Source organism: uncultured Kordia sp. (assembly GCF_947489565.1).
Classification (GTDB): domain Bacteria; phylum Bacteroidota; class Bacteroidia; order Flavobacteriales; family Flavobacteriaceae; genus Kordia.
The window spans coordinates 1-57,671 of the sequence record NZ_CANLEA010000011.1 but is presented as its reverse complement, the minus strand read 5'-3'; the positions used below and the strand labels follow the sequence as shown (position 1 = coordinate 57,671).

Below are 57,671 nucleotides of genomic sequence, written 5' to 3'. Positions count from 1 at the left end.
AATGATAACTCGTTTTTTGAATAGTTTCTTCATCTTTTTACTTCATTAATAGCCAGTGAGATAGCTAATGTATATCTAGTTTTCAAGTGTATTTGTTGTGTCAATTTTTTCTTTAAATTTTTCCAACAAACGAACCATTGATTTTTCTATTTCTTCAAAAGTTGGTTCTTGTTTTCCAATATACAAAAACATAAAAGCATAGGATGTTGATATTGTGTTAAAAACTTCATTTTTGTGCAAACGATAGGCTTCTCGCATCAATCTTTTAATGCGATTGCGCGTTACAGCCTTTTTAAAACGTCTTTTAGTTACCGAAACACCAGCTTGAATTGGAACATCTTTTGGTAAATCGGTAGCAATATAAATGAGCTTTAGTGGAAACTTGGAAACTGCATTTCCTTCACTAAAAAGAAGCTCTAGACATTTTTTGCTTTTTAATTTTTCTTCTTTTGGAAAACGATAATTCATAAAAATATATTGAATCTCGGTAAAAATAGAAAATAAGATTGTATTTACTATCTTTATTGAACACCAAAGCATACATGAAAAAAGTAAAATTAGAGCATTATTTTAAGTTGTTTACAAACGAAAAAGCAGAGATTTTCTTTGATAATTCGTTAAAAGAACAACAAATTCATTTTGTAAAAAGAGAAATTCCGGACTCTAAGTTTACAGAGTATTTTTTTCATGAAAAAGACCTTCCACTCGTAGAGCATATTAATGAATCTTTGAAAGAAAAAGAAGCTGAAGAAGCTGTTGAAGAAATCAATAAATTAAATGCAAAACCTTTTGCTTTGGAGTTGTTATTAACACTTTTTTTGATTGTTTTAATAATTGCGATTGTAGCTTTAATTTAAAACAGTGTTGCATTAATTACGTTTGATTTATTTCTTCTTTTATAACGGTTATATCTGTTAAATTTGGCTGTAAATTGATATCGGTTTCACTCTCACAAGCTTTTACTAACGTACTATACCAAAGCAGCATAACAATCATAATTAGTACGATTCGGTCTGAGGATATTTGTATTTTTTTCATGGTAATATAAGCTAAGAAGAGCCTTTGTTTTTAGGCAAAGGCTCTTGGTTTTATCTTTATTTATTGAATATTTTAAATGAAAACAGTTTATGTAAAATATGAAGTATTATTGATAAAAATTCATAGCTTTTAATCCAATATATGCTTCTCCATTGTGTTTATTGTCCATATCTAAAACGATCCCATAAATTACAGGTGTTTTTGAAATTTCAACACTTACGCCACCTTCATCAAATTGGCTTTCTGTATATTGTTCTAAATCTCCACTGAATAGAACATCAGTCATTTCAGGAGCTATTGCTCCGTGTGTTGTATCATACATCATTTTAGCAGTCATCCCATACATTCTACAGGTTTTAATACCTCCTTTTGCAATTGTATTTTGACCAGCATTGATATATGTAAATCTAGAAATGCTGCATGGATTTAAAAAGTAAATACACAAACGTTGATTGGTTGTTTGTCCAGATTCACTAAGCCAATGATAGTTAGAAAACCCTGCTTTTTGTTGTACAATATTTCTAAAAGGGTGAATTGGGTCATAAGCTGCACTTGCATACTTGGAAGATGCAGTAGCTGTATGAACTTGAACAGGAACTTGATTTACATGGATAAGGCTGTCTAATAAGTCTTCATACTGAGCCTGTGTTGGTTTATCGCCTGTTTCAAAATATGATTTTAATGTTTCTAATGTTTGTTTCATTTTTTTTGAATTTTATGATCTTGTTCTTTATTATTCACAAGAACATCTATGGTTTCTTCTAAATCTTCAAGAGATTTCTTTTTAATTAAGTTGACCAAAGCTTTAAAAGGATTTATACCATAGATTGCGTTAAAATTTTCCATAATGGATTTAATTTCAGCAATCGCTATAAACCCAGCAATAATTCGCATGAAAGGAATTTCTTTTACAATATATTTTTCCAATAAAAAGGCAGAGATTACCACCAAATTATAAATGAAAAATTTTGAAATAGTATTTCCTATGCGCTCACTGGTAATAGGGATATTTTTTTTAATTGCAGCATATGTTCCTGTGATAAAATCTACTATAATTAGAAAAGCAACTGTAAGCATTACAGAAACAATAGGCGCAATGAGTGCAAATAACCAGAACAAATAAGGCTTAAACTTCTCCATTTTTTGTTAGTTTTCTGTAATCTAAAACTCTGTTTTTAGGATATGCTTTAATAGAAACTCTATTGTTTTGATTGCCTCCTAAAATGTAAACATATCGTTTGGTTTGTTTTACAAAAAAACCGACATGTCCTTTCCAACTACTAGGAGATTCGCGCCATAATATCACGACGTCTCCTTGTTCTGGCAATGCGGTAGATTCACCGACATTTAACCAACTTCTAGCATTTAATTTTCCACTATATGAATAATTCTCAGTTTTAGAAACCCAATTTACAAATGCACTACACCAAGCGGTTTCATCGTGCAATTTGTTAGTATTGAATCCTAATACTTCAAAGTATCTAATAATTTGGGGATTATCTGCTTTACCATCAATTTCTGTTACTCCATATTGGGATAATGCTTTTTGAATTAAGCTCATAGTTTTTAACTTTTAATAATTAATTTGACAATGACAGCAACTGTATTGTCTAAAAAAATTGCAAACAATCGCCTTTTGCTACTGCAATTGTCAGCGCATGATTAATATATTCATGAAAATGTTGGAATTTAAATTTGAGAATAAAAAACTTAGACTTGATGCAACTTCATTTATTTATATTTTCTTAGCCAGAATAAGGTTTTGCATACATAATAAGATTCTTCTCAACAGTGTTTTTTTAAATACGAATCGTACAAAATGATGTACTGTTCATTAGAAAAGCGAATACAAATATAAAACATATTACAATATAAAACAAACATATTACAATATATTTTGTTGTTTTTCTGTTTTTTGTTTGAATCGTTATTTGTGATGTGAATGAAGTTTATTTTAAGGAAGTGTGCTTTTACGAATTAACTCGCTAAAGGATCAATTCCTTCTAAAGCAATAATTGTATTTACAACCAAATATGGTTGCATATTGTTCACGGGAGTTGCACTTCCTGTAGAAGCTGTAGCTCCAGAAAGTGTAATATTTCCATTAATTTGTACATTGTCTGCCGCCATTAATGCTGTATTTGATGAAGAATTGTAATTATTTGTGGTATCTGGATCTATTAAGCCAAAATTTTTAGCTATCGGATCATTTGTTTCCCCATCTTCTTCATTTACGAGTACTGTTCCTGTTAAGGTATGTGAAGCAACTAAACTTCCAACAGCATGCGTATGGCCTGGTAGCTGACTTTCTGTAAGTGTGTTTTCGCTAGTTCCGCCAGTTTGTCCAAGTGATAAGCTTGAACTATTATGAATCATGATTCTGTCTTGCAAATTGGGCAAAGCAAAAGTTGTGGTGCCATCGCCGCCATAGGTAGTTCCTATCAGACCAAATAAAATTCCGTAATCTGCAATATTTAGTAATTGCCCATCGCATTTTGCCCAACCTGAAGGAACAGCTGCAAAACTTACTGTTTTAATTTCTCCAATCATTGGCATGGCCAAGCTGTCGATTAAGTTTGCAAACTGAGTTTCTGTAGGCTTGTCTCCTGTTTCAAAATATGATTTTAATGTTTGTATTGATTGTTTCATGGTAAAAGTGTTATGGTTTATAATTGAAGTATATTACTTTCAATTTACAAATAAATTAAGGAATAAACCTACAAATTAGATTTTTAACAGATTCTATAATTCATATCTAAACTGATTGTTTTGAGTACTAACAAAAAAATCCCTTACACGAAGGGATTTTTTGAATACGTTGTTGTTAAATGAATATGAATAACTAACCCTAAGAACTTATGTTTCATATAACAATAACCGTATTCACTGCAGGATACATTTATATTTTTTTAAAAAGGAAAACTCCTTTACCTAACAAAAGGAGTTTTCCAGATATATATACTTTAATGCGTGTTGAGTGACTAGCTGAATTATTGCTTTAAAATATTATATATCGTCTTTTCTGAAATGAACAATCTATCAACCAATTCGTTGATAATTACTTTCATTTGTTTTGCAGAATTGTCTTCTACGTAGTTGTGAATGAATTTTTTTCTTTTGTCTAATAGCTCTTTACTTCTTTTCATGTTTGTATATTATTAGGTATTATTTTCTACTATATCTTTTTTTAAATCGTGTATGAGTTTTTGCACTCAAATACGTAACCGTCAGTCTATATTCTGTAGCTTTTTATGTATTTTTGAAGAATAAAATCGATATTTATACTCACAAATGTTTGATTTTCAATAAAAATTCATATATTAGCAACAAATTACAGTACAAATATAAACAAATTACAGAATATTTCAAACATAAAACAGAAATATTTTGTAAAATGTTTAAATTATTGAGAGAGATATGGAAGGAATACATGAAAAAATAAAGCAGATCATTGATCATTTTCGCCTTAATAATAACTCATTTTCCAAACGAATTGGCGTAACGAGTACCACTATAGATAGCATTACCAATGGTAGGCCACAAGGCGATGGATCAAGAAAAAGAACGAAACCAGGCTACGATTTATTGACGAGTATTATTAAAGAATTTGACATCAATCCTGATTATTTGTTTGGCATGAACTCACAGATGTTTAAATCTGAAACAAAAGATTTTCAAACATATGCTGGAATTCCACAAGTAGTTGCTGTAAATCAAGAAGGAGAAGAAAATGTAGTGTATGTTCCTATTAAAGCTCGCGCAGGTTATTTAGACGGTTATGGTGATGCAGGCTATATTGAAACCTTGCCTTCGTTTAGTATGCCACATTTAACAAACGGAACGTATCGTTGTTTTGAAGTTCAAGGAAACTCTATGGTACGTACATTTTTTGATGGCGATCTAGTTTTTGGTAAGTATGTAGAAGATTTAAATGATGTAAAAGATGGTCGTGTATACGTAATTGTAAGTCGTAATGACGGAATTGTGCTGAAACGTGTTATTAATAGAATAGAAGAACGCGGAAAACTCATTTTAAAGTCAGATAATAAAGATGGAAATTATCCAACATATACCATCAATGCAGAGGAAATTATGGAAGTTTGGTATGTAACCATGTTTGCATCGAAACAGATGCCAGAACCAGTAGATGTTTATGATAGACTACATGATTTAGAAAGCAAGATTGTATTGCTAGAAAATGCACTTCGACAGAAAAATTAAAACGCAACTAATAATTCACAAAAAAAGCGAGATCATAGTAGACATGATCTCGCTTTTTTATGATAAGAATTGTTTTCTTTATTGTTGTGCAATATTGTTTTCTCTATTGACATCTGCCATCAATTCCGATGGATCAATTTCTACACTTTTTACCGTTTTGTTGGTTTCTAAAGTATAAGTTGGATATGCCCAAGCCCAATCTGCTTTTAGAGTTGCAGTCGTTGGTTTTTTACTTCGCATCATACGTAACGGAATGTAAAATTCTTCACTAGAACCATCTGCATAATTTACCGTAATGTCTATAGGCATTGGCATTAATCCGATACGCTCTAAAATAACCTTGTTTCCGCTGATTTCTTTTACTCCGTAATCAATTGTATTGGTGGTTTGCGCCCAGTCCGTTAAATACCAATCTAAATGAATTCCTGAGACTTTTTCAGCAGTTCTTTTGATGTCATTTGGCGTAGGATGTTTGAATTTGAAATCGTTAAAGTACTTTTTTAGTGTTTTTTCTAAATTTTCTTTTCCAATAACATATTCTAGTTGCGCTAAGAAAATAGCACCTTTACTATATGCAGAAACACTATATGCTCTGTTATATTGATAACGATCTGCATGTGTAGTAAGCGGTTGCTCAACACCAGATTTTACAAGTCTGTAATAAGAACTGTATGAACCTTTGTGTGGATTATCTCTATTTTGATCCATAATATGATTCATACAACGGTTAGAAATATACGTTGTAAATCCTTCATCCATCCATTCGTGCTTAGATTCATTGGTTGCCAATAAAAATTGAAACCATGTATGTGCCAATTCGTGAGCTGTTACACCTATCAAACTACTTAATCTTCTTTTTCCAGTAATTAACGTACACATAGCATATTCCATTCCGCCATCACCACCTTGAATTACAGAATATTGTTTGTACGGATATTGTCCAATATATTCATTAAAATACACTAACATTTCAGCAGTTTTATACTGTAATTCTTTCCAGTTTTCTTTGATTGCTGGATCGTTTTTGTATAAAAAGTGAAGTGTTACACCATTGGCACCTTCATGCGTATCATGTACAAAATCAGGATCGGCAGCCCATGTAAAGTCGTGTACATTTGGCGCTTTAAAATGCCATGTAAGTTTATCAGTGTCAGGTCTTTTTACAGTTCCAGTTTCATAACCATACCCAATTTCATTTGGATTTTGTAAGTATCCTGTTCCACCAATAATAAAGCTTTTATCAATAGTAATTTTTACATCAAAATCTCCCCAAACACCGTGAAACTCTCTTCCAATGTATGGAGGCGTATGCCAACCTTCAAAATCGTATTCGGCCATTTTAGGATACCATTGCGTCATTGACAAAGCAACACCTTCACTATTGTTTCTACCAGAACGACGAATTTGTACAGGAACTTGTCCTTCAAAATTCATATCAAACGTAGCAGAAGCGCCAGGTAAAATAGGTTTTGCCAAAGTAACTTCTAAAATAGTTCCTTCTGTAGAATGAGTTAATTTTCGTCCATTCTGAGTTAAAGAATTTACTTTTAAGTACCCAATTTCTGAGTCAGAAAGCTTGCTAATACGATCACCAACTCTTCCATCTGGATCTTGAATTGTTCTCGAACGGACATCCATCTCACTTCCAGGCTGAAACGCATTAAAATATAAATGATAATATACCTTATCTAAAACATCAGGAGAATTGTTTGTGTAGACTAATTTTTGTGTTCCTGTGTATTGATATGTATTTACATTCATATCAATTTCCATTTCATAGTTTACCTTTTGCTGCCAATAGGTTGGCGAAGTACTATAAGATGTTCTATTTTTTTCTCCACTCATAGTTTCTTGTTGCGGCTTGCATGCTACAAATGCCACTGCGACAAGAATACTTAGTTTACTAAAAATTTTCATGTGTTTTACTGATTATAATTGATGATTACAATTTTACTTTTCCTCTGCTTACTTTATCAGCTAAAATAAGAGCGTTGTATGCATTTGCTATTTTCCCTGTTTTTGAAGCTTGTGAAAATGGCATGGCTCCTTTTGATTGATCTACAACAACATCTCTGTTTACAGAAAGTCCAGATTGCATGATGATTTTCTTTACTTGTGCAGCTGTTAGTTTTGGATATTGAGACATGATTAATGCTGCAATTCCAGAAACACCTGGCGCCGCCATAGAAGTTCCACTAATAGCTTTGTATTCGTTTTCTGGAAATGTAGAATAAATACTAGATCCTGGCGCAAAAACATCTACATTATCGTTTCCATAATTAGAAAAACCTGAAACCATTTGTGAACCATACTTGTTTTGTAATGAACCAACCGTTAAAAATGTATCGGATACTTCTGTACCAGTAAGCGTTTGATCGTTTGGAAATACTGCTTTCGTATCAAGATTTATATTTTCATTTCCAGCAGCTTTTACAATAAGTACATTGTTTTTTCCCGCGTAAGCGATTGCATCACGAACCCATTGATTGTTTTGAGAGAAATATTTTCCAAAACTAGCATTGATAACTCTAGCACCATTATCAACAGCATAACGAATGGCTAAAGCCACATCTTTATCATACTCGTCACCATTTGGAACCATACGTACTGCCATAATTTCTACATTATTTGCTACACCGTTCATTCCTTTTCCGTTATTACGTTCTGCAGCAATAATTCCGGCTACGTGCGTTCCGTGAGATTCTGTTTTTACAGTATGTTTTACATTTCCATTTCCGTAATTTGTATCTGTAATATCATATGGATTGTCACCTACAGGTGTTCTTCCATTAAAATCTGCATTTAAATGATAGTTTAAACGTTCCGTTATTGATGTTATGTTTTCGTCAATTTCTTTTTCAGCTTCGTCTAAATTTTCAAAATTTGCGCCACCTAAAATACTTTTTGCAACAAAAATATGCTCAGATAAAGACTCATCTGGTGCTTCAATAGCTTTTATTTCTTCTAATGTATAGCTGTCCTTTTTAAAGTGCTTTTTTAGAGCAGCGTTGGCTTGTTTTACACGAGAAGAAATCATATCCATTCTTGTTTTTCCAGCGTTATATTTATTATAATCTGCTTCTATTTCTGATTTTGCTGCAGCATAATCAGGATGACTTTCTCCTTTTTTTATGATTCGTACTTTTTCTAGATTTTCATTATAAGAATCACCTAAAAAGTTCCAACCATGAATATCGTCTATATATCCATTTTTATCATCGTCTTTTCCATTGTTTGCAATTTCTTTGGAATTGGTCCAGATAACTCCGTCCAAATCTTCATGATCAATATCAATTCCAGAGTCTAAAACTGCTACGATGACTTTCTTTCCTTTTCTTCCTTTGACAATTTCTGCATAGGCTTTGTCAACACTCATTCCAGGAATGGTATCAGTAACTAAATCTTTGTGTCCCCAAGATTTCATTTCTTCCTTGGTAAGTGCACTCTCTTTTAAAGGAGTTGCATCAATATTTTCAATCGGAGTTGATAAAATGGGTGCTGTTGAGCTTCCGCAGCTTGCTAAAACTAGCAAAGACGCAGCGAAAATTGAGGGTTTTATTAATTTCATTATTCCAGTGTTATATAAAAAATTGTGTATTTATAATAGTTCGTTACAAGTAAAAACTTCATGAAGGCGTACACCTTTTTCAGTATGTTTTACCGTAATGATTTCGTTATGTGCATCATGTTCTAGGAACAGATAGAAATTGTTATCTGCAGCCATGTTGAGAAATTTTTCTTTTTCATCTAAAGTTAGCAAAGGTCTTGTGTCATATCCCATGACAAACGGAATTGGTAAATGTCCAACGGTAGGTAATAAGTCAGCCATAAAACAAATGGTTTTTCCGTTGTAATGAATCATTGGAATCATTTGTTTTTCGGTATGACCATTGGCAAAAAACACATCAAAACCAAGCGCCGATTTTTCTAAAATATCTAGTTTTGGTTGTGCAATAAAGTTGAGGTGACCACTTTCTTCCATAGGAATGATGTTTTCTTTAAGAAAGGAAGCTTTTTCACGCCTGTTAGGAATGGTAGCCCATTGCCAGTGATTTTCATTGCTCCAAAAACGCGCATTTTTAAAAGCTGGTTCGTAACCTGTTCTGTCTTTGTTCCATTGAATACTTCCACCACAATGATCAAAATGCAAATGCGTCATAAATACATCGGTCACATCATCTTTGTGGAAACCGTATTCTTTCAGTGATTTTTCAATAGAATCATCGCCCCAAAGGTGATAATATCCATAAAACTTATCGCTTTGCTTGTTTCCCATGCCAGTATCTATCAAAATAAGACGATCACCATCTTCAATGAGCAAACAGCGCGCTGCAATATCAATCATATTATTTGCATCTGCAGGATTGGTACGTTGCCATAAAGATTTTGGAACTACGCCAAACATGGCACCGCCATCTAGTTTAAAGTTTCCAGCCTTAATTGGATACAGCTTCATAAAATTGTTAAGTTTTTGTCCTGCAAATTAACAAAACCGAAACGAAAATGGGTATTTCTTAAGGTTTTATTAAGAAAACAGTCGTTATATTTTGAAGATTTATGGCTAAAAGGTTTACTCTTTTGGAATCTCGTTATTTTTTAAACGTCTTATGAAAGGCTTTTTCTTCCTGTACGTTTCCTTAATTTACAAATACTTCTTCGTTGTAAAGTATCTTTTTAAACATTTTCTATGACCAACAACGCTTTATTATCGTTAGTAAAAACAGCAATCTTTGTTGCCTTATTTCTTCTGTTGAAATCATATTTTTCGAAATAACTTATTAGCGTACGTTTTATACAACAGAATTCTTATATATTTAATTTTTAAACAAAAACCTATACATTCTATTTTTTACCTTTAAAGCAAGAAATATCTTATGGGAATTAATAAAGAGCTAGACTTAGCATTTGATTTTATAGAAAAAACAAATAGGAACTTATTTCTAACAGGTAAAGCAGGTACTGGTAAAACCACTTTTTTGCACAAAATAAAAGCCACATCCTTAAAAAGATTGGTTGTCGTGGCGCCTACAGGTGTTGCGGCTATAAATGCAAAAGGAGTAACGATTCACTCATTTTTCCAATTGCCTTTTGAGCCTTTTATTCCAAATGCTACTGGAAAAACCACAAACGTTCAGCGAAAATTTAGCAAGACGAAAATCGATATTATAAAATCATTAGATCTTGTTATTATTGATGAAATTAGTATGGTACGTGCCGATGTTTTAGATGGTATTAATGACGTATTGTGTAGGTATAAAAATAATACAAAACCTTTTGGTGGAGTACAATTGCTATTAATTGGTGATCTGCAACAGCTTTCTCCAGTGGTGCGTCCAAATGAATGGCAGTTATTAAAAGATTACTATAAAACAGCGTATTTTTTTAGCAGTATTGCCTATCAAAAAGCAGCAATTTTAGCGATAGAATTAAAATATATTTATCGACAGCAAAATCAAGCATTTATAGCAATTCTTAATGAAATTCGTAACAATAAACTTTCGAACGCTTCTGCTGAAATTCTAAACAAACAATATTCGCCAGATTTTAATCCTACAAAAGAAGATGGCTACATTACGCTTACTACGCATAATAATCGTGCAGATGCTATCAATCAGAAAGAATTAGACAATTTAGGCACTCAAGAAAGCACTTATACTGCCAGTATTTCGGGAGATTTTAATGAAAAAATATATCCAAATAGTGAAAACTTAGTCCTTAAAGAAGGCGCACAAGTTATGTTTATTAAAAATGATAGTTCACTTGAAAAGCGGTATTACAACGGAAAAATTGGCACTGTTATTTACTTAGATAAAGACACTGTAACTGTAAAATGTTCGGAAGACGATATTATTGAAACCACCTATGAAACTTGGGAGAATATAAAATATACACTCAATAAAGAAACAAAGGAAATTTCTAATGCGATTGAAGGAACATATACGCAAATTCCATTGCGATTGGCGTGGGCAATTACGATTCATAAAAGCCAAGGTTTAACCTTTGATAAAGCTATCATTGACGCAGAAGCTTCTTTTGCACACGGACAAATATATGTAGCACTGAGCAGGTGTAAAACTTTAGAAGGTATTGTACTAAAAACTCCGATAAAAGCAGCAAGTATCATTAATGATGCTACGGTAAATACATTTACAGAACAGCTAGAAGAAAACGAACCCAATGAAGCCGATTTGAAAGCTTCTAAAAAAGCGTATCAGTTAGATTTAATGGGCGAAGTATTTGATTATCATGACTTTTTACATCCCATAAAAAGATTGACGGATATATATTATAAGAACACAAATACGCTTTCTGGAAATATTTTGCCGCCGCTAAAAACTCTTAGAGAAGAAGGAATTATTCCTTTGCTTAAGATTAATAATTCGTTCAAAAAACAATTAGAATCTTTAGCAGAAGCTGTTGAAAATCCTGAAGAAGCTGCAACGATTCAAGCACGTTTCAAAAAAGCAATTGCGTATTTTAAAGCACAAACAGCACAGCATATATCAGCGGTTTTAGAAACATTTACATTTGCAACAGACAATCAAGCGGTATCAAAAGATATTGAAAAACAATTGAAAGATTTAGAAGATAAATTGGCGATTAAAACTAAAATTTTAAAAGCGTTATCCGATAATTTTTTAACAGAAAACTATTTAAAAATACGCGCAAATTCCATCTTAGAAGTTTCAGAAATTAAAGTTGTAAAACGTGCCATAGCCACTTCGACAACGCATGAAGAATTGTTTGAAGATTTACGATTATTTAGGTTGAGTGTTTCGAATTCAGAAGACATTCCACCATTTCAAATATTCACGCAAAAATCATTATTTGAAATGTGCGAATTGTTGCCTGCGACACCAAAACAACTCAGAAAAATACACGGTATGGGAAAAGTACGTGTTGAAAAATATGGGGAAGAAATTTTAGAAATTATAAAAGAATATTCCGCAAAACATAATTTGACACCAAAACAGGAAGAAGTGGTAATTGAAGTAGAGAAGAAAAACACCAAAGAGATTTCATTCGATTTTTTTAAAGAAGGTTTTTCCGTGAATGAAATTGCAGAAAAAAGAGCTTTGGCAGCTTCTACAATTCTAGGACATTTGGGTCATTATGTTGTGGAAGGTGTGTTAGATATTACCGAAATACTACCCGAAGAAAAAGTAATGAAAGGACTGGAAATCATTAAAAATAATACGTTTGAAGACCTTAATGAACTCAAACAAATTGCAGGCACGGATTTTTCGTATAATGAACTTCGCATCTTGCTGAAGTACAGTGAAGCGGAATAATTTCAAAAACTGTTTCTTTAATATGATAATATCTGACTTACCTTATCATTATAATTGTTAAATTTACAATTCAACATAAAAAATTGCGTAGATGCTTGAATTAGCAGGAATTATTATTTTAGGGATATTGGCACAGTGGTTTGCGTGGAAATTTAAAATTCCAGCGATTTTACCATTAATTTTAATTGGTTTGTTGGTCGGACCGATTGCTGCAGAATTTTTATCGGAAGATGGCACAAAGTGGATTGAACCCATTTGGAATGGCGAAAAAGGATTGTTTCCGGGAGAAAGTCTATTCAATTTTGTTTCGCTTGCCATCAGTATTATTCTGTTTGAAGGCGGATTGACCCTGAAACGCGCCGAAATTAAAAATGTAGGTCCTGTGATTACCAAACTAATTACGCTTGGCTCTGCCATTACCTTTTTTGGTGCTGGAATTGTAGCGCATTTTGTTTTTGGATTGAGTTGGGACTTATCATTCCTATTTTCAGGATTAATCATTGTAACTGGACCAACGGTAATTACGCCAATTCTTCGAAACATTCCGCTAAAAAAAGACATCTCTACGGTTTTAAAATGGGAAGGCATCTTAATTGATCCAATTGGTGCTTTAGTCGCCGTTTTAATGTTTGAATTCATTAGTGTTGGTGGCGATAGTGGTTTTACCAAAACAGCCTTAATTGAATTTGGAAAAATCATCTTATTCGGAACGACTTTCGGATTCACTTTTGCACATGCATTAGCATTTGCCATCAACAAAAAAATGATTCCGCATTACTTACTCAATGTAGTGTCTTTATCTGTTGTTTTATTAGTATTTGTTGAATCGGAAATCTTTGCACACGAATCTGGATTATTGGCCGTTGTTGTGATGGGAATGGTATTAGGAAACGGAAAACTAGAAAACATAAAAGAACTTTTATACTTTAAAGAATCGCTTAGTGTATTGCTAATTTCCATCCTATTTATTTTGCTTGCCGCGAATATCAATATGGAAGATTTGATGTTGTTGTACAACTGGAAAACAGCAGCTTTATTTGCACTTGTTGTTTTTGTAATACGACCGTTAGGCGTGTTCTTAAGTACCATGAATTCGAAATTAAAAACCAATGAAAAACTATTTATCAGTTGGGTTGGGCCACGCGGAATTGTAGCTGCCGGAATTGCTTCCTTATTTGGAAGTAAGCTAGCAAAGCAAGAAGTTGAAGGTGCCGAATATATAACACCTTTGGTATTTATGATTGTTTTGGGAACGGTTTTACTAAACGCAACTACCGCACGATTATTTGCCAAAGTAGTTGGTGTATTTTTAACGAAATCGGAAGGAATTTTAATTGTGGGCGCTTCCAAAGTATCACGTTTGTTAGGACATTATTTAAAAACCAATGGACGACATGTGGTGTTAATTGATAGCAATCTAAGCAATATTGAAAAAGCCAAAGAACTAGGCTTAGAAGCCATTAGCACAGATATTTATTCCAATACCTTAACCGACAATATAGAGTTGAATGATGTTGGTTATTTGATGGCGTTGACAGGAAATTCTGGAATTAATAAATACGCCATTGATAAGTTTGGTGCAGAATTCGGGGAAAATGGTTCGTTTAGATTGGTGACACGAGAAGAAATGTTAGACGAAAATAACAATCCTGTAGAAGGTTTATTCTCCAGTACAGACGACTACAATTCGTTGACGGAAGTAACGCGCAAATACCCTTCAATCCAAGAAATTGATATTGTTGATAAGACACATTTCAAAAGCTTAATTGAAATTACTCAAGAAGAGGAAGACATTATTCCATTATTCATTAAAAAAGAAGACGGAGAGTTTTATATTATTTCTTCACACGACACGGAACTAGATGAAGTTGGTGAAAATTGGAAACTTGTATACTTAGGAAAACCTTTTGATGTGGAAATAGCGAAAACGAATTAAGTTCACTTCGCTCACAGATGTTAGACCGCTTACGCTGTTAGATATTAGGTCGCTTCGCTTTTAGATGTGTTAGAATGTCATTCCTGCGTAGGCAGGAATCCATTTAAAACTTAAGAAATTAAAAAGAAAATATCTTAATTCTATATATAAAATCATAAAAAAAAGCGATTGTAATTATTTTACAATCGCTTTTCATTTATATAAATTTCTTCTTCTTAATCGTTCAGTTTTAATACTGCCATAAATGCTTGCTGAGGTATTTCTACGTTACCAACTTGGCGCATACGCTTTTTACCTTTTTTCTGCTTTTCTAGTAATTTACGCTTACGCGAGATATCACCACCGTAACATTTTGCGGTTACATCTTTACGAAGTGCTTTAATCGTTTCACGCGAAATAATTTTAGCTCCAATTGCAGCTTGAATAGGAATATCAAACTGTTGTCTTGGAATCAATTCTTTCAGCTTTTCACACATCTTTTTACCAATGTTGTAAGCATTGTCAAAGTGAATCAATGCAGAAAGTGCATCGACAGATTGCGCATTCAATAAAATATCTACACGCACTAGTTTCGAAGTACGCATTCCAATTGGCGAATAGTCAAACGAAGCATATCCTTTAGAAACTGTTTTTAATCGATCATAAAAATCAAATACAATTTCCGCTAAGGGCATATCAAATGATAATTCTACACGTTCTGTGGTCAAATACGTTTGATTGGTAATTAATCCACGTTTTTCAATACACAAGGACATTACATTTCCAACAAAGTCAGATTTTGTAATGATCGTTGCTTTAATATATGGTTCTTCTACACGATCTAAACTTGATGGATCGGGCAAATCAGAAGGGTTATTTACAATGATAATTTCATCCGGATTTTTTCTTGAAAAAGCGTGGTATGATACGTTAGGAACTGTAGTAATAACAGTCATATTGAACTCACGTTCTAGTCGTTCTTGAATAATTTCCATGTGCAACATTCCTAAGAATCCACAACGGAAACCAAAACCTAAAGCTGCTGAACTTTCTGGTGTAAATACCAAAGAAGCATCATTCAATTGCAGTTTTTCCATCGAATTACGCAATTCTTCATAATCTTCGGTATCTACAGGATAAATTCCTGCGAAAACCATTGGTTTTACATCCTCAAAACCTTCAATAGCATTGGTCGTTGGTGTTTTGGCATCTGTAATTGTATCACCAACTTTTACTTCACGAGCATCTTTAATTCCTGTAATTAAATAACCAACATCACCGGTTTTAATTTCTTTTTTTACAACTTGACTCAACTTCAACGTTCCTACTTCGTCAGCGCCGTATTCGTTTCCGGTTGCTACAAACTTGATAAGTTGTCCTTTCTTTATAGAACCATTCATGACTCTAAAATACGTTTCTACACCACGAAACGGATTGTATACCGAATCAAAAATTAAAGCTTGCAACGGTTCGTCATAATTTCCTTCTGGTGCAGGAATACGATCAATTACAGCGGCTAAAATATTATCGACACCAAAACCTGTTTTTCCACTTGCGTGAATTACCTCTTCGGCATCGCAACCTAATAAATCAACAATATCATCGGTTACTTCTTCAGGATTGGCACTTGGTAAATCTACCTTATTCAATACTGGAATAATTTCCAGATCATTCTCTAAAGCTAAATATAAATTAGAAATGGTTTGTGCCTGAATGCTTTGAGCAGCATCTACAATTAACAAAGCACCTTCACAAGCAGCAATAGATCGTGAAACTTCATATGAGAAATCTACGTGTCCAGGAGTATCAATTAAATTCAAAATATATTCCTGACCTTCATACGTATATTCCATTTGAATGGCATGTGATTTAATCGTGATTCCACGTTCACGTTCTAAATCCATACTATCTAGTAATTGATCTTGTTTTTCACGTTCCGTAACTGTATTCGTAAAATCTAACAATCTGTCAGCTAACGTACTTTTTCCATGATCAATATGTGCAATAATGCAAAAGTTTCTAATGTGCTTCATCTAATTCATCGCTAATATTTTGCAAATATAGTTTTTTACAAAGTAAATACACGTGTTTTGACTACAGATACAAAGTTTTTTTTAATTAAAGATGTAGCTTTTTTTCTACGTTCGATAAAAATGAATATATTTGCGCCCAATTAACCAAACCATAGCCATGAACCTAAAAATCACAAGTTTATTTGTGCTTTTTACATTTTTTACCGCACTAGGACAAGAAACCTACCAAGTCTCTGGTAAATTGATCGCTTCCGATTCGGAAACGGCAATTTCGTATGCTAATGCGATACTACTTCAAGATGGTGAGGTGATTAAAGGTAGTTCTTCAGAAACTTCGGGTATATTTTTAATTGAGAATATTATTCCAGGAAATTACACACTAAATATTAGTTTTTTAGGCTATAAAACGTTCAGTAAAGACATTGAAGTTACAAGAGATTTAAATTTGCAAACCATTGTGCTTCAAAAAGATACTGAAGCATTAGATGGTGTTACAATTACAAGTAAAAAACCAGTATTAAAACGCGAGATAGATCGTTTGGTTTTCAACATTCAAGGAACTGCATTGACCGAAGAAAATACATGGGAAGTATTGCGTAGAACGCCAGGAGTTATTGTGGTTAATAATACTTTATCTATAAAAAATAGTACACCAACAGTATATATCAACGATCGAAAAGTACATCTTTCGGCTAGTGAAATTTATCAATTGCTAGAAGGAACGCCCGCAGAAACTGTAAAATCTGTTGAGGTCATTACCAATCCTCCTGCGCGTTATGATGCGCAAGGCGGCACTATTTTAAACATAGTGATGGAAAAAAACTTAATTGTTGGATATCACGGAAGTGTGTATGGCAACTTTACACAAGGTGTTTTTCCGCGTTATAATGCAGGAATCAATCAGTTTTACAAGCATGGGAAATTCAATATTTTTGGAAATTACAACTATACACATACAAAACTAAATAGAGATAATGATGAACGCATTAACTATTTAGAAGATGAAAATACAACATCCGTTTGGAATTCACTTATTAATAGAAATACATGGTCTAATCAACATAACTTTAGTTTAAATGTCGATTATGAGTTTGATGCAAAAAACACTTTAAGCTTTTCTGGAAATCTCTTATATCTTCCTTATTGGAAACAAAATACACTGACCAATACGGTTGTAGATGACCAAACAGTTACGAATGAAGATTTCTCACTGGAAGCTAGAAACAAGTCTAGGAAAGACAAACATAACTTAGGATTGAATCTTGATTATGTACATCATTTTGAAAAAGAAGGAGAGAAGCTTTCAGCCAATGTACACTATACGGATTATGATAAAGCGGACGATCAGCATGTTTCTACAGAGTATACTGTTGTTGCAAATCCTGATTTTTCTACAGCGTTTTCTACACATGCCAATCAACGCACCAATATTTTGAGCGGACAAGTTGATTATGAATTGCCAATCAGTGAAACGGCAAATTTTGAAACAGGAGCAAAGCTTGCTAATATTGATACAAAGAGCAATTTATGGCAGTTTAATATAGAGAATGGAGTTTCTACATTAGATATCGCTAATTCAGATACTTTTGAGTACGACGAATCTATTTATGCAGCGTATGTGAGTTATTCAAAAAGTTGGGAAAACTGGAGTTTGAAAGTTGGATTTAGAGGAGAACAGACGGAAATCAAAGGAAATTCGTTTAGCACAAATCAAGTAAATACACAGAACTATTTTGAATTGTTTCCAACGGCGTATATCAGTCACAAAGTATCTGAAAAAGTAAATATATATGCTGATTTTAGTCGAAGAATACAACGCCCAAGTTTTGACGATTTAAATCCGTTTCGATACAATTTTACAGACTTTTCATTTGTAACAGGAAATCCGCGATTGCAGCCAGCTATTACCAATAAATATAAAGTTGGTATAGAAATTAGTGATACATTTTTTATAGAAGCATATTACGCATACAACAAAGGTGCTATTTTCGAATTAACATTACAAGATAACAATAGTGATGTTTTACAGAGTGTTGCTTCTAATATTGAAAAAAGTGTAGATTATGGGTTAGATTTTGTCACCTATTTTCCAATAACAGATATTTGGGATGTTTCTTTTGTGTCATCAGCATTTAATGTAAGCGATACATTTACATTAGGTGATAATGTACAAACCACACAAAGCAAATGGTCTTTATATACTTCGTTAGACAATAATTTTACATTTTTAAAAGATCAGAGTTTATCCGCAAATCTTTCCATTCTTTATATTTCTTCTAATATTCAAGGACTTTCTGAAATTACAGATAGAAACTTTGTGAACTTATCACTTCGTAAAACCTTATGGAATAAAAAAGCAACGATATCGCTTACACTGAACGATATTTTAAATGGGCAAGAGTTTACCAAACAAACTCAGTTTGTCAATCAAAATAATGGCTACTTCACAAATTACGATACGCAAACCATTCGCGTAGGATTTCGTTACAACTTCGGAAACACAAAACTCAGCACCAATCAGCGTACCAAATCTTCTGCAGAACAAGAACGTTTGAAAGAGTAAAATTAGTCACATCTATTGTATTTACTTGTGTTGAGGTAATTTACTACTTTACAATTTTTCATGTATCTTTGCCAAATCTTTATAGAATAACGTATTGTGGTTAAAATAGGAGACATAGAATTGCCAGACTTTCCATTGCTGTTAGCACCGATGGAAGATGTAAGTGATCCGCCATTCCGAGCATTGTGCAAGGAACAAGGTGCCGATGTTGTGTATACTGAATTTATTTCTTCAGAAGGTTTGATTCGTGATGCTGCAAAAAGTACCATGAAACTAGACATTTATGAAAAAGAACGTCCTGTAGGAATTCAAATATTTGGAGCCAACTTAGATTCTATGCTAAAATCGGTGGAAATTGTTGAAAAATCGAATCCAGATATTATTGACATTAACTTCGGTTGTCCTGTAAAGAAAGTCGTTAGCAAAGGCGCAGGTGCAGGAATTTTAAAAGATATCGACTTAATGGTTTCTTTAACGAAAGCAATGGTAGAACATACCAAATTGCCTGTAACGGTAAAAACTCGCTTAGGTTGGGATCATGATTCTATTAAAATTGTAGAAGTTGCAGAACGTTTGCAAGATGTTGGATGTGCTTCTATTGCAATTCACGGGCGTACACGTGCACAAATGTACAAAGGTGAAGCAGATTGGCGTCCAATTGCAGCGGTAAAGAACAATCCGCGAATGCACATTCCTGTTTTTGGAAATGGTGATGTGAATTCTCCTGAAAAAGCCATGTTGATGCGAGACGAATATGGTTTGGACGGCGCAATGATTGGTCGTGCAAGTATTGGATATCCTTGGTTTTTTAGAGAAGTAAAACATTACTTTGAAACAGGAACGCACATGGCAAAGCCAACTATGGATGAGCGTGTAGATGCAGCAAGACGTCATTTACAAATGTCTGTAGACTGGAAAGGTGAGCGTTTAGGTGTGTTTGAAACACGACGTCATTATGCAAACTATTTTAGAGGAATTCCACATTTTAAAGAATACAGACAACGTTTGGTAACTACTGATGATTCTGTAGGTGTTTTTCAAATATTAGATGAGGTATATGAGAAGTTCGGCGATCATCAGTTTGTATAAATTTATGAATTCGCAATAAAATCTCTTGTAATTCGTCTACTAGCCAAAAATGAAGCAAGTATTCCTAAAATGGTAATGGTTAAAAATACCGTTACACAATTCATAAACTTTAATTCTACAGGATAGGGTAAGTTCGGTGTAATGTAGAATATTTTGAATTGCAATTGTAAAAATACGACGATCACGCCAAGTATAATGCCCAACAATCCGCCTAAAGTGGTGATGATAATTCCTTGATAAAAGAAAATACGCTTTATCTTTTTTACGGTGGTTCCCATGCTAAAGAGCGTTTTCATATTGCTACGCTTGTCTAAAATCATCATAACAATGGCACCAACTACATTAAACAAAGCGAGAATCAAAACCAATGTGAAAATTAAGTAAATCGCCAAGTTTTCGGTATTCAACATTTTATACAAAGCATCATTCAACTCAATGCGACTTTTAATAAAGACTTCGTCATTAAAAACCTTAGAAATTTTTTCTTTTACACTAGTTTCATCACTTTCTGGAAGCAAATCAAATTCAATATTTGTAACTTCATTTACTTCAAAATCAAGGAGTTCTTGTGCCAATTCGAGATTGGTAAACACATATTTAGCGTCTAAATCTTCATTGATACGATATACACCTCTGGTAATCACTTTTACCTTTTCATACGGATTTTTAGAACTACTTGTGATGCTTTTTGTGCCTGGTTTTGGCACTATAATTTCAAGCAAACCACTATGATCGCCAGCTATAAGACCTAAAAGATTTGAGATGCCAATACCAACTACAGCACTGTCATATTCGTTCGGATTTACCCAAGCTCCCACAAACATAATGCTGTCCATAGCATTGACTTTTCTAAAGTATTGATCAACACCTTTAATATTTGCAATATGATGTTTGTTGTTTAAACTCAGCACAACACGTTCTTCCACCACTTGCGAAAACGATGCAATTTCTGGAATTTCTTGAAGTTGTTTGAGTTGTAATGCGTTGACACGAAAAGACTTTCCTGCTACAGCTTCAATCTTGAGATCTGGATCAAAATCATTGCTAAATGACAAACTAAAGCTTTTTAATCCTGCAAATCCTGAAAGGACAATGAACAAAGCCAATGCACCAATCACCACAACGACACTCGTAACGATGTTGATAATATTAATGGCGTTTTGCGAACTTTTGGAAAGCAAATAACGCTTGGCTATGTACAGAGGAAATTTCAACTAGGATTTCTTTCTTTTATCTAATAAATCTGGATCTTGAATTGGATTTTCTTCGCCTTTTAGCGACTGTTCAATATTTTCAATGTATTCCAAAGAATCATCTACATAAAACGTCAAATTAGGTACTTTACGCAATTGATGACGTACACGCTGCGCTAAATCGTGCTTAATTAACGGCGCATTTGATTGAATTCCTTCTAATAATTCTTTTGATTTATTGTGTGGAAAAATGCTTAAATATACTTTGGCTACAGAAAGATCAACCGTAACATTTACTTTCGTTACTGAAATAATAACGTTTGTCAATCCACCACTTCTTGCTGCACCTTGCAGAATGTCTACCAAATCTTTTTGTAAAACACCTGCTATTTTTTTCTGTCTGTTACTTTCGATATCACTCATAATTCTGCAAAAATAGAATATTAAGACCATAAAACGTTGACATTACTGCTGAATTGCAATAACTTTACACCAAATTAAGCAAAAACGTGAATAAAATAGAACATATTGGAATTGCCGTAAAAGATATTGACGCATCCAACCAATTATTTGCCAAGTTGTTCAATAAGGAACATTACAAAATGGAAGAGGTAGAAAGTGAAGGTGTAAAAACTTCTTTTTTTCAATTGGGCGAAAGCAAAATAGAATTGTTAGAAGCGACTCGTGAAGACAGTCCTATTGCGAAGTTTATTGCTAAAAAAGGTGAAGGTGTACATCATATTGCGTTTGATGTAACGGACATTCATGCTGAGGTAGCACGCTTAAAAGAAGAAGGTTTTATTGTCTTAAACGAGACACCTAAAAAAGGCGCTGATAATAAGTTAGTGGTGTTTTTACATCCAAAATCTACCAATGGTACGCTTATAGAGTTGTGTCAGGAAATAATTTAATGCGATATAAATTTTTACGAAAGTAAAAAAAGTAGTAATATTGCATCCCGTTTTTACGGTCCCATAGCTCAGTTGGTTAGAGCATCTGACTCATAATCAGAGGGTCGCTGGTTCGAGCCCAGCTGGGACCACGTTTTGAAAACGCAAAACCTTTCAGTTTTTCTGGGAGGTTTTTTTGTGGAATAAGGTTTTTTTACCTGCATCTTACAAACAACAAAAACCTTCCGAAAAGTCGAAAGGTCTTTTTTCTTGACAAAAACTATATAGACTTATGAAATTGAATTAATTCGTCAAGACATTATTTTTTGGCAGATATAATATTTGATAGGGCTTTAATCGCATATTGTTTTCTAATTTTTGATCGACCTGTTTTTTGATAGTTGCTTCTATTTTGAAGTATACTTTTGTGCGCGAATAATCGTCGATTAATGATTCTAAAAAAAGAAAAATACTGTTCAGATCGTTATCTGCAAAGCCATCCGTTACTTCAATTAAAAGTGAATCATTGGATTTGATAATACAAGAAACCATATATGTGAGGGAATTAAATTGCTTTTATATTAAATAGACAACCATTTTTTGAATTGACCTACTTTTTCAATAGGAACCGTGATGGTATCATCTTCAGAAGCAGGTTCTAAATGCAGTACAATTTTTGATTTTGAAGAGTAATACATCTTTTTAATAGAAGATATATGTACAATATATTTTCTGTTGACTCGGTAAAAATCAATTGGATTTAAGACTTCTTCTAGTTTTTTTAGTGAATAGTCTATCGGAATTTTTTTTCCGCTTTTAAGCTTTATAAAGGTTACTTTTTCATCTGCATAAAAATAAGCAACATCCTCAACTTCAATGCTTTCCAAAGAATTGTTCATTTTGACTAGAAAACGCTTTTTAAAGTTATTTTCCAAGCTTCGAAACAATTCCGTATAACTGGGAACTTTTTCACTTTCTAGGTCTTTTAACTTCTGAATACTGCGTGCTAAGGCTTCTTTAGCTATGGGTTTTAGTAAATAATCAATGCTGTTGAGTTCAAATGCTTTGATGGCATATTCTGAATAAGCAGTCGTAAAAATAATTTTCGATTTAATGTTGGAAACCTGATTAAAAATCTCAAACGAATTGTTATCAGACAAGTTGATGTCTAAAAAAATTAAATCGGGTTGATGTTTGGATAGATACGCTACAGATTCTTTTACCGATGAAATGATTTTGACAATTTGAATGCTTTGGTCAACATCTTGAATCATTTTTTGAAGCTTCATCGCTGCGATATCTTCGTCTTCAATTAGTATGGCATTCATCATATTTCGGGTTGTATTAAGGGAATACGAGCAATATACGTTTCGTTTTCTATGTTAAACGTTGGAATTTTAATATGAATTAACTCATATTGGTTTTTTAGGTTTTTTAATCCAATGCCTAAAGACGATTCTTTGTCAACCGCAGCTGTTCTGGGTTGAAAATTATTTTCTATGATAATATATTCATCTTCCGTAGTGATGTTTATTTCTAACGGATTGGATTTTTCAACGATATTATGCTTTATGGCGTTTTCTATCAATAATTCCAGCGTCATCGGAGGCAACAAATATTTCATTTTAGCCGCTTCTATTTGATAATTAATCGTGATACTTTCAGGAAAGCGAATGCGTTGCAATGCCATATACGACTTTATAAACTCCAATTCTTTTTCAACGGTTACAACAAGTTCTTCACTGTAATCTAAATTGTATCTGTACACATTAGATAGTTCTTGTAAAAACGAATCTGCTTTTTGAGAATCCAAATCTATCAATGCAGATAAACTATTAAAGCTATTGAATAGAAAATGTGGATTTAGCTGCTTTTTCAGTGAAAGATATTTTGAAATAATTTTTTCACTTTTATGCTTTGACAACTGAATTTCCATTTTGTGTCTATTCTCAATGACATCCAAATAATGTTCAAAGAAATATACAAAGAGCGTAATGACTAAAATTCCAAGAAGGGTAACTAGAAATAGTACTTCTTCTGAAAAAACAGTAGTGTCTTCCCCTTCATCTACAAAGAAAAATGTAACGATTATTTCACTTAAAAATGTAATTGTTAATGCTTTTAGAAAAATAATGATTCCCAGTACTATTTTATTTGAGGTATTGATGATTTTACCTTTAAAATGAAGCACTTTATTGATTAAGAACTTTCGGGATTTGTAAATCATCCAAATAAATGAAAATCCCATAGGAAAAATAACGATAGATTCCTGTAGTGCTTCTTTTAAAGTTGTGTGCTCCAACTCATAGATGAAGTTAAACACTACAATAAGCATCACAAAAATTCCGTAGATGTATATTCTTCCGTTTTTAAACATTAGTTCTAATTTTTACTCAATAATCTAGATTTAAAAGTTTCAAGGTTGGTCTTGAATTCGTTTATTCCACAATTTCTATGGTTTCTTCTGCAACATCAACGGTATAAAAATAACCCAAAGCTCTGTTACTTGGCGTATCTGTGTTTAAAACATTACTTCGTATGGACGCAGGCGGCGGATTTCCAACAAAAGAAAGTCCTTGATTCCCAGTTTGCGTAAACAGTTCTACTAAGAAATCATGATAGGCTTCTGTAATAGACAATTGCTCTACTTTGGCAGTGTCTCCAATTTGAAAAATGACTTCTTCATTCGGTTTTACACCAACGCGTTGTTGTCCGTCAAAAAACTCATCGCTTTCTACCAAAGTAAAACTATTCCCTGGATCGGCCACAATAAAAAATTCTCCATTTTTATACACTCTATAGTAATAATAGTTTTCAATTCCTGCTGGATCTGTAGCATCAAATTTTACAAAATATCCTTCATCCGTAAATAAAGTTTCTGCTTCAAACTCTGCATAGACATTGTCAAAATTTGGAACTTCTGTCAAGGTATCACTACCTACATACATTTCGTTTTGCCAAATAATGGTAACGGTATATTCAGTATCTAAGGTAGCTACAATATCCGAATTTGTATACACACCATTTCCAACATGCGCAAAATCAAAATTAGTTGTTCCATCATTAACACTTACTTGTGCATCTGTAATTGGTGTTGGATCGCCAGTATCTAAAAATCCAATAGTTGAGGTAAGCTCAATGCGTTGTTCGGCTAACGGCGTTGTTGTATTGCGTTCTATTCCGCCATTAATAATTAATCGAGGCGCAGATCCGTTTAAGGTAATATCGTTGGTTACTTCCGTTTCGCAACTTACGATAAAAAGTATGACAAGGCTAAAAATTAGTTTCTTCATGATTTGATGCTTTTAAAATTTAAATTGATAGGTAACACTTGGAACAATTCCAAAATAAGAGAGTTTAATGGCTTCGGTAGTTCCTGTTGACATTTCAACGCCGTTGAGTTCACTAACTTCTCTAAAGTAAATAGAAGCCGCATTTTGTCTGTTGTACAGGTTTGCCAAACTAAAAATCCATTTTCCTCTATTGCCTTTTTTTGGATACAAAGTGGCAGATACATCAAGTCTGTGGTAGGCTGGCAATCGATCGCCATTTCTGTTTTGATAATCTGCCACAACAATACCGTTTTGCTCATATTGTCCTGTTGGATAGGTGACAGGTTTTCCTGAACCAAACACGAAGTTTCCACCAAATTCCCAACGATCGTTTAGCTTATACATACCTACAAGATTCAATTCATGCAATTGATCGTTATTGGAAGCGTAAAACTGGTTGTTATTAATTCCTAGTACTTTGCGTTCACTTCTTGCCAAGGTATAACTCAACCAACCTGTGAGTTTTCCTTTGTTTTTATTGACTTGCAATTCAAATCCGTACGCGCGTCCTTCTCCTTGTGCAACTTCTGTTTCAATACTTTTGGTGAATAATAAATCGGCACCATCAATAAAATCAGTGACATCGTTCATCTTTTTATAGTATACTTCTGCATTAAAATCATATTTGTTGTCTTTTAAAGATTGGAAATATCCTAAAGCAATTTGATCTGAATATTGTGGCTTTAAAAAAGGACCACTTGGCGCCCAAACATCTAATGGTGTTGCAGAAGTTGTATTGGAAATAAGGTGCAAATATTGATACATTCGGTTGTAACTAAACTTTACGGAGCTATTATCATTAATTAAATAACGTGCAGAGAATCGCGGTTCAAAACCATAAAAATCTTTGATCTTTTTTCCTTTGCTGAAAGCTGTTTCGCCTGTAACTTCATTTTCTTGGTAAATATCTTGTACAGCATCATAGGTTAATGGATTTCCAGTGGCATACGTTGGAATTACATCTTTACCGATTCGATTAAAATTTGAGATACGAAAACCGTATTGCAGACTCAGTTTTTCAGAGAGTTTCTGTTTTAAATCGACATACGCGCCAATTTCGGCACCGAATTTTTCTCTAAATTTTTCAGGATTGATGGACGAGTTTTTCAATGGTTTTATTTCTCCTGGTTGAAAGTTGTAGTATGTATAATCGAATCCGGTTTTTAAGGTATTGTTAGCATTGATAAACCAGGTAAGTCTGGGTTTAAAATTGTAGTTTAAAATGTTTGAATTCCAGCGAAATTCAGATCCAGTTCTTAAATTATCTAAGTTATAATCATAGTTGCTAAAAATGGCTGAGGTTTGCAAAAATAGGTCATCACTCAAAACACTTGTCCATCTTAGAGTTCCTGTAGCATTTCCCCATCGTGTTCCTAAAAAGTTGTCAATTTCAAAATTATCTCTTCCAAAATATCCCGAAAGAAAGATTCTATTGTTCTTATTGATACTATAATTGGCTTTTAAATTGATATCGTAAAAGGAAACTTTGGTATCCTTAAATTCTTCCGAAAGTCCTGCAAACAATCCAATATATGAGGTTCTTCCAGCAAGCATATAACTTCCTTTGGCTTCGCCGTTTTCATCTTTAAATATTGGGCCTTCTGCCAAACCTTTGCTCGAAATAAGTCCAATGCCTAATTCCGCATTAAAGTCTTTGGTATTTCCTTCTTTTTGCTTGATATCTAATACAGAAGAAAGTCTTCCTCCATACACAGAAGGAATTCCACCTTTATACAGTTTTAAGTCTTTTACGGCATCGGTATTAAACACCGAGAAAAACCCAAATAAATGCGAGGCGTTATAAATAACAGCATCATCCAATAAAATTAAATTCTGATCAGCAGAACCGCCTCGCACATTAAAACCAGAAGCTGCATCATTAACACTTGAAACACCTGGTAGTAGTTGAATTGACTTTAATAAATCAGGTTCTCCAAGAACCGTTGGTAATTTTTTAATGGTTTTAGAAGTTAGGGTCACCACACTCATTTCTGTAGATTGTACAGCTTTGGTAGCTTTATCTGCAGTAATGATAACTTCGCCTAATTCGGCAGAATCTTCTTCCAACTCAAAACTAATTTTTTGGTCACTATCTAAAACAACTTCTTTTTCAATAGTTTTAAACCCTAAATACGTAACAGAAACCTTATACGTTCCTTTTGCCAATTTGATAGAATAAAAGCCATAATCGTTGGTGATGGTTCCTTGATTAGCGGACACTGTAATATTTACGCCCCAAAGACTTTCTCCAGAAGCTTTGTCTTTAATATAACCGCTAAGTGTATATTGGTCCTGGGCTTGCGCCATAAAAAAGGACAGTAGAAACAAAATGCTTACATATAATTTCATGAGTTTTTCGATTTTTTAAATTACAGGACAAAACTATTTTGACAGCATGCATTTTTAATCGAGAAACTGATGAAGCCGAATTTTTTCTGATGAAACTGTGTTTTTGGTTTACGAAGCTTTTTTACATTAAAAAACCCAGAGAAAACAACTTCTCTGGGTTTATAGCGATTTTCAACTATTTTAGGCTGCTTTTTTTCTTTTTTGGTAGATTCCGAATCCTAAGAGTAGGAAAGCCAAACAGCCACCAATTATATAATATTTCTGAGTATTTTCACTAAACTGAATGGCATCCATATTCCCTGCAGGAATAAATGCTGCCCAGAAATAAGGTGCCGCTAAATCTTCACTTTCAATATAGTGTAACTTTGCTTTGTGCAAGGCTTCATCTTTGGTCATTCCTTCCTTTAAATTGTTATAAAACAAGGTCATTAATTTGGTTGTTTGCGCATCATTTACATTCCAAAGGCTTGTAATAGTGCTTCTTGCACCTGCATACGTAAAGGCTCTTGCCAAACTAATAACACCTTCTCCTTTTTTTAATTCTCCAATACCTGTTTCGCAGGCACTTAAAACTACCATATCAGCATCTAGGTTTAGGTTGTAGAGCTCTCGAACATACAGTTGATTATTTTCTAATGAATCATGACTTTTACTAAAAGCAATAAATGAATCATCTCCTTGTATATCATTCGACTTAGCGTGTGTGGATAAGTGAATTATTTTATGATCTTTTGCATTTGAAATAAAATTCGCTTTTGTGGCAAGGTCATTTTTAAAAATGCTTGTATTGAATAAGTTATTGATAGCTTCTACTTCTTCAATATTATATTTTAATACTCCTAAGCCACTACGACGCATGGCAATTGTTTCCATTTTTTCGTCACCAAATTTAGGAGCAAAAGCCAACACATCATTGGAAGCTTTGGAATTACTTTTTTCTTTTAATTGCCCAAATAGTGTTGCCGAATAGTTGTAACTAATTTGATGCTTTTTTAGCAGGTATGGTAGTGTTTTTATAAGATCATTCGTTGAAGATTCTTCTGTTAATAAAGCATCAAAAGGAATAAAATTTAGTTCTCCATCAGGAATGATAATTACCTCTTTTGTTAGTACGTTTTCAATAGGTTGCACTAATTTTTGATACAGTTTGAAAGCTACTTCTTTGTATAATGTATTATATTTTTTTAGCTGCTCATCAGCACTGTTAGGCAATGCCCAATAATTGTAAATACCTTCACGTAATTGTGTAACCCATTCTTTCAAAGGAAAGTCTTTGGGCACACTTGTATATTCAAAAGTATTCTTTGTAATTACAAATATGAAGATGTCATTCTCTCCTACAAAATACTCAATCAGTGATTGTTTTTCTCCCAGGTATTTTTGCACTTGTTGGATATTGATCACCTTTCTGTTATAAATCAAATCATAGTAATCAGGATATGTACTTTTAAATGTTTCTTGTAGTTGATTTTGTTGTCGTTTTAGTTTAAAAAGTTTGGTATTGTAAACGCCAATCAAGCTATCGCTTTGCGGTTGTGGATCATTGATTTCCAGACTTTTTTGTTCTTCATAAAAAACAACATCTACATTGAGTTGCTGTTCTAAAGTTGCTAAACTATCAGGTATTTTTGTTGCTATAGAGCTTTTTTCCTTATTGAAACTTTCGGTAAGTCTCCTAGCTTTGGTTTTTTCGAGTATTTCTAATACAGATTCTGCTTCTGCTTTTTGATTGTTTTCAACAATATGCTTTACATAACTTTCATACAAAGGAAAAGCTTTGCTTAATTGAAAGTCTTTTGTAGGTGCTGTAGTGTATTCTTTTATGGTATAATCATCGAGTGCAATTGCTTTTTTGTAAAAATAGATTAATGAATCTGTATTGTTTGACGAAGCATTTTTATAGTAGTTTATTTTGGCATTTATATATTCTTTTCTGTCTTTTAGTTGGTCAAAATTAAGCTCTGAAAGTTCTTTTTGAGGTAATTTTTGAGCAATGCTATCTAAGTAAGCATTCGCCAATTCATATTTTTCTTGGGCAATAAAAACATTAGTGAGTTCTAATTGACAAGGAATAATTAAGTAGTGGTTTTTAGGGTATATTTTTAAGGAAGCTTGTAAATATTTCTGTGCAGCATCAAAATTTCTAGTATTTTTTGCTACCAAAGCAAGATTGGTATACCCTTCGGTTGCGTTAATATCAGCTACTTTAGAGTTGTCTAAGTAATAATCTAGCGAAGCTTTGTAATATTTTTGCGCATTTTCATACTCCTTCAAATCATAATAAGTATCTCCAAAGTTTTTATACAGCATTGGATATAAAAAATGATCTTCTCCCAATTCTTGTTTTAAATACACCAAAGCTTTTTTATGATATTGAATTGATTTTTCAGGTGTTCCAAACTCTGTATAGTACACAGCCAAATTTCCGTATGCGGACGTATATGAAACTTGCTGATTTTGAGGTAATTTTTGATTGATATCTATGACTCTTTCTTGATATTCAATGGCTTTATCTAAATAATACAATTGACTATACGCTCCTGCCAAATTGTTGTAGGTTACCAAATTTCCACGATGATAAATACCATATAATTTTTCTTTGATTTGTATGGCTTTTAGGTAATTTTCGATGGCAGGATCAAAGTTTCTTTGCAGCTGTAAGATATCTCCTTTATACGTTAGAAATATGGCTTCGTGAGCTTGATTGTCTAGTTTTTTGATGACTTGCAAACCTTTATCTGCATACTCAAGTGCTGCCTCAAAATTTTGATCTTCTTTTTCAACACGAAGTATTCCCTTGTATGCCTCAATTAAATTTTCATGATTGTTTGAATACTTTTTTTTGATGACTGCAATTGCTTTTGAAAAGTAATTTCTAGCTGTTGCATAATCACGTTTTAATCGATATAAAGTTCCTAGGTTTATATACGCTTCGTAGACAAGTTTGTATTCGCCATTTTTTGTAAAATGTTCTACAGCTGTATTAAAATGCTGAACTGAAGGACCATATTGTCTTTGACCAAATTTAATTTTTCCCAAGGTTAAGTTTGCCAAACCACTTAAAGAATCGTTGTTTTTATAGGTTGCTATTGCTTTTTCGCTAAGTTCAAAGGCATTTTTATAATCTTTGTTTTCAAAAGCTTTTGGAATCGTTTCAAATAAATAGTTGACACTATCAACTTCTTTTTGTTGTGCCAATATAGAGATAGATAAGAAAAAAAGGAATGCTGTAAAAATGTAGTTAGATTTCATAGAAGGTGTATTCATTCGAAATTTTATCGTGATTTTTTATTCTGGTAATTCGTTCAATAGGTTTTTTACATTAATTTTTCTACTTGTACTGAATATTGATTGGGTTTGGGTTAAAATAGTTTTTGCTTTTGCTAAACTGTCTTGTTTTATGAGGGAAAGAGATGTATACCATTGTGCTTCGTTATACAAAGGATGCATGGTGGTAACTTGTTTAAATTGATATTTCGCTTTTTCAATGGCATCAGTAGAAAGTAATGAAATGCCGTAATAAAAGTGTTCGGAAGAATTTAAAGCACGTTTTTTAGCTATTTCTTCAAAAGCGGTTGCTGCACTTTTATATTTTGCAACATCATAAAAGTCAAAAGCTTTTTTAGAAAGCGTATTATCTTCGGTTGTTCCTTTGGTAGTATATGCGTTAGGATATGCTTCAAAATAAGTATCAAATAACTCACTAGAATTTACTTGTTGATTTACAAGAAAATATAAACTAAAAAGCAACAATATGGAAGCTGCAATTCCAGAGATCCAATACAATGATTTTTGATTGGTTTTTGGTTTTTCAGTGCTTAATTCTTTACCAATATTTTTAAGTTTTTCTTTTAAATTTAATCTTCCTTGATAGGAAATGACAGCTTCCTCCAAAAGTATCAAGAAGGCCTGATCTTCTTTACGTGTGTTGAAAATAAGTTTCTCATTATCAAGTAACTCTCCACGCAAGAATTTTTCAATCAATTCTTTATCAGAAATGGTATGTGCACTCATGTTCTTAAATGTTTTAAGGCATTCTTGAAATAAGAAGAAGCTTCAATTATTTTTCGTAATTTTTTTAAGCATTTACTCTTTTTATTTCGAGCTACTTGTTCATTTTTTAACTCATTAATCACCGCAATTTCTTGCATGGGAATCTTCATGTAAATACTCTCAATTAATACTTTTTTACAGGAGATTCCTATCTGCTCTAATAATTCCTCAACCAAGTTTGTTTTGTCAATCTGAAACAATTCAAAATCTTGTTCTGTGAAATTTTCTTCATCTTCTGAAATATTCACAAATTCTGAGGGTATTATTTTCTTATTTTTCCGTTGTCTATTGTACCAAATATACTTTCCTACTGTATATATATATCCAGATATAGTGGTTTGTAACTTAAATTCTTGATTTTTTACTTTTTCATACCAAACAATAATAGCATCTTGAAGAATATCGTCTGCGATAGTATGATCACCATTATTAGAGATAATAAAATCTCGTAAAGACTTATCTGTCGTAGTATAAAGGTATTTTAAAACTTGAGACTCCAACGCTGGTTGATGCTGGAGTACTTCAATAATTTCGATATCAGAAAAGACTTTTTTTATAGCGCTAGTTTCTTGGTCAATTTATACGTAAAAATATGTTTCAATTCTTTCAAATGCAACCACAATACTTATTAATATTTAAGAAAAATAAAAATAATAAGGTTACACTTTTCTATTTGTGACATAGTAGTATGGAAAGTGTAGTGAATCATTTAAAAAAAGGACAAGCGTATATCACTACAAATTCATTCAAAAAAGTAAATAATTAAACTGATAAACTATGAAAACAAGACAATTTCTGTCATTAATCGCGCTAATGCTAACAGTTTCATTTCTAACTACTTCATGTGGTCCAGGAACAGAAGAGATTACTTTAGATAACTACAATATCAAAATGACAGTGCCAAAATCTGATTTGAGAATGGAATTTAAAAATTTGAAAATTGCAGATTATGACACCGATTTAAGTCGTTACGATTTTTACATTTCAAAAAGAGTGACCATCACTGAAATTGTTAAGAAAGTATTTCCAGACAATCTTGCGATGTTAAAAGAAGCCGTTTCTGCTGATAAAAACTTTGTAGATTTTATAGAAACAAAAGAATTTTCAAATGGCGTTTTTGGGGTTATTTTTAAAAAGAAAGGGTCTAGCGGGAAAGAAATTAAAGATTATTTATTCTACTATCAAAAAGATGGAAGGTTCTTTAAGATGAGACCTGTTTTTAATAGTGATCTTAATGAATTAGACGTACAACTTGCAGCTTACGAGAGCATGAAATAATAATTTTTAAAAATTTGAAATAATGAAAAAGAATTACTTGTTGTTATTGTGTTTTTTAAGCTCTACCATTGTTTTTAGTCAAATATATGTAAAAGAAGATGCTACAGGCGCTAATGATGGAACTTCTTGGAGTGATGCGTATACTAACTTACAAACTGCAATAAATGTTGCCAATGTAAATGATGAAATTTGGGTTGCTGCAGGAACGTATAAGCCTGCTGAGTCTCCAGATAGTAGTGTACAAAGCGATTTACGTTCTTGGTGTTTTTATCTTAATAAAGATGTAAAATTATATGGTGGATTTGCAGGAACAGAAACGAGTGTGTCTGAAAGAGACCTGGTAACAAACCCAACAATATTAAGTGGCGAAATAGGAAATCAAGCCAATTTTAGTGATAACAGCCATCATGTTATTATCATTACAAATACCACAAAAGAAGCGTTGCTAGATGGTTTTACAATTACCCATGGAAATGCAAAAGGCGGCGTAACTATTAGTTTTGACGGACGTACTTTTTTCTCTGGTCAAGGAGCAGGCTTATATATGACCTATGCTTTTACGACATTAAGAAATTTAATTATTGAAGAAAATAAAGCGAATAGAGGCGGTGGCGCTTATCTTTTAAATGCAGAAGTTACGCCATTTGCAGATAGAGTTGTAATTGAGAATGTTACTTTTTCTTTTAATGAAGCTATTAGCGTAAATGCTGGTGGTGGATTGTTGTTGACCAATTGTAACCCGTTACTATACAACGCCATTTTTGAAAGTAATAGAGCTGAATTATTTTCAGGAGTTGGTGGAACTGGTGGCGGAGTTGTTATCACAAACTCTAGTAGAGTGTTTTTTTACAATCCTGTGTTTTATGGTAATTATGCTTTTAATCGTGGAAGTGCCATTGTAGCCGATGATTCGGAAATTACTGTATATAACGGAACTTTTGTAAATCAAAATAAAACGCCATTAGATTTAGAAAACTATTTAAACTCAGACAATCATGTACGTGCGTCTGTATTTTTTAATAATGGAACTTTTGGCGATGTTTCAGGTGATTTAGATACTTCGTCTTCTAGTAATACGTATAACGCTTCAGATTCACAATCGCCTTATGATGAGGTTGATGATGCTTCAGCTCATTTTACAGATTTATCTTCGCAAACAGCGGCTGATATATTTGTTGATATTGATAATCCACGCGGACCTGATAATATTTGGAGAACTTTGGATGACGGATTAATGCCTAAAAATACATCTCCATTATTGGAAGCAGCAGGTGTAAGTTCTGGACCTTATTCACAAGATGTTACAGGTGAATTCCGATTTTTTAACATCTTAGATTTAGGAGCATATGAAAATCCAGGGACACTAAGCAATGATGAATTTATAAAGGCTTCTAATAATTATGCAATATATCCCAATCCTACAACATCTGGAGCGTTTCGTATTGCTTCTTCTAAGGAAGAAAATTTAAAAATTGAAGTATATACAACTTTAGGGAAAAAGGTGTTAACAACAGTATCTACAACAACACAAATAGATGTAGCCAACTTAAAATCTGGAATATATATTGTGAAAATTTCGGGTAAGGATACACGTCAAATTACTAAGAAACTAATCGTTCATAATTAGCTTAGTAATTAATAGTTGGTTCTTTGGCAAAAACCTTTCCTATTCAGGAAAGGTTTTTATTATTATCATAAATACTTCTTTATTCTTCACAAGGGTTTTCCTTGAGTTTTACAGTATGTAATTTATTCCAAGTAGCATGTCCAAATTCCTTTGGAGAAAAATGAAATAACACCATTGATTTTTTCGTTTTTGGACACTGATATTGCATTACAGTACAGTTGAGCGTAATGATATCTTTGGTATGAAATGCATCATACAATTGTATTTTTCCAACAAAATAACCAGCCTCTTTTTTGAGGAACAATGCTTCTGTTTTTGGCACAACCTTGTCTTTATCTTTGTTGACAGCAGTCATTAAACCATCAAAATAGTATTGCATATACAATTCCAATTGATTGATAGTAAGTGTTTCAATTTGGTTTACATTCCAAAGAAATGCATACGTCCAAAAAGTGTCGTCACCTTTGGTTGACCAACCTTTGGCAAACAGAACTTCCTCGATACCATTCACCGGAATTTGAGGCGCAAAACCTAAAGGCATCGGAATCACTTCTTGTCGCCAAGAATCATCAGGAGGAATCAAACGAATTGTATAATCTTCGTCTTCTTGCCCAAATACAGATATTGTACAAAAAAGTGTGAGTATGTATAGTATATTTTTCATAACTGCAAATTACAAACTTAATTGTACTTCAAAACCAATAGCATCAGAAATTGCACTATCTTTTATGGTACTATTATAATTAATTCCCCAACGTGTACGATCAATTTTAAACTTAGTGGTCATCGTTTTTTCTTCAAAATTTAGAGCCGCCTGAAACTTTACAGGCTTTATAATGCCTTTGATGGTTAAATTGGCTTCTGCTTCAAAATGCGTAGGATCGTGATAGGTAATTTTGGTAATGACCAAGCTTGCTTTTGGATATTTTTTCACATCAAAAAAATCAGGATCTTTCAAATGTGCCGTTAAGTTTTTATTGCCTTCAGCTTCCATATCGGTTGCCATAATGGTATTGAGATCAATGATAAAACGGCCGCCAGTAATCACAGTTCCAGTTTTAATAAAATAGCCTTCTTGAAAATTTACGTATCCATAATGACCGTTAAAGTAAAAGCTATAATCGCAGGACCATTTGATCTCGCTTTTTGAAGTATTGATCGGAAGTTGTTCCTGTGCATATATTTGCGTCACTGCTAAAAAAGCAATGTAAACTAGTAATTTTTTCATCTTCGTATTTGTTTGATTAATTTGTTTTTTGAATGCTAAGTTTTCCTGATTTGTTTACAATAGAAAATTTGACGTTTTCCATGGTGCAGCGTGGTTCTATGACAAAACCAATGACGCCATTAATTGTAAAATCGTTGGTATCGGTAACTATAAATTGCTGTTGGTAGCTAGTATTTTCGCGAACAAAACTTACTGGATTTCCTGTCCATGGATCAGAAGTTTCCTTTGGTGTTGGATTTTCTAAAAGTGTACCTTTTGCTTTTAGTTGCGTATTTTCTTCAACATCAATATAAAAACGACCTATATAATCACCTTTGGAATGCGGTGACACATAATGTGTTTTTTCTGCTAATTCCATCGTTACGATTAAATGATAAGTATTGTCTTTTAGATGTTTTACGTGAAGTTGTAGGTCGTAAGGTTCTTTCTTTTGAAAGATTTCTTCTCGTGAAAATTGCTCAAAGTATGTTGTAAAGTTCATATGGAAGAGCATGATGATACAGGGAATAAGTGTGTTCATTTTTTTGATTGTTTTTGATTTCGAAGTAAAACTAGATCGGAGTCGTATTAAAAAGTGTCAAAAAAGTGTAAAAGAAGTGTCAACAGTTGTAAAAAGTCACGAAATTGTATGTTCTTTACAGCAGCTATGAACAAAAAACGGATTTATTTATATTGTATTTTCATTATAATTGGGCTACTGATTTGGCAGTTTTCAAAACCCAGCAAAGCGCAGACAGCATTTTCTGAAACTGTAAAGATTGCATTGCGCGATGTTGGAAATAAACTTTTATTGTCTGAAAATGATAGTACCTCATTAATTTTACCCGTAAAAGAAATCAGAAATTCGAAATATGAGCTTTCTTTTAAAAGTCAATTGACTTTTGAACCTAACAGTTTAGTAACCATTGTTGAAAATAGTTTTCAAAAAGCAAAATTGCCTTCAAATTATCTTGTTGAGGTCATTCAATGTGAAGATGGTGAAGTTGGGTATAGTTATCAGAAGACAGCAATTGAAGAAAGTACTATTATTCCTTGTAGAAGTCGTTCTTTACCCAAAAACTGTTATACTGTAGAAATCCGCTTTACAGAAATAAAAACCGCGTATACACGAATTTCTTTCTTGTTATATGGTTTTATTGTGTTGACTTTCATTGTGATGGATTTCTTCTTCTTTCGAAAGAAAAAAACAAACGAAACTAGTACAGAAACATCAGAACCTGTTGCTACAATTGGAAGCTTCCATTTTTATCCAACACAAAATAAATTGGTGAAACAAGCAACTGAAATCAATCTGTCTAAAAAAGAATGTGAGTTGCTGCAAATTTTTTCCGAAAACCTGAATCAAGTCGTTACACGTGACGAATTGACCAAAAAAGTATGGGAAGACAATGGTGTTATTGTCGGAAGAAGCTTGGATACATATATTTCTAAACTTCGTAAAAAACTCAAAGACGACGAAAATATTAAGCTAAGCAATGTGCATGGCGTTGGGTATAAGTTGGAGTTAGATGGTTAGATGCGCTTCGCTGTTAGACTCGGCTTCGCCTTTTAGATCGCTTTGCTCTTAGACTTGGCTTTGCCTCTTAGATTCGGCTTCGCCTGTTGGATTGTTAGACTTCTTGGGTTCGTCATAGCGAAAGAAGTGAAGCTATCTGTAACTTTAGAAACAGGTTGCTTCGTCGTAAACTTCTCAAAGACGTAAAAAATCCTTCATTTTAAGCTCAGAATGATGTTTGAAATACCGAAAAAGTGAATTCACAAGAACATCTCGATACAATTTTTTTCCATTTCATTACGAAAAACCACTCGATGTGACGTTGTGTCTTCTCCGCAAATTCCAAATGTCAGAATCGAGATTACATTTCAATTTCGCTCAATGTTTCTTCTATTTTAAGGTATATTTTTGATGTAAGTTTCAAGAAAAATAGACAAAAAACGAATAAACAAAAACAAGCGTAAGCATAAGTCCAAAAGGCGAAGCCGCTCTAAAAGCAAAGCGGTCTAACAATCTAAGAGGCAAAGCCAAGTCTAAAAAAGAATCAAAACTTCACATTCAACAAATCGCCACTTAACTGTAAAACCACCAATTCTGCTAGTTTTGCGTTGTATTTTGCTTGATTTCTGCTCAGTTCGGCATTTAATAAGTTTAGCTGTGCTTGTCGGAATTCAATGGAATTCACCTGTCCTATTTTGAACTTTTCTTTGGTACGATTAAAGTTATTTTGTGCAGTTTTAATGTTTTCTTCCTGCAATTGGAAAATCAATACTTTATTTTGATAATCGTCCCAAGCATTGTTGAAATTACGTTCTAAATCGATTAAAATCTGCTCTTTTTGCAATTGCTGATTTTCTAAGGCAATTTTAGCGTTTTTTACACGTGTTAGTGTACTTCCACCATCAAACAGATTCCAAGATAAATTAATGCCACCAGAAAGTCCTGTATTGGTAGAAACAGCTACGAATGCCGCTGCATTGTTATTATTTCGATTCCAGCCGTAACTTCCCGTCAATCCAACGGTTGGTAAATACTGCGAACGATTCGATTTTATATCCAACGTACTAATGTCAATATTTTTATTGGCTTGCAAGAGTGAAACATTGTTTGCCTGCGTTTTTGTCCATAAATCTTCTTTATCCAACTGAAACAAAAATGAAATATTCGTATCTACATTAAAATCTTGTGTCAATTTATTTCCTAAAATCACATTCAAATCGCGCTTGGCGTTGATCAATTGTTGCACGGTATTTACAATCGTAATACTGTCATTATTAATATCAACTTCGGCATTCAACACATCTAGTTTTGTGTTTTGACCATATTCAAACTGATATTCTGAACGTACCAAACGTTCTTTCGAAATTTCAAAAGTCTCTTTAATGGCATTGGTGTTTTCAGAAAGTTGTGCTACCGAATAGTACACAGAAAATAATTGTAGCAATGTGTTTTCAATCGTTTCACGTGCTTCCAACTCCGACAATTGATATTGTTGCTTTAATCGTTTGTAATTATACAATCTGCCCAAACCATCAAATAACGTATAGTTGAGGTTTACCGATGCGTTGTAACGTGAACTTTCGGCACCATTTAAAACGGTTGTATTTCCATTAGAAAATTCGGCTTCTGTATTGTCTAAATTATACGTTGCGCCTGCACTTCCTGTCACCGTTGGTAAATATCCTGAGTTTAAAATACTGGTATTATTTTCGGCAACTTTTACCGTATTATTGGCAATTTGAATTCCGTAATTATGTTCTAAGGTTAGCTGAATGGCATTATCTGGTGTTAAGATTTCTTGCGCATTCATGTATATTCCGAAGAAAACTAATATATAAGTGATATAAGTTCTGTGATGCATTTGCTTCGTTTTAATCTTTAAAAGCTTCAAAGGTTTCTAATTTTGCGGATTCTTGTAATTGCTTTTCTTCTAAGAGATGCGATTCATGCTGTTTTTCTCGTACCACACGCTCTACTTCTTCTTTTGTGACATCTCTATTGTAATACAACCATTTTCCTATTTTCTTAACATAATTGCTAAAGGATAAGAAAATAGGCAATACAATTAAAGTTAATACGGTTGCAAAGCCAATTCCGTAGGCAATAGAAATTGCCATTGGTATTAAAAACTGTGCTTGTCTACTTTCCTCCAAAATTAAAGGAGCCAAACCAGCAACCGTTGTAATAGAAGTTAAGAAGATGGCTCTAAAACGTGCGCGACCTGCTTCATACAAAGCATCGTCAAACGACATTCCTTCCCGTAGATTATTATTGAATTTTCCAATCAATACGAGTCCGTCGTTTACCATAATTCCAATCAGGGCAATAATTCCTAACATGGATAAAATATTTACTGAAAAATCGTGCATCCAATGTCCCCAAGCCACAGCTGGCAAACTCAACGGAATTAGCAACAATAGTAATAATGGCTGACTGTAACTTCTAAAGGTAAAAGCGATGACAATATAAATTAAGAGCAACACCGTTAAACCTACTGGACCTAAGGAATCCATCAATTTATTACGTTCTCTGTTTTGTCCTTCGTAAGATGGTGTTACGGTTGGATAACGAGATAAAATTTCAGGCATGATCTCGTCTTTCAGTTCTGCCATAATATCGGTGGCACTTGTTTTTTTCGTGTCTTTGATATCTGCAGAAACCTGAATTTCACGACGGCCTTCTAAGTGATTGATGGCAACTTCTCCACGCGCAATACTATAACTCGCAATTTCTTTTAAAGGCACACGTTGTCCACTTGGCGTGATGATGCGCATGTCGTCTAAATTATTGATGGAAGATCGATTTGGCTTGTCATAACGTACCCAAACTCTAATTTCATCTTGTCCACGTTGAAAACGTTGTGCTTGTGCTCCAAAAAATGCCGATCGTACTTGTGTCATTACCGTTCGTAAATTCAAGCCTAAAGCGTATGCACTTTCGTTGAGCTGTAAGCGCACTTCTTTAATTCCGGCAGGATCAGTATCTGTAACATCTTTTAATAATACATTGCCTTTAAGAACTTCTTTTAGCTCTGTTTTTACAGCTTTTAATTCAGCAATATTATTTCCTAATAAGGATACCGAAACAGGAAGTCCACCAAAATTTCCACCACTACCATATACCAAACTTTCCGTACCAATAACATCTCCTACAGCTTCTTTTATTCGATTGGAAACTAAATCGGAAGTAATTACATTAGGACGTTCTTCACCAGGTAATAAATTGACTTCTAATCTGGCTGTAGAAGAACCAGGACCAATTCTTTTAATGATGTTTTCTACTAAATATTTTTCATCGTCTTTGCCAATATATTCGTCATTAATTTCTTTGGTAACTTCTTTTGCTTTGCTTTCTATAAAAGAAATAATACTATCCGTAACATTTTCATTGGTTCCATTAGGCATGTTGAGCGTAATTGTTACTCGGTCACTAGCGATTCTTGGGAAAAATGCACCTCTAATGATTCCGCCTTGAAAACTTGCCTGCGTTAAAATTAAAAACACAATGAAGAAAGCAAAGGTTAAGAATTTATATTTTAACGAAAATTTTAAAGCTGGACTGTAGACTTTATCACGAAGCCAAGTCATAATAGCATCTCCGAATGTATTGATGTAGCGAAGTTTTGAAAATAATCGTGGCAAGAGTCCTTTGGGTTCTTTATTGTGTGCTCGCAAGGCTTTTGAATGTGCTAAATGCGCTGGTAATATAATCAAAGCTTCTACTAAGGAAACTACTAAAGTAAGCATCACTACGATAGATACTTCTCCGAAAAAATCACCTATTCGACCATCTAAAAACAGAAAAATACTAAAGGCTAAAATAGTGGTGACTATGGCAGAAATAATAGCGGGCAATACTTCCATAACGCCATCAATAGCGGCTTCTTCTGGCGATTTCCCTTTTTCATATTGTTGATAGATATTTTCTGCAATGACAATTCCATCATCAACCAAAATTCCAATCACGATAATCATCCCGAAAAGTGACAATACATTAATGGTGACATTGAAATAGCCTGCCAACATAAACATTCCTAGGAAGGCAACGGGCAATCCAAAAGCTACCCAAAATGCCAAACGTGTATTTAAGAAAAGAGATAAAAATATGAGTACGAGAATCATACCTATCACTGCATTTTCTGTCAATAATTCGGTTCGTTGTACCAATGTTTTTGATCGATCACCTACCACATCCAACTGAACATTATCATATTTTTGATTGAACTCAGCAATGTATTCTTTGGTTTTTTCTGCGGAAGAAATTAAATCTTCGGTATTGGTACTTGTAATGCTAATATTGATCGAAAGATTCCCATCAAAATAATTGGCATTCGGTGTTTCCGAAAACTGGTCGCGTACTTCGGCAACATCTTTTAAGCGAATAATTCGTCCAGATGCATCTGATTTTACCACTAAGTTGGACAATTCATCTGCATAATACGAACGAGCGTTGGCGCGAATTAGATATTCTTCAGCGCTTGTTTTTATCGTTCCACCAGTCGTAATTAGACTCGCTTGATTAATGGCGTTAGATACTTCTGTAAACGAGAGATCGTAGGCGAGTAAGTTAGTTTCGTTGATGGCAATTTCTATTTCTTCATCTGGATATCCTGTAATATTAATTTGCGAAATACCATCAATACCGCGCAAATCGTTTTCTACTTGTCTTCCTATTTGTTTTAGTGTGACTAACGGAATTCCTTTACCACTGACTGCAAAAGATATCGTTTCACGGACCGCTTCTCGTTTGGCAACCACCAAAGGTTCCATACCTGTTGGAAATGAAGGCACACGATCGACTGCATTTTTAATTTCCAACAGCATAAAATCAATATCTCTTCCTTTTTCAATTTCAATATTGATAACTCCGCTATTTTCATTAGAAGTTGAGGTTACACGTTCTACGCCGCTTAATCCTTTCAGATTGTCTTCAATCTTTAGGACAATTCCTTCTTCAATTTCTTGTGGAGATGCTCCAGGATACGTAACATTGATCGTTACATTTTTGGAATCGACCAACGGGAAAAAAGAAGAATTTAACGTATACGCTCCATAAATTCCAAAGACTGCAAAAAAAGCAATCACGATATTTACTGCAACACTATGTTTTATAAAGTAAGCAATTATTTTTCTCATGACTTACTTTACTTTTTTAGGTTCTGCAATAGGTGTTATAGTATCTTTTGAATTTTGAGAAGTGAGCGGTTTTACCAACATACCAGCGTATGCACCAGGCACTGATTTTGATAAAATAACGGTTCCATTAGGAATACTTTTTACCACTGCTTTTGTATCCGAGAAATACACAGGATTTACTTTTATCATGTCTAGTATACTGTCTCTTACAACAAATAGTTGATTATCATCAAGTACTAAATTCCGATCTATTTCAATAGCATTGGTCTCTTCTTTGGCATTTAGATTTGCTTCTAAATACATCCCTTCTTTCAGTTTCTCGTCTTTTACTTCGATATAAGCAGTAATGGTTTGTGTGGTTGCATCAATACTTCCGTTGACACGGGAAACAATTCCTGAGAATTTTTCGGTATTCTCTAAATTATTCAATGCTACTTTTTCGCCAACTTTTAGCAGACTCGCATATTGTTTGCTTAATGCAACTTCCATTTCGTAGACAGAATCATCGATAAAAGCACCTAGTTTTTGCCCGTTTCTAATCAAAGAACCTTCAGTAACCAAGGCTTCGGTTAAAATTCCTGAAAATGGTGCGCTAATGGTATATTTAGATAAACGTTGCTCTAAGTTTTTAACATTATAATAATTAGTGACAATGCTACGTCCAGTAATAAAGTACTTTTCCTTTTCTGTAGTCATTTCAGGCAACTTCGGCGTGGTTTTATTTAGATCGAAATTAGAAAGATATTGTTGCCATTTTGGATAGATATCTGGGAAATCCAATCGTAAATCAGGCATAATCGCCGCAATTGAATTGTACAAATTACTTTTTGACGACTGCACATTGGCATAATATTCGGCAGCATCAATACGAATCAATGTTTCTCCTTGACGATACTTTTGTCCTGGCTTAAACAGTTTTCTATTTGTTTTAAAAATACCTTGTACTTCTGCATACAACTCTACACGTCTTTTAGCTACAAGATTTCCGTTGGCAGAAATAACAATAGGAATCGTGCCATTTTGAACGGTATTTGTATATACTGTTTTGATTACTTTTTTGGGAACAGGTCTTTTTTTCTGTTTACCATTGGCTATAATGTTTCCGAAATAGAAGGCACCGGCAATAAGTAGTGCCCCAAGAATCGAAAGTATAATATTTCGCATCTGGAGAGGTTATTTAGATGGTTAGACTGCAAATTTATCTATAAGTTTACTTTCTAAGTCTTAAAAAAAACTTAATAAAATTTAGAATCTACCAGAATGTGTTTCAGTAAGATAAGCTATAAAACGCATATTCCTTTTGAAAGTATATGCTGTAAATCTACTTTTTTATTGTAATTTAGGAGAACATAAGAGTAGTTTGTTTGTGGGAATTGGACAAAAAAAACCTAGTAAAAATCTGAGTTCGACGTCTTTTTTTGTCGTTTCATAGATAAATTTGCAATGATATAACATAAAATATTTTGTCAAACCCTATAATTTTATACTTTTACACCGTTATGGCAAAATTAAACCAAAAGACCCTGTTGTGTTTTGTTATACTAGCACTAGCTTTTTTAACAACAACACACGCCCAAATCGTACCTCCGCCACCTGGACCACCGCCTCCACCGGGATTCCCGATCGATGCTGGTTTGGTAGGCGTATTAGCCGCTGGATTATTGTATGGTATTCGGAAAAAAGTAAAAAAGTAATTACTTCGACAGCCCCTGAAGTCTTGCAACGTATTTCCCTATAACATCAAATTCCAAATTTACAATTGAGCCATCTTTCATATATTGAAAGACTGTATGGCTATATGTATATGGAATAATAGCAACCGAAAAAGAATTTCTTTCCGAATTTACCACTGTCAAACTTGTACCATTTACTGTAATCGACCCTTTTTCAATAGTAATATTGCTTAAAGAAGGATCATATTCAAAGGTATAATACCAACTTCCGTCACTTTCTTTTACAGATATACATGTCGCAATTTGATCTACATGACCTTGTACAATATGTCCGTCCAAACGGTCTCCTAACTTCATTGCACGTTCTAAATTAACACGATCGCCTACTTTCCAATGACCAAGATTGGTTTTATCTAAAGTTTCTTGAATGGCAGTAACTACATATGTATTCTCTGTAAGATTTCTATCAACCACCGTCAAGCAAACACCATTGTGTGCTACACTTTGATCAATTTTTAATTCGCTTGTTAAACTGCTTTGAACTGTAATATGAAGGTTTTCTTTTTCGCGCTCTAAATGCGTAATCACACCTAATTCTTCAATAATCCCTGTGAACATCTATTAATTTCGTTAAATTTGCATGTAAAATTAAGAAATAAAAGTCTGAATTACGTAAATGAAGAAAGAGGAAAAAATAAAAGTAGGAATTTCGGTTGGTGACTTAAACGGTATCGGAACAGAGGTAATTTTGAAGACCTTCAAAGATAATAGGATGTTAGAATTATGTACGCCTGTTATTTTTGGATCTACTAAAATTTTATCATTTCAAAAAAAGCATTTCAATATACATACGAACTTGCATGGTATTCCCAATGCAGAAAAGATACAGCACGGAAAAATTAATGTTGTAAACATTACCAAAGAAGCTGTGAATATTGAATATGGAAAATCATCTGAAGCTGTTGGGAAGTTTGCGATAAAATCGTTTACGGAAGCTACCAATGCTTTAAAAGAAGGAATGATAGACGTCTTGGTAACGGCACCTATTAATAAACACAATGTGCAATCGGAAGAGTTTACATTTCCGGGTCATACCGATTATTTGGGAGCAACCTTAGAAGGTGATAGCTTAATGTTAATGGTAAACGATACGCTTCGTGTGGGATTGTTGACAGATCATGTAGCAGTAAAAGATGTTTCGGCAGCCATTACGCCCGAACTGATTGAAAAGAAAGTAAACATTATATATAATACCTTAAAACAGGATTTTGGAGTTGCTAAGCCAAAAATTGCTGTTTTAGGGATCAATCCGCATGTTGGAGACAATGGTGTCATTGGTGTAGAAGATGATGAAATATTAAAGCCGACGCTGGAAAAAATTAAAAATGAAGGCAAGCTAGTCTTTGGACCGTATGCGGCAGATAGTTTCTTTGCCTCTAGCAATTATAAAAACTTTGATGCCATCTTAGCAGCATATCACGATCAAGGACTGATTCCGTTTAAAACTTTATCGTTTGGACAAGGTGTAAATTTCACAGCAGGACTAAACAAAGTGCGTACTTCGCCCGATCATGGAACTGCATACGAAATTGCGGGAAAAAACAAAGCAGATCACAACTCGTTCAAAGAAGCAGTATTCACTGGAATACAGATTTTTAGAAACAGAAACATATACAAAGAGATCGCGGAAAATCCCCTAAAAAAGCAACCAAGTAAGATATAAACAAAAAAATGTTGACAACTTTATGTGGGTAAAGAAAAATTTATATCTTTGCACGCTCGAAACTGATGTTTAAGATGATGGTACTAAAGGACTTTACGATTCCTTTTATAGGATTAAAAGAAGGAAAACACCAGTTTGATTATCAAATTGATAATACGTTCTTTGAACTTTTTGAATTTGATGAATTCAATGCAACTGCAATAAATGCAACATTAGAATTTCACAAAAAAGCAACAATGCTTGAGCTAACTTTCAACGCTTCAGGTACTGTAAATGTAAATTGTGATGTGACGAATGAGCCTTTTGAGCAGCCTGTAGAAGGGAATTTAAACTTGATTGTAAAATTTGGACATGAATATAACGATGAAAATGAAGAAATTTTAATCGTTCCTCATGGAGAATATGAAATCAATGTAGCACAATATATATATGAAATGATTGTGTTGGCAGTTCCTTCCAAAAGAATTCATCCTGGTATTGAAGATGGAACATTGAAGTCTGAAATACTCGAAAAGCTAGAAGAACTACAACCTGGTACAGAAAAAAAAGAAACTGAAGAGGAAATTGATCCTCGTTGGAATACATTAAAAAAACTATTAACGGATAATAAATAACATAGAAAATGGCACATCCTAAGAGAAAAATCTCGAAAACAAGAAGAGATAAGAGAAGAACTCATTACAAAGCAACTGTTCCTCAAATCGCTACGTGCCCAACTACTGGTGAAGCACACTTATATCACAGAGCTCACTGGCACGAAGGAAAATTATATTACAGAGGAAAAGTATTGATTGACAATACTGCTGAAGAAAACTTAGCATAACACACACATGTTTAGTCATAAAAGCTCTCACTTTCGTGAGAGTTTTTTATTTGCGCGTTTTTTTTGTTAAAAATGTAAAAACGACATATTTTGCCGAGATTATCAGAGAATTTTAGTAATTTCGTTTAATTTTTAATGAATTTTTATTAAAAATCACAAAAACCAACGTTAAGGTATGACCAAAATTACAGCAGCAATAACAGCTGTAGGAGCATATGTTCCTGATTATGTATTAACCAACCAGATACTCGAAACAATGGTTGATACTAATGATGAGTGGATCACCACTAGAACAGGTATTAAAGAACGCAGAATTCTTAAAGAAGAAGGAGCGGGATCTTCATATATGGCAATTAAAGCTGCCCAAGACCTCATTGCAAAGAGAAATTTAGACCCAAAAGAGATAGACATGGTCATTGTAGCAACAGCTACTCCAGACATGCCTGTAGCCTCTACAGCGGTATATACTGCTAGTAAAATTGGAGCAACCAACGCGTTTGCCTTCGATTTGCAAGCAGCATGCTCAAGTTTTTTATATGGAATGTCTGCCGCAGCAAGTTATATTCAATCTGGACGTTATAAGAAAGTATTATTGATTGGATCTGATAAGATGTCTTCAATTATTGATTACACAGACAGAGCCACTTGTATCATTTTTGGAGATGGCGCAGGAGCGGTACTTTTTGAACCCAATGAAGAAGGATTCGGATTGCAAGACGAATACCTAAGAAGTGATGGTATTGGACGTGAATACCTTAAAATTGATGCTGGTGGATCTATATTACCAGCTTCTGAAGAAACGATAAAAAACAATCAACATACCGTATTTCAAGACGGGAAAACTGTTTTCAAATTCGCAGTATCTAACATGGCAGACGTAAGTGCCAAAATAATGGAAGATAACAATCTGACGAATGAAGACGTACAATGGTTGGTGCCACACCAAGCCAATAAACGTATCATTGATGCCACTGCAAGGCGTATGGGCGTAGATGAAAGCAAAGTTATGATGAACATTCAGCGTTATGGAAATACAACTTCTGGAACGCTACCTCTATGTTTACATGACTATGAAAAACAACTCAAAAAAGGAGATAACCTCATTTTTGCTGCTTTTGGTGGCGGATTTACATGGGGCGCTATTTACCTAAAATGGGCATATAATTCTAACTAGAAACGACTAAAACCTATCTCATGGATTTAAAAGAAATTCAAAGCTTAATTAAATTCGTAGCCAAATCTGGAGCAAGTGAAGTAAAACTTGAAATGGAAGATGTAAAGATTACCATTAAAACTGGAGAAACTAAAGGCGAAATGACAACTGTAGTGCAACAAATTCCAATGGCTGGAATTCCTCAACCAGCACAAGCAGCAGTTCCTGTAGCAGCACAACCTGCAACACCAGCAGCAACTGAAGCACCAGCACCAGCAGCAAACGAAGATTCAAAATATGTTACTATAAAATCACCAATTATTGGTACTTTCTACAGAAAACCATCTCCAGACAAACCAAACTTTGTTGAGGTTGGAGACAGTATTTCTGAAGGAGGCGTATTGTGTGTGATTGAAGCAATGAAACTTTTCAATGAAATTGAATCAGAAGTTTCAGGAAAAATAGTGAAAGTATTAGTAGATGATGCTTCACCTGTAGAATTTGATCAACCATTATTCTTGGTAGATCCATCCTAAGAAATTTTAAATAGAACTTGAAGTACGCACCATTTGTGTCACTTAAAAAAGTTACAAATTTTAATTTCAACATTTAAAATTTCAAAAGATGTTCAAAAAAATATTAGTTGCCAATAGAGGTGAAATAGCTCTTAGAGTTATTAGAACTTGTAAAGAAATGGGTATCAAAACAGTTGCTGTATATTCAAAAGCAGATGTTGATAGCCTACACGTACGTTTCGCAGACGAAGCTGTTTGTATTGGACCAGCGCCAAGTAGCGAATCATATTTAAAAATGTCAAACATTATTGCAGCCGCAGAAATTACAAATGCAGATGCAATTCACCCAGGATACGGTTTCTTATCTGAAAACGCCAAATTCTCAAAAATATGTGAAGAACACGATATCAAATTCATTGGAGCTTCTGCCGAAATGATTGATAAAATGGGAGATAAAGCCTCTGCAAAAGCTACGATGAAAGCGGCAGGTGTTCCTTGTGTTCCAGGAAGTGAAGGAATCATTGAAAGTTTTGAAGAATGTGAAAAACTAGCTGTAGAAACAGGATATCCTGTAATGCTGAAAGCAACTGCTGGTGGTGGTGGAAAAGGAATGCGCGCCGTTTGGAAACCAGAAGATTTAAAACCAGCATGGGATTCTGCTCGACAAGAATCGAAAGCTGCTTTTGGAAATGACGATATGTACATGGAAAAGTTGATTGAAGAACCAAGACACATCGAAATTCAGGTGGTTGGAGATTCTTCAGGAAAAGCATGTCACCTGTCTGAGCGTGATTGTTCTGTACAACGTCGTCACCAAAAATTAACAGAAGAAGTACCTTCTCCATTTATGACGGACGATTTACGTACACGTATGGGAGAAGCTGCGGTAAAAGCTGCAGAATTTATCAACTATGAAGGAGCTGGAACGGTAGAATTCTTAGTAGATAAACACAGAAACTTCTACTTTATGGAAATGAATACACGTATTCAGGTAGAACATCCAATTACCGAACAAGTAATTGATTTCGATTTGATTCGTGAGCAAATATTAGTAGCAGCTGGTGTGCCAATTTCTGGTAAAAACTATACACCAAACTTACACTCTATTGAATGTAGAATTAATGCAGAAGATCCGTATAATAATTTCAGACCTTCTCCAGGAAGAATTACAGTATTACACGCGCCAGGCGGACATGGAGTTCGTTTAGATACGCATGTATATGCTGGATACTCAATTCCACCAAACTACGATTCTATGATTGCAAAGTTGATTACAACCGCGCAAACACGTGAAGAAGCTATTAACAAGATGAAACGTGCTTTAGATGAGTTCGTAATTGAAGGAATTAAAACAACCATTCCTTTCCACAGACAATTGATGGATCATCCTGATTATGTTGCTGGAAACTACACGACAAAATTCATGGAAGACTTTGAAATGGAACCAGAAACGGAATAATTTTCAGTCAATCTTAGATATATTAAAAAAGCTCCTTACAAGGAGCTTTTTTTAGTTTATACGTCATTGCGAACGTAGTGAAGCAATCTGTCTCTAATAATATTTTAGTTCAATAAGAAATAGATTACTTCGTCAATTCTTCCTCGTAATGACGAATCAAACGAATCTATTTCTTCTCTCGTTGGTAATAGACTAAAATCCTTGCTTTCTGGCAACAATAGTTCGGTATTTATAAATACAGACCAACTCCTTTAGCATTTCGAATTGCAAAAAATTACATTTATCCACAGAAATAAAATATTACCTATAAACCTTAATACATACAAAAATGAAATTTAAACTATTGCTAGTAGTAATGCTTACCTCATTTGTGTTTACAAGTGTACAAGCACAAACAATCAAGGATAATAAATACAATAAACTTATTAAAAAGGAAAAGTATGCAGATGCCTTAAACTATATAAAAGATAGAGATTTTCCAACCAGAAGTTATTGGTTTTCTAACTGGGCACAAAATCTTGTAACCTATGCATTAGATAAAAACTTTACGGATGATATGTATGATATCATTATAACATTAGCCAATAATAGTTATGCGAATACAGATTATCCAGACAGACCTACAAGTAGTGTAGCCTATTGTTATTTAACAAAACCATTTCACTTTATGTGGACAGGAGATTTTGAAAAAGCAGAAGTTGCTTACAAAGATGCTTTGGCAAGATTAGAGAAGTACAAAGAAGAAAAAAACATCAATCCAAAATATATCAATAGCATGAAAAGGCAAATTATATATAGTTTTTATTCACAACTTGAATTTCATAAACTATATAAAAAGCTCACTACGATGGATGTAAATAGTTTGCCATTTTCAGAACAAGAGTTGTATCAACTAAAAGAAGAAATACAAACAATGAAGTTCAACTACAACAAACCAAGAAAAGTACACCAATATTCTAGTGCCTCTAATGATTATCGCATTAAATCAGCAAATGAAAAATTGGCTTCTGTTTGGCTTGTAGAATACCAACAAAATAGAAGAATAAAGGAGTTCTTTTACAAAATGTCAAGTGAAAACAGAAAAAAATTCTTTCCAAATATCAATGTATACTACCTTTTTGGAGATAATTTCTTGACCAAAGAACAAGAAGATCAAAATACGCAAAAAAGGAAACAAGCATTAATTGCGAAGTATGGTAAAAAGTTTGGCGAGTCTATTTTTAAAAGGAAAATAATGATAGGAATGACTCAAAAAATGCTTGAAGACGAATTCAATGCACCAAGAGCAAAAGATTCATTTTCAGAATATAACGAATACTGGACTTGGTCAAACCTAATGGTTGCCATCGATAAAAAAACCAAAAAAGTAACAAGCATCACCAACTTGCGATAAACGTTCTAAAAACAACAAGTGTAAATTAGCACTTCAAAGCGCAGTCGAGATTCAAAAAGAACTTTTTTATTTTTCTTTTGAATCTCGACTGCGCTCAATTTGACATTTGTGTTACAATTTGATGGTATAAAAACCTACTTCTTCTCACGCTGATAATACGCCACAATACTTGCTTTTGCCAATGTATTGTTTGAAAGATAATATCCTACAATAGCAGCGTTGGTATCTTTTGTCAATCCTAACGAATCTGTTTTTAAAGCATACACCGTAATAATATATTGATGCAATCCGTGACCTTCTGGCGGACACGGACCACCGTAACCAGCACTTCCATAATCGGTAATACTTTGAATGCTTCCTTTTGGGGAAAGATTCAAAGAAACGTTTCCAGCATTGGTGACCAATTCGTTCACATTTGCCGGAATATCAAATACGAGCCAATGCCACCATCCGCTGCCTGTTGGCGCATCTGGATCGTACATGGTAATGGCAAAACTTTTAGTGCCTTCTGGCGCATTTGCCCATGATAACTGTGGCGATTCGTTGCTTCCTGTACAACCAAAACCGCTAAATTCTTGTGTTTTTGTAGCTTGTCCGCCCAAATCTTTACTCGTTAATGTAAATGTATTTTGTCCGAAAGCTGTCGTTGCTATCAATACGAATAGCAATAAAAAAGCAGTTGTTCTTTTCATAATTGAGATGTTTCATAATTAGATTACAAAACTATCGCAACGGAAGGTTTTACTGAAAATTAGTCAGTTCAAAAAGTAGTGCTAAAAGCTCAATCTTGCAATTGATACTGTTTTGGAGTTACGCCAAATTTGGTTTTAAAGGCGTGTACGAAGTTGGATAAATTTTCATACCCAATGGTTTCAAAAATATCGGAAGGTCGTTTTGCTTGGTTCTTCAATAAAAAAGCAGCGTGTTCCAAACGTTGCTGTTGAAACCATTTTATAGGCGATTCCTGAAAATGCTTTTCAAATTCTCGTTTAAAGCTAGAAACACTCATATTAGCTAGGAAAGCAAGTTCTTTCAAAGTCAATTTATTCAAGGTGTTACTTTCAACTACATTGATAAAATGACTCGTTTGATCGTCTTTCGCAGCTACCAAAAAGGATAAAAAATCTGCACCTTTGGTCGCGACTAAATACAGTAGAATTTCTTCTAGTTTTACCTGCAAAAGTTGCTGTTGCACGTTCAGCGGAAGTTCATATATATCTTCTAAGCTTTTTACAAATGATCTTATAAAATCGTCATAATCACAAGCTTTTGCAGCAGTTGTAGCAGGAACATGTTTATTGGTGATTTGATGTTTCTCAATGAACTGAAACAGTGCTTCATCCGAAAAAAATAACAAAACACTTCTATAAAAATTACGAGTTTCAGACAAATTCTCCGTCATTAAGCAATGGCCAGATTTCATAATTAAAAACGCATCATTTTCAATAGAAATTGGTTCACGACTTGTAGAAATGGTTTTAAAACCTTCTTGCAGAAAGCTAAAGGCATTTTTGGTCAAATCGATCTTATTATTAAAATTTGACGTTGTCGATTCATAATTAAACAACTGAATCGGATGTTTCGTTTCAGCAGTCAAATAATCGGGCAACGTAAATACATTCATGCGTTTTGGTTTTCTATCCACACAAAAATACAATCTTAGGACGATTTTTCAATTCTGAATTAAAACAATTGCATTGCTTTGGTTATATTGAAGCGCAAAATACTTGAGCATCCATGAATTTAAGCTATTGGGAATATACATCGTGGTTTACAAATGTCGATTTCACTATTGTGGGAAGCGGCATTGTGGGTTTAAACTGTGCCTTGCAACTTCGAAAGCAACATCCGACAGCTAAAATTGTGGTGTTGGAAAAAGGAATCTTACCACAAGGCGCAAGTACAAAAAATGCAGGATTTGCCTGTTTTGGAAGTCTCTCGGAGATCTTAGACGATCTCAATTCACATTCTGAAGAAGAAGTGATCAACCTTGTCAAAAGACGCTGTAACGGCTTGCAATTGCTTCGTGAAACCTTAGGCGATACAACGATTGACTATCAAGCTTTGGGCGGATATGAATTGTTTACGGAAAACGATGCAGAATTGTATGAAACGTGTTTGACCAAAAAAGATCAGATTAATCAGTTGTTATTTTCGGTGTTTGATGGAAATGTATTTAGCGAAGTTGCCAATACGTTTCAGTTTCAACAGATTCAATCAAACTATATTTTTAATCAGTTTGAAGGACAAATTGATACAGGGAAAATGATGTATGCTTTATTGGAAAAAATTCGATCAAACAACATTCAGATTTTAAATTCCGTTTCGGTTGATGCTTTCTCGGAAACTGGAAATGCAGTACAGGTACACACCAATCATTTTGATTTTTACACCAAAAAATTACTCATTGCTACGAATGGTTTTGCATCTCAATTATTGGAGGAAAAAGTAAAGCCTGCACGCGCACAAGTTATAATCACGGAGCCAATTCCGAATTTGCACATCAAAGGAACATTTCATTTAGATAAAGGATATTATTACTTCAGAAATATTGACAATCGCATTCTATTTGGCGGTGGACGAAATCTTGATTTTCAAGGAGAAGAAACTACTGAATTTGCGCAAACCGAATTGATTCAGCAAAAACTAGAAGGACTCTTAAAAACAACTATTTTACCAAACACAGCCTTTGAAATTGCACATCGTTGGAGTGGAATTATGGGCGTTGGTTCACAGAAAAAAGCCATTGTAAAACCCTTATCAAATCATGTGTATTGTGGCGTTCGCTTAGGCGGAATGGGCGTTGCCATCGGAAGTTTGGTAGGAAAAGAATTAGCAGATTTAGTATGAGTGTAAAGGAAACATTATACAATGCGTGTTTGGAACTCGTAAACGAACGACAGGCAAATATTCAAGAACGCTTTTCGGGCATTCAGGAAGCCATGTTATCAGAAACCAAAAGTACGGCAGGCGATAAGCATGAAACAGGTCGCGCTATGTTGCAGCTAGAACGTGAAAAACTAGGAAATCAACTTGCGGAAATTCAAAAAGTAAAGCAAACTCTCTTCAAAGTAAATTCAACAGCTGAGGTTTCTCAAGGTTGTTTGGGAAGCGTTGTGTATACATCACAAGCCAATTATTTTGTTTCGGTAAGTGTTGGTGAAATCACTGCAAATACTGAAAAATTCTATGCTATTGCTACCAATACGCCAATTGGAAAACTATTGCTTGGGAAAAAAGTAGGAGATGAGGTGAGTTTTAGAAATCAGTCGTTTGTGATTGAGAAGATTTTGTAGACTGACTTAGACATGCTACACTTTTAGATCGTTAGATTTTTAGATTTCTTTGAAATATCCTTAAGAGGAAGTATGACAATGAAGAAAACTCCAAAAGAAAAGCACATTCAAAAATTTAAGAGCATCAGCGATCTAACAACGAAGTGAGTCTAACATTCCAAAAGCAAAGCGCGTCTAACCATCTAAAATACCTATCTTGCCTTTTCACAAAAAGAAGAAAACATGAGTTATATAATGGTTGACATAGAATCTGATGGACCTATTCCAGGCGATTATTCTATGATATGTTTTGGAGCCGTTTTGGTGGATGAGAAACTCGACAGAACGTTTTATGGTAAACTAAAACCAATTTCTGAGCAATTCAATCCAGAAGCTTTGGCAATTTCAGGGTTTTCACGTGAAGCAACTTTAGAATTTGACGATCCGACGAAAGTCATGACCGATTTTAAAACATGGATTCAGGAAAACTCTAAAGGAAGACCCATTTTTATTAGTGATAACAATGGTTTCGATTGGATGTTTATTTGCTGGTACTTTCATCATTTTATTGGAGAAAATCCGTTTGGTTATTCTTCCAGAAGACTCTCCGATCTGTATTGCGGATTGGAAAAAGATACATTTGCCAAATGGAAACACTTGCGTAAAACTGTGCATACACACAATCCAGTTGACGATGCTATGGGAAATGCGGAAGTGTTGTTATTAATGAAAAAGGAAATGAATTTAAAAATTAGTTTGAAGTAGGGGTTTTTAATTTGAATTTCAAAAGCAGATCTCGATACAAAATTTCATACTGAAATTTCACTCGATCTGACGGTTTGTGAAACTGAAACTGAACTCGAAATTGAATTTGAAACATCCAACGTCTGTTCGAGTGTTTTTATATAGCGAAGCGAGTAAAAATGTATCGAGAACTACCATAGTTAGTGCGAGTTTCCAACTCGTGCTGTAAAACCATCAACATTATTGATCTAACAGTGTAGCTGATTCAAATACATCCTCATTTTTCTTTACCATGATCGTTTCAAACTGTTCCAAATACATATCTGTAATACGTTCCATAGGAAATGCAGTAGCAGCTTTGTAATTGGTATTTCCAAGTGAAATTCTGTAAGCATCATTTGTTACAATAGCTTCAATGGCATTGGCCAAGCTATCTACACTCGTAGGTTCAAAGAATTCACCTCTATATCCTTCATCTTTTACAAGCAAAGCTAAATCGCCCAAATCTGGCATCACAACTGCTTTTCCGTAACTTCCAGCTTGGTGCAGCACGCCCGAACTTCCAGTGGTTGCCGTATATGGAAATACCACAACAGCACTTTCGTTGAATATAGTTGCTACGTCTTCTTCTGCTACGTAACCTGTAAATGTCAATTGCGGAACATGTTTGTATTGTTCCTGTGCGTTTGCTAAGTAACCTGGTACATTTGGGTTGTCTGTTCCTGCAATAACGATTTCTAAATCGAGTCCAGAAGATTTGCGAACCTTTTCCACGGCTTCAATCATAGACTCTACTTTTTTATATGTTCCAAACTTTCCAAAAGCCATTACTTTAAGAGGTCCATTAGGCAATTCAAAAGACGGTTTCTCTGCAATTTCAAAGGTTCCGTGTGGAATCATCGTTATATTATCGGCTAAATATTTTTTCTCTAATACGTTGACATATTTTTGCATTGTCACGGCTACTTTATCTGCTTTCAAAATCAACTTTGTCAAGCTAGTACCGATGAAATTATATATTTTTTGTAAAATTTTATTTGAAGTAAAACCTGCGCTTTTCAAATCTACTTCTTCCAAAATATTGTGTAGTAATACAATGTTTGGAATTCCTTTGAGTTTGCAAACCAGCGGAAGCATCAAACCTAAAGCCGCCGCTACTTTTTTATCGCCAAATTTCATGAACTGCAAGTTGAATAAAACTGCATCTGGTTTTGTTTGATTGATAGCTTTGGTGACTGAAAAGAGATTCTTATAACTATTAAACTTCCAGCATTCTTTTACAGTGACTTTGCAGCCAACTTCTGAGAAATTCAAATCCTTTGCTTCGGGAGTTGCATCAGTTAGCAATACGATTTCCGTAATGCTTTCTTTTTGACGAAAACTTTTCACTAAGTGATATGCGTATTCGTTCAACGTTACTTTACTTGGTGGATATGCGGTTACGATTGCTAACTTCATGATATTAAGTTTTTTAATTATAGTACAAATGTGCATTTTACGTACGTGAAAAATAGACGAGTTGTGCCGAAATGCGAATATGTTTCGGTGAAAGGAAAGAGGCTTTAGATATGTTTTTTTTTGGCTTTTTAGATTTCTAGAGTCATGAGTCAAGATATTTTCTAACGACATTCTCTTTTTAAAAGAATACAATGATTTCGTAGTAGATCTCGATACAATTTTCTGTCATTTCAACTGCGCTCAATGTAACAGAAAATCACTCGATCTGACGCTTTGAGTTTGAAAAGTCATTGCCAGAATTTCATAGAAATTTGTGGCAATCTGTTGGTTTAAATACTGTTTTGTATATGATTTTAGCAGATTGCTTCGGCTGTGCTCAGTACAAGTATTTCGTCATACTTTTTCGTAATGACAAATCACACCAGAATGAGCAAAACTATTTAAAATTTAGCATTTACAATAAAGAATTCGTGCATTCGTGGTTGAAAAAGAAGTAAGAGTAATCACCAAAGAGTGAGAACAATTTAAACTTCAACATATAACATTAACAATAAAAAATTCGTGGTTAAAAAATAGCAAGAGTAATCACCAAAGAGTAAGAATTAATTTAAACTTCAACATATAACATTTACAATAAAAAATTCGTGAATTCGTGGTTAAAAAATAGCAAGAGTAATCACCAAAGAGTAAGAATTAATTTAAACTTCAACATATAACATTTACA

The 57,671-nt window shown here is 33.8% G+C and carries 50 protein-coding genes and 1 tRNA gene (1 of these 51 running past the window's edge); 21 read left to right on the top strand and 30 right to left on the bottom strand.

Annotated elements, in window-relative coordinates; genetic code table 11:
• Positions 1–33 carry the beginning of a S41 family peptidase gene (locus Q0845_RS15720; RefSeq protein ID WP_298515125.1) on the bottom strand. The gene continues 1,605 nt to the left of window position 1, outside the view, so 33 of the gene's 1,638 nt are visible here — the first part of the coding sequence; it begins with the start codon at positions 31–33; its stop codon lies beyond the left edge, outside the window.
• Between the two features lie 42 nt (positions 34–75).
• Positions 76–468, bottom strand: a complete 393-nt coding sequence (rnpA, locus tag Q0845_RS15715; RefSeq protein ID WP_298515122.1) for a ribonuclease P protein component — start codon at positions 466–468, stop codon at positions 76–78.
• 74 nt (positions 469–542) lie between these two features.
• Here rnpA and Q0845_RS15710 point away from each other — a divergent pair, with 74 nt between their 5' ends.
• Positions 543–857: a hypothetical protein gene (locus tag Q0845_RS15710; protein WP_298515118.1), complete on the top strand. Its 315-nt coding sequence runs from the start codon at positions 543–545 to the stop codon at positions 855–857.
• Positions 858–1,144: 287 nt separating this feature from the next.
• Here the strand turns inward: Q0845_RS15710 and Q0845_RS15705 are convergent, their stop codons facing one another.
• The 5 genes from Q0845_RS15705 to Q0845_RS15685 form a co-directional block, all read right to left on the bottom strand.
• A complete protein-coding gene (locus Q0845_RS15705) occupies positions 1,145–1,741 on the bottom strand; it encodes a hypothetical protein (RefSeq protein ID WP_298515115.1) in 597 nt (198 codons plus the stop codon).
• Positions 1,738–2,178, bottom strand: a complete 441-nt coding sequence (locus Q0845_RS15700) for a phage holin family protein (RefSeq protein ID WP_298515112.1) — start codon at positions 2,176–2,178, stop codon at positions 1,738–1,740. The genes Q0845_RS15705 and Q0845_RS15700 overlap by 4 nt, the downstream gene beginning before the upstream one ends.
• Positions 2,165–2,599 (bottom strand): TIGR02594 family protein, encoded by a 435-nt coding sequence (locus Q0845_RS15695; protein WP_298515109.1) that lies wholly within the window; start codon positions 2,597–2,599, stop codon positions 2,165–2,167. The genes Q0845_RS15700 and Q0845_RS15695 overlap by 14 nt, the downstream gene beginning before the upstream one ends.
• Positions 2,600–3,015: 416 nt before the next feature.
• Positions 3,016–3,687: a phage tail protein gene (locus Q0845_RS15690; protein ID WP_298515107.1), complete on the bottom strand. Its 672-nt coding sequence runs from the start codon at positions 3,685–3,687 to the stop codon at positions 3,016–3,018.
• 341 nt (positions 3,688–4,028) lie between these two features.
• A complete protein-coding gene (locus Q0845_RS15685) occupies positions 4,029–4,184 on the bottom strand; it encodes a hypothetical protein (RefSeq protein ID WP_158269150.1) in 156 nt (51 codons plus the stop codon).
• 271 nt (positions 4,185–4,455) lie between these two features.
• Here Q0845_RS15685 and Q0845_RS15680 point away from each other — a divergent pair, with 271 nt between their 5' ends.
• A complete protein-coding gene (locus Q0845_RS15680; RefSeq protein ID WP_298515099.1) occupies positions 4,456–5,259 on the top strand; it encodes a S24 family peptidase in 804 nt (267 codons plus the stop codon).
• Positions 5,260–5,337: 78 nt separating this feature from the next.
• Here Q0845_RS15680 and Q0845_RS15675 read toward each other — a convergent pair whose 3' ends face one another.
• The 3 genes from Q0845_RS15675 to Q0845_RS15665 all read right to left on the bottom strand — a co-directional run bounded on the left by Q0845_RS15675 (position 5,338) and on the right by Q0845_RS15665 (position 9,715).
• Positions 5,338–7,104 carry a M1 family metallopeptidase gene (locus Q0845_RS15675; RefSeq protein WP_298515495.1) on the bottom strand — a complete coding sequence of 589 codons (1,767 nt, stop codon included), beginning with the start codon at positions 7,102–7,104 and terminating at the stop codon, positions 5,338–5,340.
• Positions 7,105–7,201: 97 nt separating this feature from the next.
• Positions 7,202–8,827 carry a S8 family peptidase gene (locus Q0845_RS15670; protein ID WP_298515097.1) on the bottom strand — a complete coding sequence of 542 codons (1,626 nt, stop codon included), beginning with the start codon at positions 8,825–8,827 and terminating at the stop codon, positions 7,202–7,204.
• Between the two features lie 30 nt (positions 8,828–8,857).
• Positions 8,858–9,715: an MBL fold metallo-hydrolase gene (locus tag Q0845_RS15665; RefSeq protein ID WP_298515095.1), complete on the bottom strand. Its 858-nt coding sequence runs from the start codon at positions 9,713–9,715 to the stop codon at positions 8,858–8,860.
• A gap of 418 nt (positions 9,716–10,133) precedes the next feature.
• On the opposite strand from Q0845_RS15665, the gene Q0845_RS15660 reads away from it, so the two are divergent.
• Both Q0845_RS15660 and Q0845_RS15655 read left to right on the top strand, forming a co-directional pair.
• Positions 10,134–12,551, top strand: coding sequence for an HRDC domain-containing protein (locus tag Q0845_RS15660; protein WP_298515093.1), 2,418 nt, complete (start codon positions 10,134–10,136; stop codon positions 12,549–12,551).
• Positions 12,552–12,642: 91 nt separating this feature from the next.
• On the top strand, positions 12,643–14,487 hold the full coding sequence (locus tag Q0845_RS15655; protein ID WP_298515091.1) for a sodium:proton antiporter: 1,845 nt from the start codon (positions 12,643–12,645) through the stop codon (positions 14,485–14,487).
• Between the two features lie 215 nt (positions 14,488–14,702).
• Here the strand turns inward: Q0845_RS15655 and lepA are convergent, their stop codons facing one another.
• On the bottom strand, positions 14,703–16,499 hold the full coding sequence (gene lepA, locus Q0845_RS15650) for a translation elongation factor 4 (protein ID WP_298515089.1): 1,797 nt from the start codon (positions 16,497–16,499) through the stop codon (positions 14,703–14,705).
• A gap of 157 nt (positions 16,500–16,656) precedes the next feature.
• Between lepA and Q0845_RS15645 the strand changes: the two genes are divergently transcribed.
• Positions 16,657–19,062 (top strand): outer membrane beta-barrel family protein, encoded by a 2,406-nt coding sequence (locus Q0845_RS15645; RefSeq protein WP_298515086.1) that lies wholly within the window; start codon positions 16,657–16,659, stop codon positions 19,060–19,062.
• 96 nt (positions 19,063–19,158) lie between these two features.
• Positions 19,159–20,151 carry a tRNA dihydrouridine synthase DusB gene (gene dusB, locus Q0845_RS15640; RefSeq protein ID WP_298515081.1) on the top strand — a complete coding sequence of 331 codons (993 nt, stop codon included), beginning with the start codon at positions 19,159–19,161 and terminating at the stop codon, positions 20,149–20,151.
• 2 nt (positions 20,152–20,153) lie between these two features.
• Here dusB and Q0845_RS15635 read toward each other — a convergent pair whose 3' ends face one another.
• A complete protein-coding gene (locus Q0845_RS15635; RefSeq protein WP_298515078.1) occupies positions 20,154–21,365 on the bottom strand; it encodes an FtsX-like permease family protein in 1,212 nt (403 codons plus the stop codon).
• Positions 21,366–21,758 carry a 30S ribosome-binding factor RbfA gene (gene rbfA, locus Q0845_RS15630; protein WP_298515492.1) on the bottom strand — a complete coding sequence of 131 codons (393 nt, stop codon included), beginning with the start codon at positions 21,756–21,758 and terminating at the stop codon, positions 21,366–21,368.
• A 95-nt stretch (positions 21,759–21,853) separates the two neighbouring features.
• Between rbfA and mce the strand changes: the two genes are divergently transcribed.
• Together mce and Q0845_RS15620 are read left to right on the top strand one after the other, a co-directional pair.
• Positions 21,854–22,255 (top strand): methylmalonyl-CoA epimerase, encoded by a 402-nt coding sequence (mce, locus tag Q0845_RS15625; protein ID WP_298515075.1) that lies wholly within the window; start codon positions 21,854–21,856, stop codon positions 22,253–22,255.
• A gap of 57 nt (positions 22,256–22,312) precedes the next feature.
• Positions 22,313–22,386: transfer RNA gene (locus tag Q0845_RS15620), tRNA-Ile, on the top strand.
• Positions 22,387–22,815: 429 nt separating this feature from the next.
• Here the strand turns inward: Q0845_RS15620 and Q0845_RS15615 are convergent.
• From Q0845_RS15615 to Q0845_RS15585, 7 genes are all read right to left on the bottom strand, one after another.
• Positions 22,816–23,565 carry a LytTR family DNA-binding domain-containing protein gene (locus tag Q0845_RS15615; RefSeq protein WP_298515072.1) on the bottom strand — a complete coding sequence of 250 codons (750 nt, stop codon included), beginning with the start codon at positions 23,563–23,565 and terminating at the stop codon, positions 22,816–22,818.
• Positions 23,562–24,611: a sensor histidine kinase gene (locus Q0845_RS15610; RefSeq protein ID WP_298515070.1), complete on the bottom strand. Its 1,050-nt coding sequence runs from the start codon at positions 24,609–24,611 to the stop codon at positions 23,562–23,564. Before Q0845_RS15610 ends, Q0845_RS15615 begins: the two co-directional genes overlap by 4 nt.
• 61 nt (positions 24,612–24,672) lie before the next feature.
• Complete coding sequence (locus Q0845_RS15605) at positions 24,673–25,527, bottom strand: DUF4249 domain-containing protein (protein WP_298515068.1); 855 nt, start codon at positions 25,525–25,527, stop codon at positions 24,673–24,675.
• A 12-nt stretch (positions 25,528–25,539) separates the two neighbouring features.
• Complete coding sequence (locus Q0845_RS15600; RefSeq protein WP_298515066.1) at positions 25,540–27,915, bottom strand: TonB-dependent receptor; 2,376 nt, start codon at positions 27,913–27,915, stop codon at positions 25,540–25,542.
• Between the two features lie 180 nt (positions 27,916–28,095).
• Positions 28,096–31,167, bottom strand: a complete 3,072-nt coding sequence (locus Q0845_RS15595) for a CHAT domain-containing protein (RefSeq protein ID WP_298515063.1) — start codon at positions 31,165–31,167, stop codon at positions 28,096–28,098.
• A gap of 36 nt (positions 31,168–31,203) precedes the next feature.
• On the bottom strand, positions 31,204–31,929 hold the full coding sequence (locus Q0845_RS15590) for a hypothetical protein (protein ID WP_298515060.1): 726 nt from the start codon (positions 31,927–31,929) through the stop codon (positions 31,204–31,206).
• Positions 31,926–32,468, bottom strand: a complete 543-nt coding sequence (locus Q0845_RS15585; protein ID WP_298515057.1) for a sigma-70 family RNA polymerase sigma factor — start codon at positions 32,466–32,468, stop codon at positions 31,926–31,928. Before Q0845_RS15585 ends, Q0845_RS15590 begins: the two co-directional genes overlap by 4 nt.
• 277 nt (positions 32,469–32,745) lie before the next feature.
• On the opposite strand from Q0845_RS15585, the gene Q0845_RS15580 reads away from it, so the two are divergent.
• Both Q0845_RS15580 and Q0845_RS15575 read left to right on the top strand, forming a co-directional pair.
• On the top strand, positions 32,746–33,246 hold the full coding sequence (locus Q0845_RS15580; RefSeq protein ID WP_298515054.1) for a hypothetical protein: 501 nt from the start codon (positions 32,746–32,748) through the stop codon (positions 33,244–33,246).
• Between the two features lie 22 nt (positions 33,247–33,268).
• Entirely contained in the window at positions 33,269–34,873 is a 1,605-nt protein-coding gene (locus Q0845_RS15575; RefSeq protein WP_298515051.1) for a T9SS type A sorting domain-containing protein, read from the top strand.
• Between the two features lie 79 nt (positions 34,874–34,952).
• Here Q0845_RS15575 and Q0845_RS15570 read toward each other — a convergent pair whose 3' ends face one another.
• From Q0845_RS15570 to Q0845_RS15560, 3 genes are read right to left on the bottom strand one after another with little or no spacing between them, the layout of a single operon-like run.
• Positions 34,953–35,537 carry a hypothetical protein gene (locus tag Q0845_RS15570; RefSeq protein WP_298515049.1) on the bottom strand — a complete coding sequence of 195 codons (585 nt, stop codon included), beginning with the start codon at positions 35,535–35,537 and terminating at the stop codon, positions 34,953–34,955.
• 9 nt (positions 35,538–35,546) lie between these two features.
• Positions 35,547–36,101 (bottom strand): YceI family protein, encoded by a 555-nt coding sequence (locus Q0845_RS15565; protein ID WP_298515046.1) that lies wholly within the window; start codon positions 36,099–36,101, stop codon positions 35,547–35,549.
• 16 nt (positions 36,102–36,117) lie between these two features.
• Positions 36,118–36,621, bottom strand: coding sequence for a hypothetical protein (locus Q0845_RS15560; RefSeq protein WP_298515043.1), 504 nt, complete (start codon positions 36,619–36,621; stop codon positions 36,118–36,120).
• 108 nt (positions 36,622–36,729) lie between these two features.
• On the opposite strand from Q0845_RS15560, the gene Q0845_RS15555 reads away from it, so the two are divergent.
• Positions 36,730–37,617, top strand: a complete 888-nt coding sequence (locus Q0845_RS15555) for a winged helix-turn-helix domain-containing protein (RefSeq protein WP_298515040.1) — start codon at positions 36,730–36,732, stop codon at positions 37,615–37,617.
• A 523-nt stretch (positions 37,618–38,140) separates the two neighbouring features.
• Here the strand turns inward: Q0845_RS15555 and Q0845_RS15550 are convergent.
• The 4 genes from Q0845_RS15550 to Q0845_RS15535 form a co-directional block, all read right to left on the bottom strand.
• Positions 38,141–39,457: a TolC family protein gene (locus tag Q0845_RS15550; RefSeq protein ID WP_298515038.1), complete on the bottom strand. Its 1,317-nt coding sequence runs from the start codon at positions 39,455–39,457 to the stop codon at positions 38,141–38,143.
• A gap of 10 nt (positions 39,458–39,467) precedes the next feature.
• On the bottom strand, positions 39,468–42,731 hold the full coding sequence (locus tag Q0845_RS15545; protein ID WP_298515036.1) for an efflux RND transporter permease subunit: 3,264 nt from the start codon (positions 42,729–42,731) through the stop codon (positions 39,468–39,470).
• Between the two features lie 3 nt (positions 42,732–42,734).
• Positions 42,735–43,895 carry an HlyD family efflux transporter periplasmic adaptor subunit gene (locus tag Q0845_RS15540; protein ID WP_298515033.1) on the bottom strand — a complete coding sequence of 387 codons (1,161 nt, stop codon included), beginning with the start codon at positions 43,893–43,895 and terminating at the stop codon, positions 42,735–42,737.
• A gap of 530 nt (positions 43,896–44,425) precedes the next feature.
• Positions 44,426–45,022 carry a riboflavin synthase gene (locus tag Q0845_RS15535; protein ID WP_298515031.1) on the bottom strand — a complete coding sequence of 199 codons (597 nt, stop codon included), beginning with the start codon at positions 45,020–45,022 and terminating at the stop codon, positions 44,426–44,428.
• 58 nt (positions 45,023–45,080) lie between these two features.
• Between Q0845_RS15535 and pdxA the strand changes: the two genes are divergently transcribed.
• The 7 genes from pdxA to Q0845_RS15500 all read left to right on the top strand — a co-directional run bounded on the left by pdxA (position 45,081) and on the right by Q0845_RS15500 (position 51,470).
• Entirely contained in the window at positions 45,081–46,127 is a 1,047-nt protein-coding gene (gene pdxA, locus Q0845_RS15530) for a 4-hydroxythreonine-4-phosphate dehydrogenase PdxA (protein WP_298515029.1), read from the top strand.
• Between the two features lie 74 nt (positions 46,128–46,201).
• Positions 46,202–46,741 carry a DUF177 domain-containing protein gene (locus Q0845_RS15525; protein WP_298515026.1) on the top strand — a complete coding sequence of 180 codons (540 nt, stop codon included), beginning with the start codon at positions 46,202–46,204 and terminating at the stop codon, positions 46,739–46,741.
• 8 nt (positions 46,742–46,749) lie between these two features.
• A complete protein-coding gene (rpmF, locus tag Q0845_RS15520) occupies positions 46,750–46,950 on the top strand; it encodes a 50S ribosomal protein L32 (RefSeq protein ID WP_298515024.1) in 201 nt (66 codons plus the stop codon).
• 175 nt (positions 46,951–47,125) lie between these two features.
• Positions 47,126–48,124 (top strand): beta-ketoacyl-ACP synthase III, encoded by a 999-nt coding sequence (locus Q0845_RS15515; RefSeq protein ID WP_298515022.1) that lies wholly within the window; start codon positions 47,126–47,128, stop codon positions 48,122–48,124.
• Positions 48,125–48,144: 20 nt separating this feature from the next.
• Complete coding sequence (gene accB / locus Q0845_RS15510) at positions 48,145–48,639, top strand: acetyl-CoA carboxylase biotin carboxyl carrier protein (protein WP_298515020.1); 495 nt, start codon at positions 48,145–48,147, stop codon at positions 48,637–48,639.
• Positions 48,640–48,727: 88 nt separating this feature from the next.
• Entirely contained in the window at positions 48,728–50,077 is a 1,350-nt protein-coding gene (accC, locus tag Q0845_RS15505; protein WP_298515018.1) for an acetyl-CoA carboxylase biotin carboxylase subunit, read from the top strand.
• A gap of 328 nt (positions 50,078–50,405) precedes the next feature.
• Complete coding sequence (locus Q0845_RS15500; protein WP_298515015.1) at positions 50,406–51,470, top strand: hypothetical protein; 1,065 nt, start codon at positions 50,406–50,408, stop codon at positions 51,468–51,470.
• A gap of 134 nt (positions 51,471–51,604) precedes the next feature.
• Here Q0845_RS15500 and Q0845_RS15495 read toward each other — a convergent pair whose 3' ends face one another.
• Positions 51,605–52,162: a YbhB/YbcL family Raf kinase inhibitor-like protein gene (locus tag Q0845_RS15495; protein ID WP_298515013.1), complete on the bottom strand. Its 558-nt coding sequence runs from the start codon at positions 52,160–52,162 to the stop codon at positions 51,605–51,607.
• A gap of 89 nt (positions 52,163–52,251) precedes the next feature.
• Positions 52,252–53,094 carry a helix-turn-helix transcriptional regulator gene (locus Q0845_RS15490; protein ID WP_298515010.1) on the bottom strand — a complete coding sequence of 281 codons (843 nt, stop codon included), beginning with the start codon at positions 53,092–53,094 and terminating at the stop codon, positions 52,252–52,254.
• 113 nt (positions 53,095–53,207) lie between these two features.
• On the opposite strand from Q0845_RS15490, the gene Q0845_RS15485 reads away from it, so the two are divergent.
• The 3 genes from Q0845_RS15485 to Q0845_RS15475 all read left to right on the top strand — a co-directional run bounded on the left by Q0845_RS15485 (position 53,208) and on the right by Q0845_RS15475 (position 55,510).
• Positions 53,208–54,320, top strand: a complete 1,113-nt coding sequence (locus Q0845_RS15485) for an FAD-binding oxidoreductase (RefSeq protein ID WP_298515007.1) — start codon at positions 53,208–53,210, stop codon at positions 54,318–54,320.
• Positions 54,317–54,766, top strand: coding sequence for a 3-oxoacyl-ACP synthase (locus Q0845_RS15480; RefSeq protein ID WP_298515005.1), 450 nt, complete (start codon positions 54,317–54,319; stop codon positions 54,764–54,766). The genes Q0845_RS15485 and Q0845_RS15480 overlap by 4 nt, the downstream gene beginning before the upstream one ends.
• Positions 54,767–54,988: 222 nt before the next feature.
• Positions 54,989–55,510 (top strand): 3'-5' exoribonuclease, encoded by a 522-nt coding sequence (locus tag Q0845_RS15475; protein ID WP_298515003.1) that lies wholly within the window; start codon positions 54,989–54,991, stop codon positions 55,508–55,510.
• A 219-nt stretch (positions 55,511–55,729) separates the two neighbouring features.
• Here Q0845_RS15475 and Q0845_RS15470 read toward each other — a convergent pair whose 3' ends face one another.
• Complete coding sequence (locus Q0845_RS15470) at positions 55,730–56,947, bottom strand: glycosyltransferase (RefSeq protein WP_298515000.1); 1,218 nt, start codon at positions 56,945–56,947, stop codon at positions 55,730–55,732.
• Positions 56,948–57,671: the final 724 nt, after the last annotated feature.

Excerpts from the sequence above, each read along its gene's own strand:
- Q0845_RS15560 (WP_298515043.1), bottom strand. The coding sequence starts at position 36,621 with ATGAACACACTTATTCCCTGTATCATCATGCTCTTCCATATGAACTTT.
- Q0845_RS15660 (WP_298515093.1), top strand. The coding sequence starts at position 10,134 with ATGGGAATTAATAAAGAGCTAGACTTAGCATTTGATTTTATAGAAAAA.
- Q0845_RS15545 (WP_298515036.1), bottom strand. The coding sequence starts at position 42,731 with ATGAGAAAAATAATTGCTTACTTTATAAAACATAGTGTTGCAGTAAAT.
- Q0845_RS15610 (WP_298515070.1), bottom strand. The coding sequence starts at position 24,611 with ATGTTTAAAAACGGAAGAATATACATCTACGGAATTTTTGTGATGCTT.
- Q0845_RS15580 (WP_298515054.1), top strand. The coding sequence starts at position 32,746 with ATGAAAACAAGACAATTTCTGTCATTAATCGCGCTAATGCTAACAGTT.
- Q0845_RS15700 (WP_298515112.1), bottom strand. The coding sequence starts at position 2,178 with ATGGAGAAGTTTAAGCCTTATTTGTTCTGGTTATTTGCACTCATTGCG.
- Q0845_RS15475 (WP_298515003.1), top strand. The coding sequence starts at position 54,989 with ATGAGTTATATAATGGTTGACATAGAATCTGATGGACCTATTCCAGGC.
- Q0845_RS15500 (WP_298515015.1), top strand. The coding sequence starts at position 50,406 with ATGAAATTTAAACTATTGCTAGTAGTAATGCTTACCTCATTTGTGTTT.
- Q0845_RS15645 (WP_298515086.1), top strand. The coding sequence starts at position 16,657 with ATGAACCTAAAAATCACAAGTTTATTTGTGCTTTTTACATTTTTTACC.
- Q0845_RS15655 (WP_298515091.1), top strand. The coding sequence starts at position 12,643 with ATGCTTGAATTAGCAGGAATTATTATTTTAGGGATATTGGCACAGTGG.
- Q0845_RS15695 (WP_298515109.1), bottom strand. The coding sequence starts at position 2,599 with ATGAGCTTAATTCAAAAAGCATTATCCCAATATGGAGTAACAGAAATT.
- Q0845_RS15675 (WP_298515495.1), bottom strand. The coding sequence starts at position 7,104 with ATGAGTGGAGAAAAAAATAGAACATCTTATAGTACTTCGCCAACCTAT.
- Q0845_RS15515 (WP_298515022.1), top strand. The coding sequence starts at position 47,126 with ATGACCAAAATTACAGCAGCAATAACAGCTGTAGGAGCATATGTTCCT.
- Q0845_RS15535 (WP_298515031.1), bottom strand. The coding sequence starts at position 45,022 with ATGTTCACAGGGATTATTGAAGAATTAGGTGTGATTACGCATTTAGAG.
- Q0845_RS15685 (WP_158269150.1), bottom strand. The coding sequence starts at position 4,184 with ATGAAAAGAAGTAAAGAGCTATTAGACAAAAGAAAAAAATTCATTCAC.
- Q0845_RS15570 (WP_298515049.1), bottom strand. The coding sequence starts at position 35,537 with ATGAAAAATATACTATACATACTCACACTTTTTTGTACAATATCTGTA.
- Q0845_RS15590 (WP_298515060.1), bottom strand. The coding sequence starts at position 31,929 with ATGAGTGCACATACCATTTCTGATAAAGAATTGATTGAAAAATTCTTG.
- Q0845_RS15490 (WP_298515010.1), bottom strand. The coding sequence starts at position 53,094 with ATGAATGTATTTACGTTGCCCGATTATTTGACTGCTGAAACGAAACAT.
- Q0845_RS15605 (WP_298515068.1), bottom strand. The coding sequence starts at position 25,527 with ATGAAGAAACTAATTTTTAGCCTTGTCATACTTTTTATCGTAAGTTGC.
- Q0845_RS15480 (WP_298515005.1), top strand. The coding sequence starts at position 54,317 with ATGAGTGTAAAGGAAACATTATACAATGCGTGTTTGGAACTCGTAAAC.
- pdxA (WP_298515029.1), top strand. The coding sequence starts at position 45,081 with ATGAAGAAAGAGGAAAAAATAAAAGTAGGAATTTCGGTTGGTGACTTA.
- Q0845_RS15690 (WP_298515107.1), bottom strand. The coding sequence starts at position 3,687 with ATGAAACAATCAATACAAACATTAAAATCATATTTTGAAACAGGAGAC.
- lepA (WP_298515089.1), bottom strand. The coding sequence starts at position 16,499 with ATGAAGCACATTAGAAACTTTTGCATTATTGCACATATTGATCATGGA.
- Q0845_RS15565 (WP_298515046.1), bottom strand. The coding sequence starts at position 36,101 with ATGAAAAAATTACTAGTTTACATTGCTTTTTTAGCAGTGACGCAAATA.
- Q0845_RS15665 (WP_298515095.1), bottom strand. The coding sequence starts at position 9,715 with ATGAAGCTGTATCCAATTAAGGCTGGAAACTTTAAACTAGATGGCGGT.
- Q0845_RS15600 (WP_298515066.1), bottom strand. The coding sequence starts at position 27,915 with ATGAAATTATATGTAAGCATTTTGTTTCTACTGTCCTTTTTTATGGCG.
- Q0845_RS15525 (WP_298515026.1), top strand. The coding sequence starts at position 46,202 with ATGATGGTACTAAAGGACTTTACGATTCCTTTTATAGGATTAAAAGAA.
- Q0845_RS15595 (WP_298515063.1), bottom strand. The coding sequence starts at position 31,167 with ATGAAATCTAACTACATTTTTACAGCATTCCTTTTTTTCTTATCTATC.
- Q0845_RS15550 (WP_298515038.1), bottom strand. The coding sequence starts at position 39,457 with ATGCATCACAGAACTTATATCACTTATATATTAGTTTTCTTCGGAATA.
- Q0845_RS15670 (WP_298515097.1), bottom strand. The coding sequence starts at position 8,827 with ATGAAATTAATAAAACCCTCAATTTTCGCTGCGTCTTTGCTAGTTTTA.
- accC (WP_298515018.1), top strand. The coding sequence starts at position 48,728 with ATGTTCAAAAAAATATTAGTTGCCAATAGAGGTGAAATAGCTCTTAGA.
- rnpA (WP_298515122.1), bottom strand. The coding sequence starts at position 468 with ATGAATTATCGTTTTCCAAAAGAAGAAAAATTAAAAAGCAAAAAATGT.
- Q0845_RS15555 (WP_298515040.1), top strand. The coding sequence starts at position 36,730 with ATGTTCTTTACAGCAGCTATGAACAAAAAACGGATTTATTTATATTGT.
- Q0845_RS15495 (WP_298515013.1), bottom strand. The coding sequence starts at position 52,162 with ATGAAAAGAACAACTGCTTTTTTATTGCTATTCGTATTGATAGCAACG.
- Q0845_RS15705 (WP_298515115.1), bottom strand. The coding sequence starts at position 1,741 with ATGAAACAAACATTAGAAACATTAAAATCATATTTTGAAACAGGCGAT.
- Q0845_RS15485 (WP_298515007.1), top strand. The coding sequence starts at position 53,208 with ATGAATTTAAGCTATTGGGAATATACATCGTGGTTTACAAATGTCGAT.
- rpmF (WP_298515024.1), top strand. The coding sequence starts at position 46,750 with ATGGCACATCCTAAGAGAAAAATCTCGAAAACAAGAAGAGATAAGAGA.
- Q0845_RS15710 (WP_298515118.1), top strand. The coding sequence starts at position 543 with ATGAAAAAAGTAAAATTAGAGCATTATTTTAAGTTGTTTACAAACGAA.
- Q0845_RS15575 (WP_298515051.1), top strand. The coding sequence starts at position 33,269 with ATGAAAAAGAATTACTTGTTGTTATTGTGTTTTTTAAGCTCTACCATT.
- accB (WP_298515020.1), top strand. The coding sequence starts at position 48,145 with ATGGATTTAAAAGAAATTCAAAGCTTAATTAAATTCGTAGCCAAATCT.
- Q0845_RS15615 (WP_298515072.1), bottom strand. The coding sequence starts at position 23,565 with ATGATGAATGCCATACTAATTGAAGACGAAGATATCGCAGCGATGAAG.
- Q0845_RS15470 (WP_298515000.1), bottom strand. The coding sequence starts at position 56,947 with ATGAAGTTAGCAATCGTAACCGCATATCCACCAAGTAAAGTAACGTTG.
- Q0845_RS15540 (WP_298515033.1), bottom strand. The coding sequence starts at position 43,895 with ATGCGAAATATTATACTTTCGATTCTTGGGGCACTACTTATTGCCGGT.
- Q0845_RS15680 (WP_298515099.1), top strand. The coding sequence starts at position 4,456 with ATGGAAGGAATACATGAAAAAATAAAGCAGATCATTGATCATTTTCGC.